Annotated in this window: 56 protein-coding genes, 1 pseudogene and 1 riboswitch (2 of these 58 only partly in view); of the genes and pseudogenes, 34 read left to right on the forward strand and 23 right to left on the reverse strand. The window is 70.9% G+C overall.

Going from position 1 to position 54,859, the window contains the following annotated elements:
* From AB5J73_RS08515 to AB5J73_RS08525, 3 genes are all read left to right on the forward strand, one after another.
* Window positions 1–821, forward strand: partial view of an MBOAT family protein gene (locus tag AB5J73_RS08515; protein ID WP_370969162.1) — the 3' portion only. Its footprint begins 613 nt before the window's first position; only the last 821 of its 1,434 coding nucleotides appear in the window; its start codon lies off the left edge, out of view; it ends in the stop codon at window positions 819–821.
* 21 nt (window positions 822–842) lie between these two features.
* A complete protein-coding gene (locus tag AB5J73_RS08520; RefSeq protein WP_370969163.1) occupies window positions 843–1,046 on the forward strand; it encodes a hypothetical protein in 204 nt (67 codons plus the stop codon).
* Between the two features lie 103 nt (window positions 1,047–1,149).
* Window positions 1,150–1,512 (forward strand): hypothetical protein, encoded by a 363-nt coding sequence (locus AB5J73_RS08525; RefSeq protein WP_370969164.1) that lies wholly within the window; start codon window positions 1,150–1,152, stop codon window positions 1,510–1,512.
* Window positions 1,513–1,521: 9 nt separating this feature from the next.
* Here AB5J73_RS08525 and AB5J73_RS08530 read toward each other — a convergent pair whose 3' ends face one another.
* Complete coding sequence (locus AB5J73_RS08530; RefSeq protein WP_370969165.1) at window positions 1,522–2,088, reverse strand: hypothetical protein; 567 nt, start codon at window positions 2,086–2,088, stop codon at window positions 1,522–1,524.
* Between the two features lie 129 nt (window positions 2,089–2,217).
* Here AB5J73_RS08530 and AB5J73_RS08535 point away from each other — a divergent pair, with 129 nt between their 5' ends.
* From AB5J73_RS08535 to AB5J73_RS08560, 6 genes are all read left to right on the forward strand, one after another.
* Window positions 2,218–2,823 carry a histidine phosphatase family protein gene (locus AB5J73_RS08535; protein ID WP_370969166.1) on the forward strand — a complete coding sequence of 202 codons (606 nt, stop codon included), beginning with the start codon at window positions 2,218–2,220 and terminating at the stop codon, window positions 2,821–2,823.
* A 73-nt stretch (window positions 2,824–2,896) separates the two neighbouring features.
* Window positions 2,897–3,469, forward strand: coding sequence for a transglutaminase domain-containing protein (locus tag AB5J73_RS08540; protein ID WP_370969167.1), 573 nt, complete (start codon window positions 2,897–2,899; stop codon window positions 3,467–3,469).
* Window positions 3,470–3,652: 183 nt separating this feature from the next.
* On the forward strand, window positions 3,653–4,666 hold the full coding sequence (locus tag AB5J73_RS08545) for a hypothetical protein (protein WP_370969168.1): 1,014 nt from the start codon (window positions 3,653–3,655) through the stop codon (window positions 4,664–4,666).
* A 2-nt stretch (window positions 4,667–4,668) separates the two neighbouring features.
* Complete coding sequence (locus AB5J73_RS08550; protein ID WP_370969169.1) at window positions 4,669–5,307, forward strand: hypothetical protein; 639 nt, start codon at window positions 4,669–4,671, stop codon at window positions 5,305–5,307.
* A gap of 73 nt (window positions 5,308–5,380) precedes the next feature.
* Window positions 5,381–6,064, forward strand: a complete 684-nt coding sequence (locus AB5J73_RS08555) for an HD family phosphohydrolase (RefSeq protein WP_370969170.1) — start codon at window positions 5,381–5,383, stop codon at window positions 6,062–6,064.
* An 82-nt stretch (window positions 6,065–6,146) separates the two neighbouring features.
* Window positions 6,147–6,482, forward strand: coding sequence for a hypothetical protein (locus AB5J73_RS08560; protein ID WP_370969171.1), 336 nt, complete (start codon window positions 6,147–6,149; stop codon window positions 6,480–6,482).
* Here the strand turns inward: AB5J73_RS08560 and AB5J73_RS08565 are convergent.
* On the reverse strand, window positions 6,479–7,129 hold the full coding sequence (locus AB5J73_RS08565; RefSeq protein WP_370969172.1) for a class II aldolase/adducin family protein: 651 nt from the start codon (window positions 7,127–7,129) through the stop codon (window positions 6,479–6,481). The genes AB5J73_RS08560 and AB5J73_RS08565 overlap by 4 nt on opposite strands.
* A 106-nt stretch (window positions 7,130–7,235) precedes the next feature.
* Entirely contained in the window at window positions 7,236–8,150 is a 915-nt protein-coding gene (locus AB5J73_RS08570) for a hypothetical protein (protein WP_370969173.1), read from the reverse strand.
* 177 nt (window positions 8,151–8,327) lie between these two features.
* Here AB5J73_RS08570 and AB5J73_RS08575 point away from each other — a divergent pair, with 177 nt between their 5' ends.
* The 4 genes from AB5J73_RS08575 to AB5J73_RS08590 all read left to right on the forward strand — a co-directional run bounded on the left by AB5J73_RS08575 (window position 8,328) and on the right by AB5J73_RS08590 (window position 12,497).
* On the forward strand, window positions 8,328–9,500 hold the full coding sequence (locus AB5J73_RS08575) for a DUF445 family protein (RefSeq protein WP_370973006.1): 1,173 nt from the start codon (window positions 8,328–8,330) through the stop codon (window positions 9,498–9,500).
* 59 nt (window positions 9,501–9,559) lie between these two features.
* A complete protein-coding gene (locus AB5J73_RS08580; protein WP_370973009.1) occupies window positions 9,560–10,735 on the forward strand; it encodes a DUF445 domain-containing protein in 1,176 nt (391 codons plus the stop codon).
* 40 nt (window positions 10,736–10,775) lie between these two features.
* The gene (locus AB5J73_RS08585) at window positions 10,776–11,984 is read left to right on the forward strand and encodes a DUF445 domain-containing protein (protein ID WP_370969174.1); all 1,209 of its coding nucleotides are present in this window, start codon (window positions 10,776–10,778) and stop codon (window positions 11,982–11,984) included.
* A gap of 78 nt (window positions 11,985–12,062) precedes the next feature.
* A complete protein-coding gene (locus AB5J73_RS08590) occupies window positions 12,063–12,497 on the forward strand; it encodes a hypothetical protein (RefSeq protein ID WP_370969175.1) in 435 nt (144 codons plus the stop codon).
* A gap of 1 nt (window position 12,498) precedes the next feature.
* Here AB5J73_RS08590 and AB5J73_RS08595 read toward each other — a convergent pair whose 3' ends face one another.
* From AB5J73_RS08595 to AB5J73_RS08605, 3 genes are read right to left on the reverse strand one after another with little or no spacing between them, the layout of a single operon-like run.
* Entirely contained in the window at window positions 12,499–13,377 is an 879-nt protein-coding gene (locus AB5J73_RS08595; RefSeq protein ID WP_370969176.1) for a metal ABC transporter permease, read from the reverse strand.
* Window positions 13,378–13,380: 3 nt separating this feature from the next.
* Complete coding sequence (locus AB5J73_RS08600; RefSeq protein WP_370969177.1) at window positions 13,381–14,226, reverse strand: metal ABC transporter ATP-binding protein; 846 nt, start codon at window positions 14,224–14,226, stop codon at window positions 13,381–13,383.
* Window positions 14,227–14,228: 2 nt separating this feature from the next.
* Window positions 14,229–15,137: a metal ABC transporter solute-binding protein, Zn/Mn family gene (locus AB5J73_RS08605; protein ID WP_370969178.1), complete on the reverse strand. Its 909-nt coding sequence runs from the start codon at window positions 15,135–15,137 to the stop codon at window positions 14,229–14,231.
* 179 nt (window positions 15,138–15,316) lie between these two features.
* Here AB5J73_RS08605 and AB5J73_RS08610 point away from each other — a divergent pair, with 179 nt between their 5' ends.
* The 5 genes from AB5J73_RS08610 (at window position 15,317) to AB5J73_RS08630 (ending at window position 19,876) form a co-directional block, all read left to right on the forward strand.
* The gene (locus AB5J73_RS08610; protein ID WP_370969179.1) at window positions 15,317–16,417 is read left to right on the forward strand and encodes a LacI family DNA-binding transcriptional regulator; all 1,101 of its coding nucleotides are present in this window, start codon (window positions 15,317–15,319) and stop codon (window positions 16,415–16,417) included.
* A 102-nt stretch (window positions 16,418–16,519) separates the two neighbouring features.
* Window positions 16,520–17,011, forward strand: a complete 492-nt coding sequence (locus tag AB5J73_RS08615) for a beta-class carbonic anhydrase (RefSeq protein ID WP_370969180.1) — start codon at window positions 16,520–16,522, stop codon at window positions 17,009–17,011.
* Between the two features lie 3 nt (window positions 17,012–17,014).
* A complete protein-coding gene (locus AB5J73_RS08620) occupies window positions 17,015–17,971 on the forward strand; it encodes a glycosyltransferase (protein ID WP_370969181.1) in 957 nt (318 codons plus the stop codon).
* Window positions 17,972–17,980: 9 nt separating this feature from the next.
* Complete coding sequence (locus AB5J73_RS08625; protein ID WP_370969182.1) at window positions 17,981–18,856, forward strand: A/G-specific adenine glycosylase; 876 nt, start codon at window positions 17,981–17,983, stop codon at window positions 18,854–18,856.
* Window positions 18,857–18,919: 63 nt separating this feature from the next.
* Complete coding sequence (locus tag AB5J73_RS08630) at window positions 18,920–19,876, forward strand: peptidoglycan recognition family protein (protein ID WP_370969183.1); 957 nt, start codon at window positions 18,920–18,922, stop codon at window positions 19,874–19,876.
* A 77-nt stretch (window positions 19,877–19,953) separates the two neighbouring features.
* On the opposite strand, the gene AB5J73_RS08635 is transcribed toward AB5J73_RS08630, so the two are convergent.
* On the reverse strand, window positions 19,954–20,700 hold the full coding sequence (locus AB5J73_RS08635; protein WP_370969184.1) for an alpha/beta fold hydrolase: 747 nt from the start codon (window positions 20,698–20,700) through the stop codon (window positions 19,954–19,956).
* 74 nt (window positions 20,701–20,774) lie between these two features.
* Between AB5J73_RS08635 and AB5J73_RS08640 the strand changes: the two genes are divergently transcribed.
* A complete protein-coding gene (locus tag AB5J73_RS08640) occupies window positions 20,775–22,181 on the forward strand; it encodes a M1 family metallopeptidase (RefSeq protein ID WP_370969185.1) in 1,407 nt (468 codons plus the stop codon).
* On the opposite strand, the gene AB5J73_RS08645 is transcribed toward AB5J73_RS08640, so the two are convergent.
* Window positions 22,167–23,552 (reverse strand): AAA family ATPase, encoded by a 1,386-nt coding sequence (locus tag AB5J73_RS08645; RefSeq protein ID WP_370969186.1) that lies wholly within the window; start codon window positions 23,550–23,552, stop codon window positions 22,167–22,169. The genes AB5J73_RS08640 and AB5J73_RS08645 overlap by 15 nt on opposite strands.
* 51 nt (window positions 23,553–23,603) lie before the next feature.
* On the opposite strand from AB5J73_RS08645, the gene AB5J73_RS08650 reads away from it, so the two are divergent.
* A complete protein-coding gene (locus AB5J73_RS08650; protein ID WP_370969187.1) occupies window positions 23,604–23,915 on the forward strand; it encodes an antibiotic biosynthesis monooxygenase in 312 nt (103 codons plus the stop codon).
* Complete coding sequence (locus AB5J73_RS08655) at window positions 23,908–24,702, forward strand: NAD-dependent deacetylase (protein ID WP_370969188.1); 795 nt, start codon at window positions 23,908–23,910, stop codon at window positions 24,700–24,702. Before AB5J73_RS08650 ends, AB5J73_RS08655 begins: the two co-directional genes overlap by 8 nt.
* On the opposite strand, the gene AB5J73_RS08660 is transcribed toward AB5J73_RS08655, so the two are convergent.
* On the reverse strand, window positions 24,699–25,658 hold the full coding sequence (locus AB5J73_RS08660; RefSeq protein WP_370969189.1) for an endonuclease/exonuclease/phosphatase family protein: 960 nt from the start codon (window positions 25,656–25,658) through the stop codon (window positions 24,699–24,701). The genes AB5J73_RS08655 and AB5J73_RS08660 overlap by 4 nt on opposite strands.
* 165 nt (window positions 25,659–25,823) lie before the next feature.
* Here AB5J73_RS08660 and AB5J73_RS08665 point away from each other — a divergent pair, with 165 nt between their 5' ends.
* Both AB5J73_RS08665 and AB5J73_RS08670 read left to right on the forward strand, forming a co-directional pair.
* Window positions 25,824–26,807, forward strand: coding sequence for an ATP-binding cassette domain-containing protein (locus tag AB5J73_RS08665; RefSeq protein WP_370969190.1), 984 nt, complete (start codon window positions 25,824–25,826; stop codon window positions 26,805–26,807).
* Window positions 26,804–27,610 carry an ABC transporter permease gene (locus AB5J73_RS08670; protein ID WP_370969191.1) on the forward strand — a complete coding sequence of 269 codons (807 nt, stop codon included), beginning with the start codon at window positions 26,804–26,806 and terminating at the stop codon, window positions 27,608–27,610. The genes AB5J73_RS08665 and AB5J73_RS08670 overlap by 4 nt, the downstream gene beginning before the upstream one ends.
* Before the next feature lie 73 nt (window positions 27,611–27,683).
* Here the strand turns inward: AB5J73_RS08670 and AB5J73_RS08675 are convergent, their stop codons facing one another.
* On the reverse strand, window positions 27,684–30,851 hold the full coding sequence (locus tag AB5J73_RS08675; protein WP_370969192.1) for a BTAD domain-containing putative transcriptional regulator: 3,168 nt from the start codon (window positions 30,849–30,851) through the stop codon (window positions 27,684–27,686).
* Between the two features lie 159 nt (window positions 30,852–31,010).
* On the opposite strand from AB5J73_RS08675, the gene AB5J73_RS08680 reads away from it, so the two are divergent.
* Window positions 31,011–32,444 carry a M1 family metallopeptidase gene (locus AB5J73_RS08680; protein WP_370969193.1) on the forward strand — a complete coding sequence of 478 codons (1,434 nt, stop codon included), beginning with the start codon at window positions 31,011–31,013 and terminating at the stop codon, window positions 32,442–32,444.
* A gap of 77 nt (window positions 32,445–32,521) precedes the next feature.
* Entirely contained in the window at window positions 32,522–33,163 is a 642-nt protein-coding gene (gene pcp, locus AB5J73_RS08685; RefSeq protein ID WP_370969194.1) for a pyroglutamyl-peptidase I, read from the forward strand.
* On the opposite strand, the gene AB5J73_RS08690 is transcribed toward pcp, so the two are convergent.
* Entirely contained in the window at window positions 33,160–33,822 is a 663-nt protein-coding gene (locus tag AB5J73_RS08690) for a hypothetical protein (protein ID WP_370969195.1), read from the reverse strand. The genes pcp and AB5J73_RS08690 overlap by 4 nt on opposite strands.
* Window positions 33,823–33,956: 134 nt before the next feature.
* Here AB5J73_RS08690 and AB5J73_RS08695 point away from each other — a divergent pair, with 134 nt between their 5' ends.
* Genes AB5J73_RS08695 through AB5J73_RS08705 form a run of 3 tightly spaced genes read left to right on the forward strand, consistent with a single transcriptional unit; the run spans window position 33,957 to window position 35,851 of the window.
* The gene (locus tag AB5J73_RS08695; RefSeq protein WP_370969196.1) at window positions 33,957–34,337 is read left to right on the forward strand and encodes a hypothetical protein; all 381 of its coding nucleotides are present in this window, start codon (window positions 33,957–33,959) and stop codon (window positions 34,335–34,337) included.
* 1 nt (window position 34,338) lies between these two features.
* On the forward strand, window positions 34,339–35,397 hold the full coding sequence (locus AB5J73_RS08700) for a hypothetical protein (protein WP_370969197.1): 1,059 nt from the start codon (window positions 34,339–34,341) through the stop codon (window positions 35,395–35,397).
* On the forward strand, window positions 35,390–35,851 hold the full coding sequence (locus tag AB5J73_RS08705; protein ID WP_370969198.1) for a YbaB/EbfC family nucleoid-associated protein: 462 nt from the start codon (window positions 35,390–35,392) through the stop codon (window positions 35,849–35,851). The genes AB5J73_RS08700 and AB5J73_RS08705 overlap by 8 nt, the downstream gene beginning before the upstream one ends.
* A gap of 37 nt (window positions 35,852–35,888) precedes the next feature.
* Here the strand turns inward: AB5J73_RS08705 and AB5J73_RS08710 are convergent.
* Window positions 35,889–37,031: pseudogene (locus tag AB5J73_RS08710) on the reverse strand (Hsp70 family protein); the annotation flags it as partial.
* Between the two features lie 219 nt (window positions 37,032–37,250).
* Window positions 37,251–39,809 (reverse strand): ATP-dependent Clp protease ATP-binding subunit, encoded by a 2,559-nt coding sequence (locus AB5J73_RS08715; RefSeq protein WP_370969199.1) that lies wholly within the window; start codon window positions 39,807–39,809, stop codon window positions 37,251–37,253.
* 369 nt (window positions 39,810–40,178) lie between these two features.
* Here AB5J73_RS08715 and AB5J73_RS08720 point away from each other — a divergent pair, with 369 nt between their 5' ends.
* Window positions 40,179–41,003: a (2Fe-2S)-binding protein gene (locus AB5J73_RS08720; protein ID WP_370969200.1), complete on the forward strand. Its 825-nt coding sequence runs from the start codon at window positions 40,179–40,181 to the stop codon at window positions 41,001–41,003.
* 96 nt (window positions 41,004–41,099) lie between these two features.
* Here the strand turns inward: AB5J73_RS08720 and AB5J73_RS08725 are convergent, their stop codons facing one another.
* The gene (locus tag AB5J73_RS08725; protein ID WP_370969201.1) at window positions 41,100–41,666 is read right to left on the reverse strand and encodes a TIGR03086 family metal-binding protein; all 567 of its coding nucleotides are present in this window, start codon (window positions 41,664–41,666) and stop codon (window positions 41,100–41,102) included.
* 34 nt (window positions 41,667–41,700) lie between these two features.
* Between AB5J73_RS08725 and AB5J73_RS08730 the strand changes: the two genes are divergently transcribed.
* Window positions 41,701–42,561 carry a DUF6597 domain-containing transcriptional factor gene (locus tag AB5J73_RS08730; protein ID WP_370969202.1) on the forward strand — a complete coding sequence of 287 codons (861 nt, stop codon included), beginning with the start codon at window positions 41,701–41,703 and terminating at the stop codon, window positions 42,559–42,561.
* 117 nt (window positions 42,562–42,678) lie between these two features.
* On the opposite strand, the gene AB5J73_RS08735 is transcribed toward AB5J73_RS08730, so the two are convergent.
* Both AB5J73_RS08735 and lysS read right to left on the reverse strand, forming a co-directional pair.
* Window positions 42,679–43,029, reverse strand: a complete 351-nt coding sequence (locus AB5J73_RS08735) for an Lsr2 family protein (RefSeq protein ID WP_086858523.1) — start codon at window positions 43,027–43,029, stop codon at window positions 42,679–42,681.
* A 147-nt stretch (window positions 43,030–43,176) separates the two neighbouring features.
* On the reverse strand, window positions 43,177–44,688 hold the full coding sequence (lysS, locus tag AB5J73_RS08740) for a lysine--tRNA ligase (RefSeq protein WP_370969203.1): 1,512 nt from the start codon (window positions 44,686–44,688) through the stop codon (window positions 43,177–43,179).
* Between the two features lie 76 nt (window positions 44,689–44,764).
* Between lysS and AB5J73_RS08745 the strand changes: the two genes are divergently transcribed.
* From AB5J73_RS08745 to AB5J73_RS08755, 3 genes are all read left to right on the forward strand, one after another.
* Entirely contained in the window at window positions 44,765–45,517 is a 753-nt protein-coding gene (locus AB5J73_RS08745; RefSeq protein ID WP_370969204.1) for a methyltransferase domain-containing protein, read from the forward strand.
* 25 nt (window positions 45,518–45,542) lie between these two features.
* A riboswitch (guanidine-III (ykkC-III) riboswitch) is annotated at window positions 45,543–45,607 on the forward strand.
* A 27-nt stretch (window positions 45,608–45,634) separates the two neighbouring features.
* Window positions 45,635–45,949 carry a multidrug efflux SMR transporter gene (locus AB5J73_RS08750; RefSeq protein WP_370969205.1) on the forward strand — a complete coding sequence of 105 codons (315 nt, stop codon included), beginning with the start codon at window positions 45,635–45,637 and terminating at the stop codon, window positions 45,947–45,949.
* A 33-nt stretch (window positions 45,950–45,982) separates the two neighbouring features.
* Entirely contained in the window at window positions 45,983–46,387 is a 405-nt protein-coding gene (locus AB5J73_RS08755; RefSeq protein WP_370969206.1) for a DUF6640 family protein, read from the forward strand.
* Window positions 46,388–46,866: 479 nt separating this feature from the next.
* On the opposite strand, the gene AB5J73_RS08760 is transcribed toward AB5J73_RS08755, so the two are convergent.
* From AB5J73_RS08760 to AB5J73_RS08790, 7 genes are all read right to left on the reverse strand, one after another.
* The gene (locus AB5J73_RS08760) at window positions 46,867–47,646 is read right to left on the reverse strand and encodes a type III pantothenate kinase (protein ID WP_370969207.1); all 780 of its coding nucleotides are present in this window, start codon (window positions 47,644–47,646) and stop codon (window positions 46,867–46,869) included.
* A 5-nt stretch (window positions 47,647–47,651) separates the two neighbouring features.
* Window positions 47,652–48,146, reverse strand: a complete 495-nt coding sequence (panD, locus tag AB5J73_RS08765; protein WP_370969208.1) for an aspartate 1-decarboxylase — start codon at window positions 48,144–48,146, stop codon at window positions 47,652–47,654.
* A 9-nt stretch (window positions 48,147–48,155) separates the two neighbouring features.
* A complete protein-coding gene (gene panC / locus AB5J73_RS08770; protein ID WP_370969209.1) occupies window positions 48,156–49,061 on the reverse strand; it encodes a pantoate--beta-alanine ligase in 906 nt (301 codons plus the stop codon).
* Entirely contained in the window at window positions 49,058–50,017 is a 960-nt protein-coding gene (locus tag AB5J73_RS08775) for a Rossmann-like and DUF2520 domain-containing protein (protein WP_370973012.1), read from the reverse strand. The genes panC and AB5J73_RS08775 overlap by 4 nt, the downstream gene beginning before the upstream one ends.
* A 90-nt stretch (window positions 50,018–50,107) precedes the next feature.
* Window positions 50,108–51,211 (reverse strand): PrsW family intramembrane metalloprotease, encoded by a 1,104-nt coding sequence (locus AB5J73_RS08780; RefSeq protein WP_370973014.1) that lies wholly within the window; start codon window positions 51,209–51,211, stop codon window positions 50,108–50,110.
* A gap of 417 nt (window positions 51,212–51,628) precedes the next feature.
* Window positions 51,629–53,791 (reverse strand): DUF6779 domain-containing protein, encoded by a 2,163-nt coding sequence (locus AB5J73_RS08785; protein WP_370969210.1) that lies wholly within the window; start codon window positions 53,789–53,791, stop codon window positions 51,629–51,631.
* A 69-nt stretch (window positions 53,792–53,860) separates the two neighbouring features.
* Window positions 53,861–54,322 carry a DUF3180 domain-containing protein gene (locus AB5J73_RS08790; protein WP_370969211.1) on the reverse strand — a complete coding sequence of 154 codons (462 nt, stop codon included), beginning with the start codon at window positions 54,320–54,322 and terminating at the stop codon, window positions 53,861–53,863.
* Window positions 54,323–54,383: 61 nt separating this feature from the next.
* On the opposite strand from AB5J73_RS08790, the gene AB5J73_RS08795 reads away from it, so the two are divergent.
* A protein-coding gene (locus tag AB5J73_RS08795; protein WP_370969212.1) for a MerR family transcriptional regulator crosses the window boundary here: on the forward strand, window positions 54,384–54,859 show its 5' portion. 460 nt of this gene lie beyond the right edge of the window; the window shows 476 of its 936 coding nt (coding positions 1–476); it begins with the start codon at window positions 54,384–54,386; its stop codon lies beyond the right edge, outside the window.

The raw sequence follows: 54,859 nt of genomic DNA on the forward strand, positions 1-54,859 counted from the left end.
AGACGATCATCGCGGATTCGCTGAGCCCGCTGGTCGAGGCGTGCTTCAAGGTCCCCCCGGACCAGATGACGTTCGCCACGGCGTGGCTCGGCGCGATCGGCTACACCCTCCAGCTGTTCTTCGACTTCTCGGGCTACTCGGACATGGCGATCGGCCTCGGCCGCATGCTGGGCTTCCGGCTCCCGGAGAACTTCGCGAGGCCGTATTCGTCGGTGACGATCACGGAGTTCTGGCGCCGCTGGCACATGAGCCTGAGCCGCTGGTTCCGCGACTACGTGTACATCCCCCTGGGCGGCAACCGGAACGGCGCGGCCCAGACGTACCGCAACCTCTGCATCGTGTTCGTCCTGACGGGCTTCTGGCACGGAGCTCAGTGGACGTTCCTGGTGTGGGGTTGCTACCACGGCGCCCTGCTGGTGATCGAGCGCCGCTTCGGCCTCGACCTGGACCCGGCGGTCCCGTGGAAACGCCACTTGCGCCGAGCCCTGACGATGCTGCTGGTGGTCTTCGGCTGGGTGTTCTTCCGCTCGGCCGACCTGGGCCACGCGTTGTCGATGATCGGCCACATGCTGATCCCCGACTTCGAGGGTCTCGGAGCGGGGGTGGAGCAGGCGTTCACGAACCAGCGCCTGGTCCTGCTGCTGGCGGCCCTGGCGGTGTTCTTGCTGCCGGCCCACCCGGTGACGGGCCCCCTGCTGGAGTCGTCCCGCAGCCGCCCGGCAACGGCACTGCGCATCGGCGTGATGACGGTCGGCCTGCTGTACGCGGCGATCCTGATCGCGACGGGCACGTTCAGCCCGTTCCTGTACTACCAGTTCTGACGCGCGCAGACAGGAAGACCAGTGACTGACGTGTGGACGGTCGAGATGTCCCCTGAACTCGCCAAGCTGATCCGCAGCTGGCGCGTCGACGAGGAGCAGAGCTGGCGAGACATCGCCGCCCGCATAACCCGCCACCTCGGTCTGGCACCAAGCGACAACCAGCTCGCCGGTCGCGCCTTGTGCTCCAGAGCAGCGGAGCTGCTCAACGAGGAACCCTGGAACTGACACGAGTTCAGCTCCAACCCGACCCTCGGCCACACCCCACCCACCGACCCGATACGAAGCCACCTCGACGATCGGCGACCGGGTCGATGGGACAATCCACCCCATGACCGACCCCGTCGACCTGGCCAAGGTGCCCGGCGTGATCCCGTACGTCGACAACCACACCGGCCCCCGCCGCCTCCTGACGCTGGAGATCCCCCACCTGGGCCACACGGTCCGCGCGTACGCCCCGATCGCCAGCATCGACGGCAGGCAGTACATCGTCTCCTGGGGCTCGGTCACGTTCGAGATCCCGGCGGACCGCAACGTCCACGTGAGCGCCCACCTCCACACGAACAGCGGCCACGAGCACACGATCACGCCGTTCGCCTCGATGGTCCTGGTCCCGCACCCGGCCCCGATCAGGCTGAAGGCCCAGTTCGTCCCCACCCACGGCCCCGAAGGCACCCTCATCCCGGTGGGCTGAACCTGTTGGTCAGCGCCGCAGGAGGATGACGAGCACCACCGCGACGACCGAGAGGTTCAGGGCGACCAGAGCTATCAGAAGCCGTAGTTCCAGCGTTGCCCGCTGCCAAACCGGCGTCTGGCGGGTTTGCGGCAACACCGGCTGGGTGAGCCGAACCGTGGCGTCCACGTCGCCGAACGGCAGGCCCCAGCTGGCAAGCGCCGTCCGCACGAGCCTGCGGCCGATGGCCGTGGCCTTCTGCAGCGTCTCCACGACTTCCACCGCCGTTTTGAGCGCCTGGTAAGCCGCTACGACGGCAACCAGGATCTCGAAACTGCCTGTCGTGCGGAACCGAACACCGGAGACCTTGAACCCCGGCCCCATGATGTCGGCCATCACTCCGCTGAGCTCGGCTGCCAAACTCGTCGCGACTACGCGAAGACTGCCCTCCGAGGTGAGCCGCACAAAGTCGCCCTCCGAAATATCTTCTTTGATCCGGACGGGCTTGAGCAGGACCAACTTCTTCACGTCGACGGCGAAGTCCGTCTCGACGTGGAAGGTCAGTACAGCCACCTCGATGTGCTCCGGTTCAGGCATCCCGATCGCCACCTCACGGCACGTCGCCCGCCTGCGGCGAGCTTGCTCGGCGCGCACTGAAGAGTCGCAGGCCGCCTCAGCGCGTTACCCGGCCCAGCCGCGAGATCGGGACGTGAAAGCCTGAAGCCCGTGCTGACCACGCGGTACCTGTTCCTCACCCGGCACGGCGAAGCAACCCCGACCGGCGAGCTCACCGAAGCCGGGCAACGCCAGGCCGTCCTCCTCGGACGCCGGCTCCGGGACGTTCCCGTCACCGCGGTCCACCACGGTCCCCTCCCGCGTGCCGCGCACACCGCCGAACTGATCGCCGCGCAGCTCCCCGGTGTCCCCGTCCACGTCGACGAGGCCGCCGGTGACTTCGTTCCCCACGTGCCCAAGCGGGAGGAGCTCCCCGAGACCGCCGCGGGCGTCCTCTTGGCCTTCGCCCGCAGTCTCCCGGCCGCCGACGAAGAGCTCGCCGCCGAGGCCGAACGGCGGTTCAGCGGGCCCGTGCCCGGCACCGAGCCGCGGTACGAAGTTCTCGTCACGCACAACTTCCTCGCCGGCTGGCTCGTTCGCGCGTCGCAGGACGCGCCGCCGTGGCGGTGGCTCGCGCTCAACCATGCCAACGCCGCGCTCACCGTCATCCGGTACTCGCCCGCCCGCCCTGCCGCGCTGTTGACCTACAACGACCAGAGCCACCTGCCCGCCGAACTGTGCTGGACCGGGTTCCCGCCCGACTTCTACGTTCCGTAGCCACCGAACGCGGAGGGTGTCCGCGGTCAAAAACACCTCTCGCCCGAATGGCCGTACCTGTCACGATGGCCGGATGAGTCCCGTTCCGTCGCCCACCTCCGATCGGCTCAGCGACTACCTCGTCGCCGACGCCGTCGTCGATCACCGGCACCCGCTGATCCGCGCGCGCGTCGACGCTTTGCGGGCCACGAACCAAGATCCGGTCGAGGCCGCGTTCCGGTTCGTGCGGGACGACGTCGAACACGTCATCGACGCGCGCGATCCGCGGGTCACCTGGCGCGCGTCGGACGTGCTCCGCGAGCGCGTCGGGATCTGCTACGCGAAAGCCCACCTGCTCGCCGCTTTGCTGCGGGCGCAAGGGATTCCGGCCGGTTTCTGCTACCAGGAGCTCTCCGCGCTGCACGGGCTGAATGCCGTGTACCTGCACGGCAAGTGGTCGCGCCTCGACGCGCGCGGCAACCGCACGGGCGCTCGCGGGGAGTTTTCGCTCGACGAGGAGAAACTGGCCTGGCCGGTCGACTCCGCGCGCGGCGAACGCGATCACCCGGAGATCCACCCGGCCCCCGCACCGGTCGTCGTGGATTTCCTGATGACCGCCCGACCCGGCCCCGGCTGGTACGAAAACGGCCTCCCGGCCACGCTCTGACCCTGCTTTCCCGGCGTTTTCGGGAAACCAGGAGATCTGGTTAATTATTGCCGAGAGTGACGTTCGGCGGCCCGCGCTGTCCCCCGAACTTCTTATTTCGCACGCCCCCTCAGGCGCGTAAAGTGACTCCGCGCACTCGAACAGACACTATTTGCATTCGTCCGTTCGAGTGGTTCGAGGGAGGTGAAGCAAGTGGCCGCGGATGGCGGACCCCGCCGCCGCACCCCACTGCAGGAGATCTTCTGGACCAGGACGAGCTTGCTCCTCACCGTGCTCGTCGTCGTCGCCGGCCTCAGCCTGTGGCTCGCCGGCCTGATGGACCCCGGCACCGGGAAGAACCTGGTGACGTCGCTGGGCACCGGCACCCTGATCTCCGCGATCGTGGGGTTCGGCACCACGCTGATCACCGCCAGCGCTTCGCAGAAAGCACTGGTGACCCCGGTGATCGAAGAGAGCAGGCGCGCGCTGGAAGACCTCAGCGCCGAATACCGCGCGCTGAACAAGGAGTTCTTCCCCACCGACGTGTTCGAGGCGACCACCGACCCCGACCCGGCGTTCAACCGCGGGCTGATGGCCGACCTCGACCACACCCGGCAGTACTTCTTCCGCGGCTTCTCCGGGCGGCACGCCGCCGCCCGCCTGTTGCTCTCCCGCACCGAACGCGAGCTGCGCGCCGTCATCGCCGACCCGCGCGACGCGACCTCGATCAGCGGGCGCGCCCGCTACCTGTTGCGCCGCGAGGCCGGCGATGTCGACTACGAACAGATCCAGACCCGGCTCGACGAAGAGATCCGGATCGGGCTCGTCGGCCTCTTCCTGGCGCGCAGCCGCTGCGCGTCGGTCGACATCACCGTGGTCGCCGACCCGCCGCTGGACCGGCTCGAGATGTTCGACGACAGCGTGTGGGTGTCGCTCTACAGCGACGTCCGCGGCGCCACGAAGTTGTACCCGCGGTCCCTGCGGTTCACCGAGGGTTCCTTCCTCTACAACATGGAGCGCGCCGAATTCGTGCGCGTCTCGCAGTCCCGGACCGGCCGCCACTTCCGCATCACGTCCGCGACGACGCGGACGGATTTCCTGGCGCTGTTCGAAAAGATCACCGGATCCCCGTTGTCCGAGGAGCAGTTCCGCGAGCTGGAAGCCAAGTTCCACGCCTTCCGCGCGGAGTTCTCCGAAGTCGCCGAGCTAGGGAGCTGACCTTGCTCACCCGCCTGTCCCCCCTCACCGAACTGGCCACGCGCCTGCGCACGGCCCGGTTCCCGCTCGCCACCGGCTGGCGCGCGGTCGACGGCTGGTTCCGGCCGTGGGCCGCACAATCCGGCCTGCGCGACGAGCTGCGGACCCAGTTGCGCACGCTGTCCGGCGCGCAGGCCACGAAGGTGCTGCGCTCCTCCAGAGAAACGACCACGCACTTCGCCTGGTGCCTGCTGGATTCACCGGCCGACCCGTTTTCCTTCTGGCTGCACGAATACAAGGCCCAGGAGGACTGGCGGGAAGGTTACGCGGATTCGGTGCACAACCACAGGTACCACTTCTGCACCACCATTCTCCGTGGTGACTACTTCCACGAAAGGTACGAAACGACGATCGACCCGGACACCGGGCTGATCGAGTCCGCGCGGCTGCGCCGCCGGGCCCTGTGCCAGGCCGGGGACTGCGCCACCATGCTCGCCCACGAGTTCCACCGGATCCCCGAAGCGGCCGCCGGAACGATGACTTTCCTGGTGAAATCACGGCCCGTGAGCAGTTTCAGCCTTTCTTTCGATCCGGCCAGCGGAATCGGCCATCGTCACGTTCCGGTAGAGAGCCGATTGGGGGAATTGGCCGACCGCATCTAGCTACACACCGGCGTCAGCGGCGCTTACCATTACTCCACCCGTCTGAACACCACGGCCGGGATGGGAGAGGTGTATGCGCACGCAGGAAAGCACGATCGACCACGTGATCGTCGACGCCGTCGTCGGTGCAGTCGAAAAAAGGGTCCACCGGCTTTGCCGCCAGTACGCCGAGCGGCTGCAGTTCCACGGCTGGCACCACGTCAGTTTCGTCCGCGCGAAAGCAGTCGGCTTCGCCCGCCGCAACGGGGCCGACCCCGCGGTGGTCGAAGTGGCCGCGCTCGTGCACGACGTCAACTACCTGGTGCTCCGGAACTCGCCCGCGTCGGCGGGCCGGAACCTGCGCCTGGAGATCCTCGCCGAATGCGGGGTGCCGCCGCACGTTTCGCGGTGGATCGACGAGATCGTCGACGAAGCGGAAATGGCCACCCGCGGCCGCGACATTTCGCTGGAGGCGCAGGCGCTGAGCGACGCGGACACGTTGTTCAAGGCACTGCCGGTGACGCCGGTGGTGCTGGCCCACCGGTACCTGCGCGAGAACGGGCTGAGCCTGCGCGAGCTGGCGCACAAGATCGTCGGCGAGCAGTGCGACGTCCACGACGAGGGTTACTACTTCTACAACCCGGAGGCGGCCGCGACGTACTCGCGCTGGGCGACGGCGAACCTCCAGCTGTGGCAGTGCATCAAGGAGGCGGTCGACGACCCGACGGTGGTGGAGCTGCTGGACGCGGTGCACGCGGTCGACGCGCTGGCGTCTTAGCGAACTTTTCGCGGTTCCGCCGCGGCGGTGGGCGGGGGCTGGTAGGCATTCGGCGTAGTACCTGCGTCGTCGAGGAGCCCGCATGACCTACGGCCAGCACCCCGGCCACCCGCCCCACCCCGGACCGCAGTGGCCCGGCCCCGGTGGACCGGTACTGCCACCGAAGGGGCCCGGGCTCGGGGTGGCCGCGCTGGTCCTCGGCCTGCTCGCGCTCGTGCTGCCGTTCCTGCCGGTCGACATGACCGGCTTCCGGGCGTACGTCGCGTTCCCGTTCGGGCTGGCCGGCCTCGTCCTCGGCGTCCTCGGCTGCGTGGGGCGCCGCGGCGGCAAGCCACTGGCCGCGATCGGCGCCGTGCTGTCGTTCTTCGCGCTGGTGGTCGGCATGATCATGGTGGTCAACCAGACCGTCCCGTACTAGCCCTGCCCGTAGCCGCGCAGCCGGTCGACGACCTTCGCCACCTCGGGCGGCGGGAGCAGGCTCGGCCGGCCGGCGCTCTGCGCGAGCAGCCACACGCGGCACGCCCACTCGAGCTGCTGCGCCCGGTGGTAGGCGGCTTCGAGGCCGTCGCCGTAGGTGAGGGTGCCGTGGTTGGCCATCAGGCACCCCCGCCGGCCGTCCAGCGCCTCGAGCACGGCGGCGGCCAGCTCGGGCGTGCCGTAGGTCGCGTAGCGCGCGACGCGCACCGAAGGGCCGATCGTGGCGATGATGTAGTGGATCGGCGGCAGCTCGCGCACGAGCGTCGAAGCCGCGGTGGCGTGCGGCGAGTGCGTGTGGACGACCGCGGTCACGGGCTCGCCGTCCGGGTCGCGCACGTCCCAGTAGACGGACAGGTGCATCGGCAGCTCGCTGGTCGGCTTGAGCGAGCCGTCGACCACCTGCCCGCCGAGGTCGACGACAGCGACGTCGGACGGGGTCATGCTCGAGTAGGCGACCCCGGTCGGCGTGACGGCGACGAGGTCACCGGCACGCACGGACACGTTCCCGGAGGTGCCGACGACGAGGCCGTCACCGACCATCCGGCGGGCGTACGCGCACACGGCGGCCCGCTCGGTCTCGAGGATCATGCGCTGGGGTCCCGTCTCGTGGGCGATCAAGCAACTGCTGTGCAGACTGCCAGTCACCCACGAGCCTCGGCCACCTCCCCGCGCGGGGGAGGCGCGCCGGGCCGGCTCAGCCCTTGGCCGCGGGAGCCGGAGCCTTCGCCGCGGGTGCCGCCGCCGGAGCAGCAGCCGCCGCCGGAGCCGGGCTGGGCTTGCGGTCCCCGCCGGCCGGTGCTTCCTCCACCGGGGCCAGCAGACGCATGGCCTCCTGGACCGCCACGTCCGTTGCCGCGATTCGCTCGGCGACCTTCTTGCGCAGGTCCAGGGCCAGTTTGCGGTTCTGGTCCGCCTCCGACTGCTGGGCGCGGGCCGAGGTCAGGGCCGCTTCCGTCTCCTGCTGCTTGCGGGCGATCTCGTCGTCGAACGCCTTCTTCTTCCGGGCCAGTTCCTCCGACGCCACCCGGTCGGCTTCCTGCCTGGCCGCGGCCGCCGCGGCTTCGGCCTTCGCGTCCGCCTCCTTGCGGGCCCGCTCCGCCGCCGCGGCCTGTTCGACGCGCTTCGCGCCCGCCGCCGCGTTCAGCTTCTCGATCTCGCCCTTCGCCTCCGACAGCAGGCGGGCGCGCTCTTCCTCCGCGTCCTTCGCCAGCTTGTCGGCCGTGCGGCGGGTTTCGTGCGCGTACTTGTCGGCCTGGTCGCGGGTCGACGCCGCGTCCGCCTCCGCCGCCGCGCGCAGGTCCGCGATCTCCTCCTCCGCCAGCTGCATCATCATGCGGACGCGCTCGGCCATGGCGCCGGCGCCGGACGGGCTCGAGCTCATCCGGGCGAGGGCGGCCTTCGTCTCGGCCAGCTCCTTCTGCGCGTACGCGAGGGCTTTCGTGAGGTCCGAGGACGTCGCGACGGCTTCGTCGCGGCTGCGCGACGTCTCGCGCATCTCCTTGGTCAGCTCGGCGAGACGCTCGTCGACCTGGCGCTGGTTGTAGCCGCGGACACCGACCGCGAACTGGGTGGTCTTCGGGGCGGACTGGGGCTTCTCAGGCGCGACCATCGGCACACCTTAGTGAGCCGGGGACCGTCCGCACGTACCGCCAAACGGATGCATCACGGATATTGGAACCCCCGGTGACACATGGCATCCTGAGCTTGTTGACCAGCGGTTAACGGCGAGGAGGCCATTGTGGACATACTCGCCGACATCGGCGCGCACTGGCACGTCTACGCCACCATGCCGCTCATCGCCGCCCTGATCGGCTACCTGACCAAGCGGGTGGCCATCGAGATGATGTTCCGGCCCCTCGACTTCGTCGGGATCCGGCCGTTCCTCGGCTGGCAGGGCGTCATCCCGGCGAACGCGCGGCGGATGGCCACCACCGCCGTCGACCTGCTGACCCGCAACCTCGTCGACCCGCAGGAGATCTTCAGCCGCCTCGACCCGGAAGAAATGGTCAAAGAGCTCGAACCGCCGCTGCTCAAGGCCGTCGAAGAAGTCACCCGCGAAGTCATGGAGACCTACCAGCCACGCCTCTGGGAACTGCTGCCGGCGCGGGCGCAGCGGCTGCTCGTCGACCAGGTCCGCGCGCAGGCGCCGGCCGTCGTCAAGCGGCTCATGCGGGACGTCTCGACCAACATCGACGACGTCCTCGACGTCAACGACATGCTCATCGGGGCCATGGTCCGCGACAAGTCGCTGACCTGCCGGCTGATCCGCGAGGTCGCCGCGCCCGAGTTCAAGTTCATCGCGCGGTCCGGGATCTGGTTCGGGTTCGTGATCGGGCTCGTCCAGTTCGTCGCGTGGGCGCTGACGAAACAGCCGCTCATCATGCCGATCTTCGGTTTCGTCACGGGCTTCGTCACGGACTGGCTCGCGCTCAAGATGATCTTCTACCCGCGTGAGCCGCGCGGGTTCGGGTTCTTCCGCTGGCAGGGCATGTTCCAGAAGCGCCGCCAGGAGGTCGCCGCCGACTACGGCGCGCTGATCGCCGACGAGGTGCTCACCGTGCGGAACGTGATGGAGGCCGTGCTCACCGGGCCGCGTGCCGACAAGCTGTTCGCGATGATCACCCGCGAGGTCCAGCGCACGATCGACCAGCAGGCGAGCATCGCCAAACCACTGGTCGCGCTGACCATCGGCGGCCGGCAGTACCAGGAGATGAAGCGCGCGGCCGCCGAAAAAGCCATCGCCTACCTCCCCGAAACGGTGAAGCACGTCGAGAGCTACGCCACCGACGCGCTCGACGTCCGGAACACGATCGTCGAAAAGATGCAGCAGCTGACGCCGATCGAGTTCGAAGGCATCCTGCGGCCGGCCTTCAAGCAGGACGAATGGAAGCTGATCGCGGTCGGCGCGGTCATCGGTGGCCTGGTGGGTGAACTCCAGGTGCTGCTCCTGCTGCACTGATCACGGGCCGATAGCGTGCGCGGGTGGACTTCGGCACGCACTGGCAGGTGTACGTCACCATGCCGTTCATCGCGGCGCTGATCGGGTACGTCACCAAGCGCGTCGCCATCGAGATGATGTTCCGCCCGCTCGAGTTCACCGGGATCCGGCCGTTCCTCGGCTGGCAGGGCGTGCTGCCGGCGAACGCCGAGCGCATGGCGGCCACCGCCACCGAGATGCTGACGACGAACCTCGTCGACCCCAAGGAGATCTTCGCCCGGCTCGACCCGGCGCAGGTGGCGAAGGAGATCGAGCAGCCGCTGCTGCGCGTCGTCGAGGACGTCACCCGCGACGTGATGGAGACCTACCAGCCGCGGCTGTGGGAAGTGCTGCCGAACGGCGCGCAGCAGCTGCTGCTCAAGCGCGTCCAGGCCGAAGCGCCGAAAGCCATCACCAAGATCATGCGGGAGATCGCCGACAACATCGAAGACGTCCTCGACCTCAAGCACATGGTCGTGACGAACCTCGTCCGCGACAAAGCGCTGCTGAACCGGCTGATCCGCGACATCTCCCGGCCGGAGATGCGGTTCATCGCCCGCTCGGGGATCTGGTTCGGCTTCGGCCTCGGCTGCGTGCAGCTGGTCGTGTGGGCGCTGACGAAGTCGCCGATCGTGCTCCCGCTGTTCGGCCTGCTCATCGGCTGGTTCACCGACTGGCTGGCGCTGAAGATGATCTTCCTGCCGCGCGAGCCCCGCCGGTTCTTCGGGCTCTACACCTGGCAGGGCGTCTTCCAGAAGCGCCGCGACCAGGTCGCCGCCGACTACGGCGACATGATCGCGCGCGAGATCATCACCATTCCCAACCTGCTGGAAGCGGTGCTGCGCGGGCCCAAGTCCGACAGGCTGTTCGCGATGATCACCCGCGAGGTGCAGAAGACGATCGACGCGCAGGCCAGCGTCGTCAAGCCGTTCGTCGCCATCGCGGTCGGGACCAAGAAGTTCCAGGAGATGAAGCAGACGGCGGCGGCGAAGGCCGCGGAGCGCGTCCCGGAGACGATCCGGTACGCGGAGAACTACGCGATCAACGCCCTCGACGTGCGCAACACGATCGTCGACCGGATGCGGAAGCTGACCGCGCTCGAGTTCGAGCAGCTGCTGCGGCCGGCGTTCCGGCAGGACGAGTGGAAGCTGATCGCCGTCGGCGCGGTGATCGGCGGGCTGGTCGGCGAACTGCAGGTGCTCGCGCTGCTCGGGTAGCCGGTACGGTTTCGCTCTCGGGACTGCGAGGGAGGTCGGGGTGGACGCTGTCCTGCGCGACCTCGCCGCGCACTGGCCGGTCTACGCGGCGATGCCGTTCATCGCGGCGCTGATCGGCTACGTCACCAAGCGCGTCGCCATCGAGATGATGTTCCGGCCCCTGGACTTCGTCGGGATCCCGCCGCTGCTCGGCTGGCAGGGCGTCGTCCCGAAGCACGGCGGCCGGATGGCGGCGGTCGCCACCGAGCTGCTGACCGAGAACCTCCTCGACCTGCGCGAGGTGCTCGACCGGATCGACCCGGTGATCATCACGACCGAACTGGAGCAGCCGCTGCTGCGCGCGGTCGACCACATCGCGCGCGAGGTGCTGGCCGAACACCACCCGCGGCTGTGGGAGGTCATGCCGACGCTGGCCCAGGAGATGCTGATCAAGCAGGTCCAGGCGTCGGCACCGCGGCTGGTCCGGGAGTTCCTCGACGACGTCCGCGAGCACCTCGACGAGGTCCTCGACGTCCAGCACATGACCGTCCAGCGACTGACGCGCGACCGCGCGCTGCTGGTCCGGCTGATCCGCGAGACGTCCCGCCCGGAGATGGCGTTCATCGCGCGGATGGGCATCTACTTCGGCTTCGGGCTGGGCCTGGTCCAGACGATCGTGTGGGCGTTCACGCGCGAGCCGTGGGTGCTCCCGGTCTTCGGCGGCGCGATCGGGCTGTTCACCGACTGGCTGGCGATCAAGCTGATCTTCGTCCCCCGCGAGCCGGTTCGCGTCGGCCGGGTGATCTTCCAAGGCAAGTTCCAGCGCCGGCGCGCGGAGGTGGCGCGGCAGTACGGCGAGCTGATCGCGACCGAGGTGCTGACCGTCCAGAACCTGCTGGACGCGGTGCTGCGGGGTCCCCGCGCCGACCGCCTGGCGGCGCTGGTCGAGCACCTCGTTTCGGACGCGGTCGACAAGCAGATGCCCCTCTCCTGGACGGTGGGCGGCACGCGCCTGAAGGAGATGAAGCACGCGGCGGCGTTGAAGGCGCTGGAGCAGCTGCCCGACACAGCCCGCTACGCCGAGGGCTACCTGACCGAGGCGATGGACGTCGCGAAGGTGATCGAGCAGCGGATGCTGGCGCTGACGCCGCTGGAGTTCGAGGGCCTGCTGCGGCCGGCGTTCCGGCAGGACGAGTGGAAGCTCATCGCCGTCGGCGGCGTGATCGGGTTCGTGGTGGGCGAGCTGCAGGTCCTGCTGATGCTGGGCTGACCGCCGCTAAACCCGGCGACGACCCCGCGCGTGTACCGGGCGGCCACCCGGCCGACCAGGGCACGCAGAGGGGAACCCATGAAGCGATTCGTCACCGCAGTCGTACTTTCGCTCACCGGCCTGTTCGCGAGCGCGGGTATCGCGGCCGCCGACGTCATCGTGCCCCCGGAACAGTTCGGGCACGTGTGCAGCGGCTACCAATACCTCCCCAACGACCGCACCCGGTACTGGCAGGCCTGCGCCTGGGCCGACGACAACGAGGTGTACTTCACGGTCGCCCTCGGCAACGCCGGCGACATCACCTGGGCTCCGGGCGAGGTCAACATCGGCTACTACAAGTCCGGTGCCTACACGTTCTGCAAATCCGTCACCGGCGTCAGGATCGCACCCCATTCGGTCGGGCGCACGCCGAGCAATTCGTGCGTCCTGACCCGGGTCCGGGCCGCCTACCAGGCCATCGGCTACCCGAACTCGGACAGCATCGCGAAGAGCGACACCCTCCAGGTGCAGTAGCTCAAGCCGCGACGAGGTCCGGGGCCGGGTCGACCGCTCGCACGCGCGTCCGGCGGTCGCGCTGCCAGGCGAGCACCCGGCACACCACGTAGATCAAGAACGAAATCGCCGTCACGAACGCGCTCACCGGCAGCCCCGGCGCCAGCGAAAGCACGATCCCGCCGATCGCCGACACCTCCGCGAACACCACCGACAGCACCGTGGCCTTCCACGGCGACGCCGTCACGCGGGCCGCGGCGGCCGCGGGCGTCACCATCAGGGCCACCACCAGCAGCGAGCCGACGACCTTCACGCTCAGCGCCGTCGAGACGCCCACCAGCAGCGCGAACACCACCGTCAGCGTCTTCACCGGGACCCCGCGCGCGACCGCCACGTTCCGGTCCACCGAGGCGAACAGCAGCGGCCGGTACACCAGCGCCAGCACCGCCAGCACGACCACCGACGACACCACGAACAACGTCAGGTTCGTCGAGTCGATCGTGATGATCTGGCCGGTCAGGATCCCGAACTTGTTCCCGGACCGTCCTTTGTAGAACGACAGGAACAGCACGCCCATCCCGAGGCCGAACGACAGGATCACGCCGATCACCGAGTCGCGGTCGGCGTCGCGCGCGCCGAGGATGCCCAGCAGCAGCGCCGCCACCACCGCGCCGATCAGGGCGCCGTACTCGACGCCGATCCCGAGCAGCAGGGCCGCCGCGCCGCCGGTGAACGCCAGCTCGGACGTGCCGTGCACCGCGAACGACATCCGCCGCATCACGATCAGCGGGCCCAGCACGCCCGCCACCAGACCGAGGATCGCCGCCGCCAGCAGCGCCGTCTGGACGCCGTCGAGCTCGGTGATGAGCTCCCACGTCTTGCCGAAGTCGAACAGATCCAAGACTCAGCCCACTTGCTCTTCGACGTCGTGTTCGTGGTGGTGCGGCTCCTCCTCGCACAACGCGCTCTGCGCGCCCGCGATGTGGATCTGCCCGCCCACCTTCAGCACCTCGACGCGGGTCCCGTACAGCTCGGACAGGGTCGCCGTGGTCATGACCTCGTCCGGCTTGCCGATCCGGAACTGGCCGTTGACCAGGTACAGCACGCGGTCGACGAACGGCAGCACCGGGTTGATCTCGTGCGTCACGAACAGCACCGCGGTGTCCGCCGTGCGCCGCCGCCGGTCGATCAGCTCGCTGATCGCGCGCTGGTGGGCCAGGTCGAGCGACAGCAGCGGTTCGTCGCAGAGCAGCACCTCGGGGTCGCCGACCAGGGCCTGCGCCACCCGCAGCCGCTGCTGCTCACCCCCGGACAACCGGCCGACCGGCTGCTTCGCGTACCGGGTCGCGCCCACCGCGTCGATCGCTTCGGAAACGAGCCGGCGCCGGGCCGCCATGCCGAACAGGCCGGGGCCCCAGCGGTGGCCGTCGAGGCCCAGCCCGACCAGGTCGACGCCGCGCAGCGTCAGCGCCTCGTCGATCGCGCGCTGCTGCGGGATGTAGCCGATCTTGCGGTTCGCGCCGCCCGGGCGCCCGCCGGCGATCTCGACCGTGCCCGCCGAGAGGCCCTGCATGCCGAGCAGCGCCTTCAGCAGGCTGCTCTTGCCGGACCCGTTCGGGCCGAGGACGGCGAGGAACTCGCCCGGCTCGACGACCAGGTCCAGTCCCGACCAGAGGGTCCGGGGACCGAAGGCCAAGCCCGCCCCGCGGACCCGGACCGCGGGGCGTACGTCGTCGGAGACGGGAGACATGACTACTTCAACGCCCCCGCCAGCTCGTCGACTTCCCCGGTCATCCAGACAATGTAGTCCGTCACACCCTGCGGCAGCGTCTCGGTCACGTCCACGACGCCGATGCCGGCGGCCTTCGCCTGCCCGACGACGTCCTGGGTCAGCGGGGTCACCGTCTGCGCGTTGTTGATCAGCGCCTTGACCTGCTTGGTGGCGATGAGCTGCTTGTACTCGTTCACCGCGCCGGCCGGGACGTCGGTGTCGTTCTCCACCGCGTCCGAAAACGCCTTGGGCGTCGCGTCCGTCAGCTTCGCGCTCTGGAGCAGGTAGTGCGCGACCGGCTCGGTGACGACGACCTTCGTACCCGGATGCGTGCCGCCCAGCTCGCCGAGCCGCTTCTCCAGCTCGCCGACCTTCGCCTTGAACGCGGCCGCGTTGTCGGTGAAGGCCTGCTTCGACGCCGGCTGCAGCTCACCGAGCTGCGCCGCGACCTGGTCGGCGACCTTGCCGACGCCCGGCAGGTCGTACCAGACGTGCTCGTTCTCGTCGCCGGTCGCGGCGATGTCGTAGGCGACGAGCTTCTTCGCGTCTCCGGCCTGGCCGGTGAGCTTGTCGAAGAACTCGTCGTACCCACCGCCATTGGACAGGAGCAGCTTCGCGTCCTTCGCCGCGAGGGCGTCGTCGGCGGTGGTCTCGTACGAGTGCGGGTCGGCCGATGGGTCGTGGATGACCGACTTGACCTCGACCTTGTCGCCGCCCACGGCGCTGACGACGCTGCCCCAGACGTCCGTCGAGGCGACGACCTTGATCTTGTCGGCGCCGCCGGACTGCCCACCGCCGTCGGAGGTGGTTCCACCGGAGCACGCGGCCAGGGCGAGCACGGACAGGGCCGAAGCGGCGGCGAGCGCGCTCCTGGTGCGGCGGGAACTCATCGAGAACTCTCCTGCAAGACGCTAATGGAAACCGTTGTCAGATTCACCTTACCCCATCCGGATGACTTCCTGGCCATCCGATCGCGTTTGGGTGTATGCGTCTTCGCGCATGCGGATCGAGACATCGACCACGCGGGGTGTCTCTTCATGAATTCGATCTGAACCGTTACGGTTTGCTGATGGGACGTCCTATTCGCACCCGGAGGCAGGCGACGCTGGCGTCGCTCGCGGCGGAGCTCGGTGTGTCCAGGACAACGGTGTCCAACGCCTACAACCGGCCGGACCAGCTGTCCCCCGAACTGCGCCGTCGCGTCCTCGAGACCGCGCGGCGGCTCGGCTACCCCGGACCCGACCCGGTCGCCCGCTCCCTGCGCACGCGCAAGGCGGGCGCGGTCGGGCTGCTGCTCACCGAAAACCTCTCCTACGCCTTCCGCGACCCCGCCGCCGTCGGCGTGCTCGAAGGACTGGCCCTGGCGTGCGAAGACGCCGGCGTCGGCCTGCACCTGGTGCCGGCCAGCCCGGGCCGCGAGGACGTCGCCGCGGTGCACCGCGCGGGTGTCGACGGCTTCGTCGTCTACTCCGTGCCGGACGACGACCCGCACCTGGCCGCCGTGCTGGAGCGCCCGGTGCCGACGGTGATCATCGACCAGCCGAGCATCGAGGGCATCGACCGCGTCGGCCCGGACGACGCGGCGGCGGTCGGCAAGATCGCCGAGCACCTCGTCTCGCTGGGCCACCGGCAGGTCGGTGTCATCTGCATGCGGCTCGCCCGCGAGCGCAACGACGACTTCGTCTCCCCGGCGCGCCAGAGCGGCGCGCACTTCCACGTCCAGCGCACCCGCCTCGAAGCCCTCGCCGTGGCGTTCTCCGCCGCCGGCGTCGACTGGGCGGGTGTCCCGGTGGTCGAGCGCTTCGACCACACGGTGGACGACGGCGCCTCCGCCGCCCGGCAGCTGCTGGACGCGTACCCGCAGATCACGGCCGTGATCTGCACCTCGGACATCCTCGCGCTCGGTGCCATGGCCGAGGCCGAACGGCGCGGGCTGCGGGTACCGCAGGACCTGACCGTCACCGGCTTCGACGGCATCGCCGAGGCCGAGCGGATCGGGCTCACCACGGTCCACCAGCCGGTGCTCGAAAAGGGCAAGACGGCCGGCCGGCTGCTGCTCAGCTCGGGCGAGCGGAGCGCGCCGAAGGTGATCACGCTGCCGACCGAGCTGCGCGTCGGGCGCACGTCGGCGCCGCCGCGGACGGTCGAGGAGCCCTGGTTCGGCGGGTAGAAACCCGTGACATTGCTCGTAGTGCATTGCCCGATCGCACACCGCCCGGTCCAATGGAGGGGACAAGCCCGCGCCGCGGGGCCACTGGCCGGAAGGTGACCGATGACCTCGATCGACGTACTGCTCAAGCGCAACCAGGAGCTCGGCGAGGTCACGCCCGGCGACCGGTCCTCCCCCAAGCCGTCACTCCAGGTGGCCATCCTGACCTGCATGGACGCCCGGATCCGGGTCTTCGAGCTGTTCGGCCTCCTGCAAGGCGAGTCGCACGTCCTCCGCAACGCGGGCGGCGTGGTGACCGACGACATGATCCGCTCGCTGGCCCTTTCGCAGCGCAAGCTCGGCACCCGCGAGGTGCTGATCGTGCAGCACACCGAGTGCGGCCTGTCGATGGTCACCGAGGACGACTTCAAGGACGAGCTGGAGTCCGACACCGGCCTGCGCCCGACCTGGTCGGTCGAGGCGTTCCGCAACGTCGAGAACAGCGTCCGGACGTCGGTGGAGCGGGTGCGGCGCAGCGCTTACCTGCCGCACACGGAGAACGTGCGCGGGTTCGTGTACGACGTCAAGACCGGGAAGCTCACCGAGGTCCAGTAGGCGTTGCGCGTCCTCTTCGCCGCCCTCGCGTCGGCCGGCCACACGTACCCGATGGTCCCGCTCGCGATCGCGGCGCGGGACGTCGGGCACGAGGTGCACTTCGCGGCCGGCGAGCACGTCCACGCGCCGCTGCACCGGCTCGGGCTGAACCCCTTCCGGCCCGCGGACTCGTTCTACGAGATCTACGCCGAGGACCTCGGGCCGGACCTGGTGCGGCTGCGGCCGGACCTGGTCGTGCCCGGGTGGGGTGTCCCGGAGGTGGCCGTCGCCGCGCGGCGCGCCGGGATCCCCGCCCTGTGGCACGGCTTCGGCAGGCTGTTCCCCCGGGACATCGGGCTCGTGCGGCCGGACGGCGGCCGCCACCTGGACATCTGCCCGCCGTCCCTGCAGGACGAGGACTTCCTCGCGGCCGCCGACCGGATCGCCCTGCGCCCGGTGCCGTTCTCGGAACCGGCACCGCCGGTGACCGGCCGCCCGCTCGTGTACCTGACGCTCGGCACCGCGTTCGGCACCCCGGAGGTGCTCACCACGGCGATCCGCGGACTGGCCGCGCTCGGCTCGCACGTCGTCGTCGCCACCGGCCGGGTGCGCCCGGCGGAGCTCGGCGGCCTGCCGGGCAACGTCACGGCCCGGGCGTGGGTGGACCAGGCCGAGCTGCTGCCGCACGCCGACCTCGTGGTGCACCACGGCGGCAGCGGCACCACCCTCGGCGCGCTGGCCGCCGGCGTCCCGCAGCTGGTCCTGCCGCAGGGCGCCGACCAGTTCGCCAACGCCGAAGCGCTCCTCGCCGCGGGCGCCGCACTGCGCCTCCTGCCGGGCGAACTGAGCGCGGACGCCGTCACCGAACAGGCCCGGAAAGCACCCGGCCTGCGCGACGCGGCCCGCGCGCTGGCCGGCGAGATCGCCGGGATGCCGTCGCCGGACGAGGTCGCCCGCCGGCTGCCGGAGTGGGCGAAGTAGCCTCCCGGCGTGGCTGTGGACGCTGACGTACTGCTCGACTGGTTCTCCACGCGCGGCCGGGACCTGCCGTGGCGCGAGCCGGACTGCTCGGCGTGGGGCGTGCTGGTCAGCGAAATCATGCTCCAGCAGACCCCGGTCGCCCGCGTGCAGCCGATCTGGCACGAATGGCTGGCGCGCTGGCCGGTGCCCTCGGCGCTGGCCGCGTCCACGCCGGGCGAGGTCGTCCGCGCCTGGGGCAAGCTCGGCTACCCGCGCCGCGCGCTGCGGCTGCACGAAGCCGCCGGGGTGATCGCACGCGACCACGGCGACGTCGTCCCGTCCGATGTGGACACCCTGCTCGCGCTGCCCGGCATCGGCGCCTACACCGCGCGGGCCGTCGCCGCGTTCGCCTACGGGCGGCGGGCGCCCGTCGTCGACACCAACGTGCGGCGGGTCGTCGCGCGGGCCGTGCACGGGGCCGGGGACGCCGGGCCCGCGTCGAACACCCGGGACATGGCCGACGTCGAAGCGCTGCTGCCGGCCGAGGACGCGCCCGCCGCGAAGTTCTCCGCCGCGATCATGGAGCTCGGCGCGCTGATCTGCACCGCGCGTTCGCCGCGGTGCGCGGACTGCCCCGTCTACGACGAGTGCGCGTGGCAGCTGGCCGGCCGCCCGGAGTACGCCGGCCCGGCCAAGCCGGTGCAGAAGTTCGCCGGCACCGACCGGCAGGTCCGCGGGCGGCTGCTGGACGTCCTGCGCGGCAGCGAGGGCCCGGTCGAGAAGGCGAAGCTGGACCTCGTCTGGCACGACGCCGGGCAGCGCGACCGCTGCCTGGATTCCCTGCTGACGGACGGCCTCCTCGAACAGACCCGCGACGGGCTCTTCGCCCTGCCGGGTGAACACTGACGCACTACGACCAAAGTTGGTCAATAGTTGTCATCGGCGCGATGCGGAGTTACCTTTCTCCCCATGGTCACTGTTGACCGCCGGACCCTGCTCAAGGCGGGGGTGACCGCGACCGCGGCCGGCGCACTGGGGATGACGACCACGGGGACGGCCACGGCGGCCGTGCCGACACCGACGATCCACCCGACGTCCGAGTGGGGCGCCCGGCCCGCCACCGGCACGATCGTGGTGGAGAACCACAAGCCGACGTACATCGTCGTGCACCACACGGTGGACCCGGGCAACAACACCGACTACTCGCTGGCGCACGCCCTCCAGATCTCGCGCGACATCCAGAACTTCCACATGGACACGCGCGGCTGGATCGACACCGGCCAGCAGTTCACGAACAGCCGCGGCGGGTTCATCACCGAGGGGCGGCACCGCAGCCTCGAAATCCTGCGCGGCGGCACCCAGCACGTGCAGGGCGCGAACGTCGGCAACCACAACAGCGAGTGCATCGGCATCGAGAACGAAGGCCTGTACAGCACGGTCGACGTCACGACCGCGCTGTGGAACTCGCTGGTCGGCCTGGTCGCCTACATCGCGCACCAGTACTCGATCACCCCCGAATTCATCAAGGGCCACCGCGACTTCAACTCGACCGAGTGCTGCGGCCAGGTGCTCTACGACCGGCTGCCGGAGCTGCGGACGGCGGTGGGCCGCGTCCTCGGCGTCTCGGTCGCGCGCACCGAGGCGGAGTGGCCGCTGCTCAAGCCCGGCGCCACCGGCAAGAAGGTGCAGCTGGCGCAGCAGTTCCTGCGGTCTTCGGGCTTCGACGTGCCGACCGACGGCGTCTTCGGGCAGTCCACAACGGACGCCGTCGCCGCGCTGGCCGCCCGGGCCGGGCTCGAGAAGGACACGTGCACCGCGGCGAAGGCGGCCGGCGAAACCGGCTTCCTCGGCGCCGACGTCTGGCCGCTGATCGTCCCTTCCGACCGCTCGACCGCGGCCTGGCGGGCGGACCTCGCCCGCACCTGATCTCGCGCGTGACCAGGCGGTCGGTGCGCCGGGCTCAACGGCGCGCTCGGTGTGCCGTCCGCCTGGTCACGCGTGGTTCACCGGCCAAGGACGTCGCTCAGGAAGGCTTCGACCGCGCCGCGGTAGGTCTCCGGGGCCTCGTCGTGGGGCAGGTGCGCCGAACCCGGCACCACGAGGTGCTTCGCGCCCGGCACCCGCGCCGCGACGGCGGCCTGCTGGCCGGGCGGCATCGCCGTGTGCTCGCCTTCGACCAGCAGCAGCGGGCAGCGGATGGCGTCGACGACGTCCCAGTAGTCGCGGCGGCCCCACTCGGCCGCGATGACGTACAGATCCGCCAGGTCGGCGACCAGGTGGTAGCCGTCTTCGCGCTCCTCGACGCAGTCCGCGAAGTACTCGCCCGCGTCGCCGAAGAACTCGCGGACGTGGTCGAGCGACTTGAACGGCACCGGCCAGCTCTCGAAGTACCCGCGCCAGGTCTCGACGGTCCGGCCGCGCTGGTCCGGCGCGAAGTCCTCGGACACGACCGCGCGCACCAGCTCCGGGTGCTTCGCGGCGGTCGCCCACGCGTGCAGGCCACCCATCGAATGCCCGATGAGCACGGCCGGGCCCGCGTCGAGGGTCCGGAGCGCTTCGGCGACGTCGTCGACGAAGCGCTCGGTCGTCCAGGGGCCGACGCGCGGGGCGCTGCCGTGGCCGCGCGCGTCGAGGCCGTACACCGCGCCGTAGGGCCGGAGCCACTCCGCGACCCGCCGCCACGTCCGCGCGCGGCCCATCAGTCCGTGGAGCAGAACGATCGGCACGCCGGTGCCGCCGAAACAGAGCACGCGGCCACCTAACCACAAAACCGCAGGTGCGGAACGTGACCAAGTGATCGCTTTCCATCACCTATGGTGGTCGTATGCGCCGCCGACTCGCCGCCCTTGCCGTCTGCGCCGCGGTGGTCGTCGCCGCGGCGTGCAGCGGCGACGCCGTCTCCGGCGTGCCCCAGCCGCCGCCCATGCACCCGTTCCCGGGCGCGGCCGGCGCCGGTGATCCGTATTACCCGGAGGACGGCAACGGCGGCTACGACGCCCTCGGCTACCAGGTGGGCGTCACCTACGACCCGCCGAGCGGCCACCTCGACGGCGACACGACGGTCACCGCGAAGGCCACCCAGGACCTCAGCCGGTTCGACCTCGACCTGCGCGGGCTGGACGTGCGCGGCGTCGACGTCGACGGGCAGCCGGCGCGCTTCGGCCGGGAAAAGGCGCACGAACTGGTCATCACGCCGGCGGCGCCGATCCGCGCCGGGACGACGTTCCGCACCCGCGTCCGCTACGGCGGCGACCCGGCGAAGACCCCGCACGAAGGCGGCAGCGAGAACGGCTGGCAGCACTCGGCCGACGGCGGCGCGTTCATGGTCGGCGAGCCGCACTCGGCCGCGTTCTGGTACCCGGTGAACGAAACCCCGCGCGACAAGGCCACCTTCACGCTCACCGCGCACGTCCCGGCCGGGTGGACGGTGCTTTCGAACGGCCGCGAAGGCCCGCCGGGCACCTGGACCGAGCCGAACCCGGTGGCGAGCTACCTGACGACGATCGCGATCGGCAAGTTCAGCGTCGACAAGTCGACACTGCCGGACGGCACCCCGGTGGTTTCGGCGTACGCGCCGGGCGCCGAGGGCCACCGCGCGATCGGCGACCGCCTCCCGGAGGTGCTCGGCTTCCTGAGCGCCAAGTTCGGCCCGTACCCGCAGTCGGCGGCCGGCGGCATCTTCCTGAACGAAGACGTCCACTTCTCCCTGGAGACGCAGACCCGCCCGACGTACGCGAAGTGGGCCGACCTGCCGACGCTGGTGCACGAGAACGCCCACGAGTGGTTCGGCGACTCGGTGTCGCTGCGCGATTGGTCCGACATCTGCCTGAACGAGTGCTTCGCGTCGTACGCGCAGTGGCTGTGGGCCGAGCGCGAAGGCCAGAGCCTGGACGACCGCTACCGCGCGGCGATCGAAATCACGCGCGGCAGCACGGACTTCTGGGGGCAGAAGCTCGTCGGGATGGGCCAGGGCCACGAGTTCGAGGGTGTCTACAACAAGGGAATCCTGGCCCTGCACGCCCTGCGCCGCGAAATCGGCGACCCGGCGTTCGACCGGTTGCTGAAGGAATGGCCGTCCCGCTACCGCCACGCGAACGCGACTTGGGCGGACTTCGAGGCGATGGCGACTCAGATCAGCGGCAAGAACTTGAAGCAGTTCTTCGACGCGTGGTTCCGCGGCACGACGCTTCCCGCGGACGCCGACCTCTTCCCGGGCTCACTGCGCAGCTGAACTGCCCAGCAACGACCGCGTCAACGCACTCCGCGCGTCCTGCATCTCCCGCAGCGCCGTCGTCAGCTCCGCGTCGCCGACCACCACGTCCTCGTCCGGCCGCGAAGCCAGCGACAACAACGACGCGCGCCGCAGCAGTTCCTTCGCGAAGGACGCCGTGACGCCCTCGGTGGCTTGGACGATCGGGGCGAGGTCCGCCGTGAGCTTCAAGCCGCGCGCGTACAGGCGCAACAGCGCCTCCCGGCCCGCCGCGTCCGGGAGGGGGATCTCCACCGCCAGGTCGACGCGGCCCGGGCGGTCGGCCAGCGCCTTCTCCAGCGCGCCCGCGCGGTTGGTGGTGAGCAGGAACGTGACGTCGGCGTCGCCGCCCACGCCGTCCATCGCGTCGAGCAGGGTGAACAGCAGCGGGTGCGCGTCCGGGCCGAAGCTGCGGTCCTGGGCGATCAGGTCGACGTCCTCCACCACGACCACGCTGGGCTGCAGCCGCCGCGCCAGCGCCGCCGCCTTCGCGACGAAGCGCATCGCCGCGCCGGTCAGGATGATCACCGTGGTGCCCGGCAGGCGGCTCATCAGGTAGCGGACGGTGTGCGTCTTGCCGGTGCCGGGCGGGCCGTGCAGCAGCAGGCCGCGCTTGAGGTGCTGCCCGGCGGCCAGCAGCCGTTCGCCGTGCTCCGCGATGCGGACCGTGTGCCGCTCGATCGCTTCGAGCACGCCTTCGGGGAGCACGACGTCCTCGCCGGTCAGCGTGGGCCGAGGCAGGAACGTCAGGAGGTCGTTGCCACGGTTTTCGCTGGTCCCGAAGGCCAGCACCTGCCCGCGCAGCACGTCGTGCCGGGCCATCATGCGCTCGACGCGATCACGCACCTCCGTCGCGATCGCCCGCGACGTCGCCAGCACCTCCAGCCGCGCCTCCAGCTGCCCCCACTGCGGGTTCGCGCCGCGGATCGCGAGCAGCACCGGCTCCCCGCCGGGCGCCCGCGTGCCGACGAGCCCGAGCTGCACCGCCTCGGTCGCGTCCTCGGGACCGGTCGCCGTCGTCGTGTAGTCGACCGAGCCGAGCTCGAACGTGCCCTGCTTGCGCGCGATCACGAGCATCCCGATCAGGTCCTCGTGCGTGCGCTGGCCGCCCGCGACGCCGAACCAGCCGACGTCGGTACCGTGCTCGGCGAGGTAGGCGTCGACACCGCGCTGGATGTTCGCGTGCTCCCACATCGGCCAGTTGCGCGTGACGACCACGACCCCCGGCAGCGGCCCGACGTGCCCGGTCACGCGGTCGATCAGCTCGTTGCCCCCGCTCCCGCCCACCGAGTCCGCGGTCGCCCGGATGATGCGCTGCAAGTCGGCGGCGAGATCCCGTTCGGTGCTCCCCATGGCTTTCACAGTGGCACGGATCACAGGACGCGGCCAACTAGGCTGTCACCCATGATTGTCGTGAAGATCAACGCGATCGAGGTCCCCGAAGGCGCCGGCCCCGAGCTGGAGAAGCGCTTCGCCGCCCGCATGCACGCGGTCGACCAGCAGCCCGGGTTCCTCGGGTTCGAGCTGCTGCGCCCGGTTTCCGGCGAGACGCGCTACTTCGTGTACACGAAGTGGGAGACCGAAGAGGCCTACCAGGCGTGGGCGAAGGGCGGCCCGGCCGCGGCGGCGCACTCGGGCGAGCGCGCCAAGCCCGTCTCCACCGGCGCGAACCTGCTGGAATTCGAGGTCGTCCTCGGCTCGAAGCCGGGTGAGTGAGCTCGCTCGCGCGGCGGAGCTGCTCGACGGCGCCGGCGCACTCCTGATCTGCGCCGGCGCCGGCATGGGCGTCGACTCCGGCCTCCCGGACTTCCGCGGTGGCGAGGGCTTTTGGCGCGCGTACCCGCCGTACGCCCGGCTCGGGCTGCGGTTCGAGGAGCTCGCCGACCCGCGGCACTTCGCCGAAGACCCCGAGCTGGCTTGGGGGTTCTACGGGCACCGGCTGTCGCTGTACCGGAAAACCGTGCCGCACGACGGGTTCCGGCTGCTGCTCGGCCTCGCCCCGCCCGGCGGCACCCGCGTCTTCACCTCCAATGTGGACGGACAGTTCCAGGCGGCGGGCTTCGAGCACGTCGCCGAGGCGCACGGCTCGATCCACCACCTGCAGTGCCTGTCCGGCTGCACCACGGAGATCTGGCCCGCCGACGTCGAAGTCGCACTGGACGAAGACACCATGCGCGCGGTGCCACCACTGCCGTCGTGCCCCCGCTGCGGCGGGCTGGCCCGGCCGAACATCCTGATGTTCGGCGACCACGACTGGGTCCCGCACCGCAGCCAGGCCCAGCTCGACGAGCTGACGGCGTGGCGCCGGACGGCCCGCGACCTCGTGGTGGTGGAACTGGGCGCGGGCCAGGCGGTCCCGACGGTCCGCCGCTACAGCGAACTGGCCAGCGCGGCGACCGGCGCGTTGATCCGGATCAACCCGCGCGAACCGGAGATCCGCCACAACCGCGGCGTCTCCATCCCGGCCGGCGCGCTGGAAACGCTGACCGCGCTCCTCGCCTAGGGCAAGCGGACCTCGGCGAACACCGCCCGGTGGTCGCTGCCCGGGACGTCGAACACCCGGTAGTCCAGCACCGCCGCGCGGTTGTCGACGACGACGTGGTCGATCGTCACCACCGGCAGGGACGACGGCCACGTCGGGGCCAGGCCCGAGCCGCGCTCCTCGGCCGCGTCGTTGTAGCCGCGGGACAGCACGGTGCGGAAGGCCGCGTGGTCCAGCGTCGCGTTGAAGTCGCCCGCCAGGATGCGCAGGCCGTGCTCGCCCGCCGCGCGCGAAAGGTCCTTCATCTCGCGCTCCCACTGCGGGGTGTCGACGTCCGGGGAGATCGGGTGGACGGCGACGATCTCCGCCACCACGCCGTCGCCGAGGTCGGCCTGCGCGCCCGGCTGCTTGGCCGCCGAATCGCCGGTCAGGTTGACCTCCTTCAGCGGGAAGCGCGACACGATCCCCGAGCCGAACGCGCCCGGTGCCGGGTGCAGCACCCGGTGCGGCAGGAGCTGGAACAGCCCGGCCGCGGTCAGCCCGTCGACCACCCGGGGCGTCAGCTCGACCAGGTTCAGCACGTCGATCCGCTGCTCGCGCACCAGGTCGACGACGGCCTTCGGGTCCGCCTGGCCGTAGAGCAGGTTCGACGAGAGCACGCGCAGCGTCTTGCCGTGCACCTCGCGCTGCTCGCTCGCCGACACGCGCGGGACCACGAGGACGGCCAGCGCGATCGACAGCGCCAGCGCGATCCCGCCGACCCACCAGCGCCGGCAGGCCAGCGCCAGGCCGCCGGCGAGCAGGCCCGCGACCGCCGCGTACGGCGTCAGCGACAGCGCGATCAGCGTGTACCAGTCGCCGTCGAAGCCGATCAGGCGCAGCGCCGCCAGCCCGGCCAGTGGCACGACCGGTACCACCAGCAGGGCCGTGACCAGCGGGTTCTTCCGCCGCGACCGCGTCTCTTCCGCAACCACCATGCCGCCGAGTATGCCGAGGCCCGCCGCCGGCGGCTCGGGTACCGGCAACTCCTCCACAAGATCTCCACCAGCGGCTGCCAGCGGCTGCCAGCGCGCTGTGCGCGGGCTACCAGCGCCGGCGTCCACAGTGAAGCTCGAACCCGCGACGAGCGAAGGAGGACGCCCATGTCGCACGCGATCCAGGCCGAGGGCCTGGTCAAACACTTCGGGGAAACCAAGGCGCTGGACGGGGTGGACCTCGAAGTCCCGTTCGGCCAGGTGGTCGGGGTGCTCGGGCCGAACGGCGCGGGCAAGACGACCGCCGTCCGGATCCTGGCGACCCTGATGAAACCCGACGACGGGAGAGCCACCGTCGGCGGCTACGACGTCGTCAAGGACCCGGTCCGGGTCCGCAGCCTGATCGGGCTGACCGGCCAGTACGCGTCGGTCGACGAGGACTTGAACGGGACCGAGAACCTGGTCCTCATCGGACGGCTCTACGGGATGCCCCGCGCGCACGCCAAGAAGCGCGCCGCCGAGCTGATCGAGCGGTTCGAGCTGACCAAGGCGGCCAAGCGGCCGATCCGGACGTACTCGGGCGGCATGCGGCGGCGGCTCGACCTGGCCGCCAGCCTCGTCGGCGGCCCGGAGGTGCTCTACCTCGACGAGCCGACCACCGGGCTCGACCCGCACGCCCGCAACGAGGTCTGGGACGTCGTCCGCGGGCTCGTCGCCGAGGGTGCGACGGTGCTGCTGACCACGCAGTACCTCGAAGAAGCCGACCAGCTGGCCGACAAGATCACCGTGTTCGACCACGGCCGCGTCGTCGCCGACGGCCGCGCCGACGAGCTGAAGCGCCGCGTCGGCGGCCAGACGCTGCAGGTGCGCCCGACGCAACTGTCCGACATGGACGCCGTCGACCGGATCCTCGGCGACCTCAGCGGGGTCCGCCCGACCCGCGACAGCGGGACCGGGCTGCTCACCGCCCCGGTCAACGACCCGGTGCTGCTGTCCACCTTGGTCCGCAAGCTGGACGAAGCCGGGATCACCGCCGACGAGCTGGCGCTGCGGCTGCCCAGCCTCGACGAGGTGTTCCTCGCCCTCACCGGGCACCCCGCCGAAGCGTCCACCGAGGACACCACCCGCGACCTCGAAGGGAGCCTGGCATGACGACGCTGGCGCTCGACCGCCCGGCCCCGCCGCGGCACATCAGCCCCGTCAAGGGCCTCCAGCACTCGCTTTCGCTGGCCTGGCGCGGCATCCTGAAGATCCGCAAGAACCCCGAACAGCTCGCCGACGTGACGCTGATGCCGATCGTCTTCCTGGTGGTGTTCGTCTACCTGTTCGGCGGTGCGCTGTCCGGCTCGACCGACGCCTACCTGCAGATGGTCGTGCCCGGCGTCATCGTGATGAACATCCTGCAGGCGTGCCTGACGGTGGGGACGAACCTCAACACCGACGTCAGCAAGGGCGTGTTCGACCGGTTCCGCAGCATGCCGATCGCGCGGTCGGCACCCTTGATCGGCGCCGTGCTGGCCGACGTCGTGCGCTACCTGGTCTGCCTGGTGGTGCTGATGGTCGTGGCGACGCTGATGGGCTACCGGATCGCGACCAGCCCCGGCGAGTTCGCCGTGGCCATCCTGCTCGCGCTGGCGTTCGGCCTCTGCTTCTGCTGGGGCTCGGTGTTCGTCGGCATGCTGATGAAGACGCCCGGCTCGGCGCAGGCGCTGATGTTCGTCTTCATCATGCCGCTGACGTTCGGCAGCAACGTGTTCGTGCAGACGTCCACCATGCCGGGCTGGCTGCGGGCGTGGGCCGACATCAGCCCGGTCAGCCTGATGGCGAACGCGCTGCGCGGCCTGATGAACGGCGGCGCCGTCGCCGGGCCGCTGGCGGGCGCGCTGGCCTGGATGGCCGGTGCGGTCGTGGTGTTCTTCCCGCTGGCCACGTGGGCCTACCGCCGGCGGGTGTGAGGGCGCGGAGACACGGGGGTGTTCCGCACCAGGGGAAGGTCGTGAGTGAGAAACAGTGTTGGAACACTGTTTCTCACTCACGACCGGTTTCGGCCATCAGCCAGGCGATCGCGTCCTTTTTGGACGCGGCGCGGGCTTCTTCGTAAAGCGCGTCGTAGCCGGGCAGGGCCGCGCGCAGGTCTTCGATGAGCGCGCGGACCTCCGGACTGCCGAGGTCGAGCCGGCCGCGGACGACGGCGGACGCGGCGAGCACCTTCGCCGCCGTCTCGTACCGGCCCTGCTGCGCGCGGATCATCGCGAGCAGCTCCACCGCGCCCGCCAGGTCCGGCATGTCGCCACGCCGGTTCGTCGCCCGGATCGCGATGACGGCGTGCGGTTCGGCCTCGTCGGCGCGCCCCTCGACCAGCAGGATCCGCGCCTCGAAGGCGTGCACGAACTCGTCGCCGATCCCGCCGGGGAACCAGTCGTCGCCGCCCATCGCGGTGACGCGGTCGAGCAGCGCCCGCGCCTCGGCCAGCTCGCCCGTGCGCAGCAGCAGTTCGAGCCGGCCGAACATCAGGATCGCGCGGTGCTGCAGGTTCGTGATGTCTTCGCCGTAGCGCTCCGCGGCTTCCTGGTCGCGCCAGGCCCCCTCGAAGTCGCCGGTGCGCGCCCGCTCGACGGCCAGCCGCCACCAGTGCTGCACGGCGTCCTCGAACGAACGCAGCTCGATCGACAGCGCCAGGCCCTCCTGGTAGATCTCGATGGCCTTGGCGCTTTCACCGTCTTGGGAAAGCGCGTACGCCTTGAAGCTCAGCGTCATCGCGATGCCCCAGCGGTCGCCGACCTCTTCGAACCCGGCGTGCGCCAGGTCGCGCGCCCGATCCGCGCCGGCGACGTCGCCCGCGTCGTCGAGGAGGAAGCTCTCCACCCAGTGCGCGCCGGCGCGGGTCCAGGTGTCCGGGCTCGCCGCGGCCCGGCGGACCTCGCGCACGGCGACCTCGCGGTCACCGCCAAGGAAGGCCAGCATCGGCAGCGCCACCGCGAGCCCGGGGTAGCGCGCCACCGCGTCCGTGCGCACGCACTCGTCGACCAGCTCGAGGATCTCGCTCTGGTCGGACCGGACCGGGATCGCGTCCATCAGGTAGACGAGCGCCCGGTAGGCCGCGCCGACCGCGGGCGGCAGCCGGTCGCCGAAGTCGAGGGTCTCGCGGATCAGGCCGCCGACCCGGTGGCCCTGGCCGAGGATGGTCAGGTACCAGAACATCCCGTCCAGCAGCGCGACCGCGTTGTCCACATCGGACATCTCGATCGCGCCACGCAGGGCGGCGACCATGTTCGCGCTCTCGGCCTCGTACTGATCGATCGCGCGCAGCTGCTCGGCGGTGCGCAGCGTCGGCTCCAGCCGCTGCGCGAGCTCGGCGTAGAAGGAGGCCATCGCGCGGCGCGTCCGGTCGTGCTCGCCCGACTCGACCAGCCGTTCGGTGGCGTAGGCGCGCAACGTTTCCAGCATCCGGTACCGCGGCTCGCCGGAGCCGCCGTCCAGTGTATCCACAATGGACTTCTCGACCAGGCTGCCGAGCACGTACGGGACGTCGTCCGCGGGCAGCAGCTCGTCCGCGCAGACGGCCTCGACCGGCCCCAGCTCGGCCCCGCCGGCGAACACCGACAGCCGCCGGGCCAGCACCAGCTCGGCGTCGGTCAGCAGGTCCCAGCTCCACTCGACCACCGCGCGCAGCGTCCGCTGCCGGGGCAACGCCGTCCGGCTGCCCGAGGTGAGCAGCCGGAACCGGTCGCCGAGCCGGCCGGCGATCTGGGCCACCGTCATCGACCGCAGCCGGGCCGCGGCCAGCTCCAGCGCCAGCGGCATCCCGTCGAGCCGGCGGCAGATCTCGCCGACCTGGTCCACAGTGGACTCGTCGAGCACGAAGTCGGGCCGGACCGCCGCGGCCCGGTCGAGGAACAGCCGCGTCGAGTCGAGCTCGGCGGCCTCCGCGGGTGCGGCGCGTTCGGCGGGTACCGGCAGCGGGCCGAGCGGGCACAGCGCTTCCCCGGTGATGGCGAGCGGTTCGCGGCTGGTGGCCAGGATCCGCAGCCGCGGTGCGCGCTGCAGCAGCTCGTCGGCCAGCGACGCGGCGGCGTCGACGACGTGCTCGCAGTTGTCCAGCACCAGCAGTGCTTCCGCGCCGCCGAGCACCTCGAGGGCCTGGTCGAGCGGGTCCAGCGGGCGGCGGATCTCGGTGTCGGTGCTGCGGATGTCGCGGACCTCCAGCGCGCCCAGCAGCGCGCCGCCGAGGTCGTCCGGGTCGCGGACGCCGGCCAGCGCGGCGAACCAGACGCGGCCGCGCTGCTGCGCCGGGTGCCGGGACGCCGCCTCGGTGGCCAGCCGCGTCTTGCCCGCACCGCCCGGCCCGGTCAGGGTGACCAGCCGCGCGCCGCCGAGCAGTTCGGCCAGCAGCTTGAGCTCGTCGTCGCGGCCGATGAACGTCGTCAGCCGGGTCGGCAGCCGGTCGGCCACCGGCGCCGGCGGCGCGAGCTCGCCCCGCAACGCGGCCACGTGGATCTCCTGCAGCTCGGCCGACGGGTCGACGCCGAGCTGGTCGGCCAGCGTGCGGCGGATCCCGGCGTACACCGACAGCGCCTCCGACTGCCGCCCGGCCGCGCAGAGCGCGCGCATCCGCAGCCCGGCGAGCCGTTCGCGCAGCGGGTCGGCTTCCGCCGCGGCGGTGAGGTCGGCCAGGACGGCGGCGTGCTCGCCCAGCCGGATCAGGGCTTCGAACCGGTCCTCGGCCGCCTCGGCCCGGAGCCCGGCCAGCCGCCGCGCGGGTGCTTGCGCGAACGGCGCGTCGAGGACGTCGGCGAGCGCGTCGCCGTGCCACAGCCCGAGCGCCTCGGCGAGCAGCTCGGCCGCGTAACCGTCCCGGCCCGCGGCCAGCTCGCGGCGGCCGTCGGCGGCGAGCCGCTCGAACCGCTCCGCGTCGACGTCCTCCCGCGCGACCGCCAGCCGGTAGCCGCCCGGTCCGGATTCGACCGCCACCGGCAGCGCTTTCCGCAGCCGCGAGACCAGTGACTGGAGGGCGTTGGCCGCGTCGGACGGCGGTTCGCCGCCCCACAGGCCGTCGACGAGCGCGTCGGCGGGCACCGCGCGCCCGGCGTCCAGCGCGAGCCTGGCCAGGAGCATGCGGAGGCGGGCGCCGCCGATGTCGATCGGGGTGCCGTCGTCCTCCGCCGCACGCAGCGGGCCCAGCAGCGCAACGCGCATGCGTCCAGCTTTCCAGACGGCGGGACGGCACCGAGCCGGGCAGGCCCGGACGGGCCGACGTAAGTGCTGATTATCCGGACAAATGCGACGCAACTCCCAGGCGTAGGTGATCTTGGCACTACGTTGCGACCGAGGTCACCCGACAGGACAGGAGCCTTCATGAGGGGACAGAAACCGGCCGTGGTCGCGGCCGCCGTGGTCGCCAGCCTCTGCCTCGGCACCGGCGTCGCCGCGGCGGGTGACGGCTGGGGTCCGGCGCAGCCCGGCAGCGACGGCGCCGGGGACAGCTACTACCCGCAGGACGGCAACGGCGGGTACGACGTCGCCGACTACAACCTCAAGGTCACCTACGACCCGGCGGCGCACCAGCTCACCGGGAACCAGGACATCACCGCGCGGGCGACCCAGTCGCTGAGCTCGTTCGACCTGGACTTCAAGGGCCTGACCGTCGACTCGGTGAAGGTCGACGGCCGGGACGCGAAGTTCAGCCGGACCGGCGACCACGAACTGGTCGTCACGCCGTCGCGGGCGCTGCGGCGCGGCCAGAACTTCAAGGTCAAGATCGCCTACCACGGCGTGCCCGCGCCGATCAGCGACCCGGCGCTCGGCGACAACGGCTGGCAGTACGCCAAGGCGGGCGGCGCGTTCGTCGCCGGCGAGCCGCGGTCGGCGACGACCTGGTACCCGGTCAACGACACCCCGCTCGACAAGGCCACGTTCCACCTCGCGATCACCGTGCCCGACGAGTGGGGCGTGATCGCCAACGGCCGCGAGAAGCCGTCCTTCAAGGCACCTGGCGGCACCACGCACGTCTGGGCCGAAGAGACGCCGATCGTGCCGTACATGACGACGGTCGCGATCGACAAGTGGACCTTCGACCGCCAGAAGCGCAAGGACGGCACGCCGATCGTCAGCGCGTTCGCCCCGGGCGTGCCCGACTCGACGAAGCAGGCGGAAGCGCGGCTGCCGGAGATCCTCGACTTCCTCGAGTCGAAGTTCGGCAAGTACCCGATCGACGCCGCCGGCGGCATCTTCCTCAACGAGCAGATCGGCTTCTCGCTGGAGACGATGAGCCGCCCGATCTACTCCGCGGGCTGGGCCGGCACGGTGCCGACGATCGTCCACGAGAACGCACACCAGTGGTACGGCGACTCGGTGGCGGTCGAGCACTGGAAGGACGTCTGCCTCAACGAGTGCTTCGCGTCCTACGCCACGTGGCTGTGGGACGAGGGCAAGGAAGGCGTCGACCTGAACAAGCAGTACGCGGACGACGTCAAGAAGGCGTCGACGGCGTTCTGGAACGGCAAGCTCTACGACATGGGCCAGGGCAACGAGTTCACGTACGTGTACTCGAAGGGCCCGATGATGCTGCACGCGCTGCGCAACTACGTCGGTGAGCAGGCGTTCTCCCGGGTCCTGAAGACCTGGCCGTCGCTGCACCGCGACGGGAACGCGAACATGCAGCAGTTCCAGCGGTACACCGAAGCCGTCTCGCACAAGAACCTCCAGGGGTTCTTCGACGCTTGGGTGTACGGCACCGGCAAGCCCGCCGACCAGTACCTGTACCCGGGCGGCCTGAAGCCCGCCGCCTGAGACCCGCATTTCGTGACGGCCACCTCGTGGAACGTAAAGTTCCTCGAGGTGGCCTTCACGGCGTTTTCGGAGGTGGCATGGCCAAGGTGCTGATGACGGGGTTCGCGCCGTTCGGCGGTGAGCCGGTGAACCCCTCGTGGCAGGCGGTTTCGCGGCTCGGCGCGCGTCGGGACGACGTCGCCGCGGTCGAGCTGCCCTGCGAGTTCGAAGCGTCGCTGCCGGCGCTGCGGGCCGCGGTCGTGGCGCACCGGCCATCGCTCGTGGTGTGCGCCGGCCAGGCCGGCGGGCGGTCCGACGTCACGCCGGAACGGGTCGCGATCAACCTGATCGACGCGCGCATCCCGGACAACGCGGGCGCGCAGCCGGTCGACGTCCCCGTGGTCCCGGACGGCCCGGCGGCCTACTTCTCGACGCTGCCGCTGAAGGCCTGCGTGGCGGCGATCCGCGCGGCGGGCGTGCCGGCGTCGGTGTCCCACACCGCCGGGACCTACGTGTGCAACCAGGTCTTCTACGGCCTCATGCACCTGCTGGCCACGGAATTCCCCGGCGTGCGCGGCGGGTTCGTGCACGTGCCGTTCAGCCCGGAGCAGGTCGCCGCTTCGGGCAAGCCCGCGCCCTCGCTGGAAGTGGACCGGATCGCCGACGCGCTGGAAGTCCTGGCGGACACGGCGCTGAAGACGACCGCCGACCTCGCGGTCAGCGCGGGCGCGGAGCACTAACCGCCGCGGCCGGTGAGCTCCACGAACGCCGCCGGGCCGGGGACGTTGTGGTGCACGGTCAGGTCGGCGACCCGGTCGCCGGTCCACCCCGGCGTGAAGCTGACCACCAGCGTGCAGCGGCGGCCCGGGGCGATGTCCTGACCGACGCAGCCACGCGCGTCCACCGCGAAGTCCGTGCTGTCCAGCTCGATCCCGCTCACGCGCAGCGCGCTCGCGCCGACGCTGCGGACCGCCACCGTGCAGGTCGTCGTCGTGCGCACCGGGGTCGTCCCGCAGGCGACCGACTCCGGGACGACGACCTTGGCCTCCGCGGCCGCCTCCGGCACCACCGGGAACGTCGCCGGCTTGCCGCGCACGAGGTCCAGCACGGTCACCCCGGTCACCGTCAGCACCAGCGCGCCCGCCGCCAGCAGCACGATCGCGATCGCCTTGATGCCGCGGGCGGCCCCGTCCTTGGCGGTGAACCCGCCCGCCGCCAGCACGGTGACCACGAGCGTCGAAATCAGCGTCGCGCTCGGGCCGGCGCCGATCGCGGCCGGGACGAGCGTGCCGAGCAGCGACGCCGCGACCGTGACGGCGAACCCGGTCCAGGAAAAGCGTTTCGCCTCGCGCAGCTGCCTCCGCACGGTCGGCGGCCGGGGCTTCGTCGCGGTACTCATGCAGGTAAGAGCGCCGAGCACCCCGCGCACGGACGAGATTCCCCCGTTCGGCGGTACGGCAACGTGTTCGTGATCTGGGGCACACCGCCACGGAATCCCCCTGCCGGGCGATCGAACGGTGTTTACATGGCCGGATGATCGGATTCGAAACCGACCTGCAGGACCTGCGGGACTCGGCCGGTGCGCTGCAGGGAGCGGCCGACGCCGCGGAAACCGCGTCGAACGGCTTGCGCGGCACCGATGTCCCGGTCGGCTCGGACGGCGGCGGGCTCTTCGGCGGCATCGCCGGGATGATCCCCGTGGACAACGCCTTCGGCCGCACCCTCGGCATGCCGGCCGTCGCGAAGGCCTACAACGACCACCTGGCGAAGATCCAGAAGCTGGTCGCGCAGCTGCACCAGACGACCGCCGACACCAGCCACGCGCTGATGCGGGTCGCGGAGCTGTACGAGAAGGCCGACGAGGACTCGAAGCAGCGCGTCAACCGCGCGGCCGCCGGCCTGGAGGGGAACTGACGTGGACGGCTACTTCGACTCCGGGCTCGACGCCCAGCCGATGTCCAGCGGCGACGACCGCCGCGCGGAACTGCTCGAAGGCGTCTCCGAGGACCTGAAGGAGGGCGCGAACGACGCCCTCGACGCGCTCGAGATCCTGCGGATGACCGACTGGATCTTCGGCATGGGCAGCGACGACGCCGGGTTCAAGCAGATGCAGGACGACACCGCCGGCGTCTACCGCGAGTTCTCCGACGCCGACATCGACCACGAGTCGGCCGACGGCCTGCAGAGCCTGATCATGAAGCACGACGCCGTCTGGAAGGCGCTGCAGCGCGACTCGAAGCCGAAGCTCGACGACGCCCGGCAGTTCCTCGACGTCTGGCGCGGCTCCGCGGCGAACGCCGTCAAGGCCTACCTGAACGAGCTCGCCGACGCCTTCACCGAAGTCGAAACCAAGATCACGGTGCTGGAGAGCGACATCGTCGCGGCGCGCGAAGCGATCGCGTCGGCCCGCCAAGACCTCAACAACCTCGGGTCCACGTTCAAGCAGACGGCCGAGGACTACCAGAAGTCGCAGGAGCGCAAGCGCGAAGCGGCGATGTCGAAGGTGCTGGCGGCGACGTTCGCGGGCGCGGTCACCGGGCTGCTCACGGTGGCGACCGCCGGCGCGGGTGCCGTCGCGGGCGCGTCGGTGTTCACCGCGGCCAACGGTGCGCTGATCGCCGGGAACGCCGCGGGCGGCGCGATCACCGCCGTCGTGGCCAACCAGGCGGAGATCACCGGCGACAACGCGTTCGACCTGTACCAGAGCTTCGCCGAGAGCGCGGGCAAGATCCGCGGTGGCGCCGAGGACGCGGCGCGGACGCTGGCGGACCGCATCGGCGACGAGGCCGTCGACCTGCCGAAGATCCCGGACGCGCCGGACGTCAGCCCGGGGTCGAGCTTCGACCCGTCGAACTTCGAGACCGACCACACTTCGCGCCAGACCGAGAAGAACGTCCGCGACGCGAACGTCGACATCGCGCCCGACGGCCAGGTGTCGAGCGGCGCGACGCACGCCGGGAGGCTGGATGGCTGACCGCCCGGACCGGGACGCCCTGCTGGCCGAGCTTTCCGCGCTGTCGGCGACGGCGACGTCCGACGACGGCTCGGTTTCGCTGTCGGTCAACACCGACGGCGTGCTGACCCGGCTGCGGCTCACCGACGCCGTCTCGGGGATGTCGCCCGCCGAGATCGCGGACGCCGTCCTGCGGACGTACGTCGAAGCGCAACGCGAGTCGGCGAAGCGGACTGGGCAGTTGCTGGCACCGTTGGGAAGTGGCGGTTACCTGATGGACCGGCTGCGCTGGCGGGTGCAGTTCGAGCCGGCACCGGTTCCGGTCGCCGCCCCGCCGGCCGCGCCCCGCACGGAAGACGGCACGGTGCTCAAGGACCGGTCGTCGGACGCGCCCGCTGCCGCGCCACCGCCGTCCGGACCGGTGCCGGACGACGACTACTACGGCAAGGGCATGCGGTTCGAGCAAGCCTGGTGAGCGAGTCCACTGTGGACTTGCGCCGGGTCCGTCACCACGGCGTCCGGCGGTTCGGTGGTGGCCCGGCGACGCGCTGCCACGGCGGCGGCCGGACCGGCGCGAACGCGGGCACGGTGAGGTCCGAGGTGCCGAGCGGAACGTGGTGCAGCCCGAAGGCGACGGCCGTCTCGGGCTGGTGCTGCGTGGTCGGCCGGACCCCGAGCTGCCGCCCGAGCAGCGCCGCCAGCAACGGCATCCGGCTCGGCCCGCCGACGAGGTGGATCCCGGCGAGCTGCGCGGGCACGAGCCCGGCGCGGCGGATCGTCGCCCCGAGCAGTTCGGCGCTGCGCAGCAGGCTGGGCCGCACGAGCGCCTCGAGCTCGTCCCGGCTGACGAGGACGTCCCCGAACGGCTCGGGCATGGGGACGTGGGTCTGCGCGTGCCGCGAGAGGCTTTCCTTGGCGTCGCGGACGTCCTGGAGGAGCGCCCGCCGCGCCCGCCGCTCGGCGGTGGTCTGCGGGCGCAGCAGCCGTTGCCACTGCGCGGGATCGGCGTGCGACACCGCGCGCCCGATGTGCACGAGCAGCGCCTGGTCGATGTCGAGGCTCCCGAGATCCGGCAGCCCGTCCTCGGCGAGCACGGCGAACCCCTGGCGGTTCACCCCGACGACGGCGCAGTCGAAGGTGCCGGCCCCGAGGTCGTAGACCCCGATCGGCCCGGCCCCGGAGTTCCCGAGACTCGCGTAGTGCGCGGCGGCGGCCACGGGTTCGGGGATCAGCCGCACATCGGCGAGCCCGGCTTTGGCGGCAGCGGTTCTGATCGCCTCCTGCCGAGCGGCACCCCACCCGGCGGGGTGCGAGATCCGCGTCTGCCCGGCGGGCCGCTGCAACTGCCGCTCGGCTTCCTCCCGCATCCGGCGCAGCACGGCGGCGAAGGCATCGGTGACCGGGACATCGGTGTCCCCGAGCCGCAGAACGCCTTCGTCGATGCGGCGCTTGGGATGGGGTTCGAACCGGCTGGGATCGAGCCGGGCGCGCCGCTCGGCCTCCTGACCGACGACTAGCAGGCCGTCGTCGTTGAGGAAGACGGCGGAGGCCGTGGTGACCGACCCGTCGACCTCGACGGCCCGCGGACCCCGCCCGAAGGCGGAGAGCACACCGACGGTGCTGGAAGTCCCGAAGTCGATCGCCAGCACATCCACGCGGATTCCCCTCCCAAGGCCCGCGGGCATCGTCTCACGCGCGGAGGAGACCCCCTTGATCAGGCGCAGGCCCTGTGCCGGGCCGCGAGGATGTCATGAAAGGGTCGTTCATGACGTCTGACGAGGTGAACGACCCTTTCATGACGTTGCGGGCGGCACGAGAAAGGGCGGCTTCCCCGGACCCGGGGAAACCGCCCTTCTCACGTGCTGCTCAGCCGATCACTCGCCTTCGGCTTCGCCGCCCTGCTCCTCGTGGCCCGCGCCGATGCTGACCGGCGGGGCGTCCGGGACCGACGACGGCTTGCGCTCACCGCGGAAGGTGAAGCGGGCCTGGTCGTCCTTGTCCTCCGGGTTGCCGCTCCAGCCTTCGACGTCGACCAGGATGATCTGGCCGGGCTCGACCTCGCCGAAGAGGATCTTCTCCGACAGCTGGTCCTCGATCTCGCGCTGGATCGTGCGGCGCAGCGGCCGCGCGCCCAGCACCGGGTCGAAGCCGCGCTTGGCCAGCAGCGACTTGGCCTTCTCGGTCAGCTCCAGCTCCATGTCCTTCGCGCGGAGCTGGGTCTCGACCCGGCCGATCATCAGGTCGACCATCATGATGATCTGTTCCTGCGTCAGCTGGTGGAACACGATGATGTCATCGATCCGGTTCAGGAACTCCGGGCGGAAATGCTTCTTCATTTCCTCGTTGACCTTCTGCTTCATCTTCTCGTACCGGGTGCCGGTGTCGTTGGACCCGGCGAACCCGAGCGAGACGGACTTCGAGATGTCCGACGTGCCCAGGTTGGACGTGAAGATGAGGACCGTGTTCTTGAAGTCGACCGTGCGACCCTGACCGTCGGTCAGGCGGCCGTCCTCCAGCACCTGCAGGAGCGTGTTGTAGATCTCCTGGTGCGCCTTCTCGATCTCGTCGAACAGGACCACCGAGAACGGCTTGCGCCGCACCTTCTCGGTCAGCTGCCCGCCCTCTTCGTAGCCGACGTAGCCCGGAGGGGCACCGAAGAGCCGCGAAGCGGTGTAGCGGTCGTGGAACTCGCCCATGTCGATCTGGATGAGCGCGTCGTCCTCGCCGAACAGGAACGAGGCCAGCGCCTTCGACAGCTCGGTCTTACCGACACCGGACGGGCCGGCGAAGATGAACGAGCCCGACGGGCGCTTCGGGTCCTTCAGACCGGCGCGCGTACGGCGGATCGCCTGCGAGACGGCCTTGACCGCGTCCTCCTGGCCGATGATGCGCTTGTGGAGCTCGTCCTCCATGCGCAGCAGCCGGGTGGTCTCCTCCTCGGTCAGCTTGAACACCGGGATGCCGGTCCAGTTGGCCAGCACCTCCGCGATCTGCTCGTCGTCGACCTCGGCGACGACGTCGAGGTCGCCGTCCTTCCACTGCTTCTCCCGCTCGCCCTTCTGGCCGAGGAGGGTCTTCTCCTCGTCACGCAGGCGGGCGGCGCGCTCGAAGTCCTGCGCGTCGATCGCGGACTCCTTGTCGCGGCGCACGTTCGCGATCTTCTCGTCGAACTCGCGCAGGTCCGGCGGCGCGGTCATCCGGCGGATGCGCATCCGGGCGCCGGCCTCGTCGATCAGGTCGATCGCCTTGTCCGGGAGGAACCGGTCGTTGATGTACCGGTCCGCCAGGGTCGCGGCGGCGACCAGCGCCGAGTCGGTGATCGAGACGCGGTGGTGCGCCTCGTACCGGTCGCGCAGGCCCTTGAGGATCTCGATCGTGTGCTCCAGCGACGGCTCGCCGACCTGGATCGGCTGGAACCGGCGCTCGAGGGCGGCGTCCTTCTCGATGTACTTGCGGTACTCCTCGAGCGTGGTCGCGCCGATCGTCTGCAGCTCACCGCGGGCGAGCATCGGCTTCAGGATCGAAGCCGCGTCGATCGCGCCCTCGGCGGCACCCGCCCCGACCAGCGTGTGCAGCTCGTCGATGAACAGGATGATGTCGCCGCGGGTCTTGATCTCCTTGAGCACCTTCTTCAGGCGCTCTTCGAAGTCACCGCGGTAGCGGGAGCCGGCGACCAGGGAGCCCAGGTCCAGCGTGTAGAGCTGCTTGTCCTTGAGCGTCTCGGGCACCTCGCCCTTGACGATGCTCTGCGCGAGGCCCTCGACGACGGCGGTCTTGCCGACGCCGGGCTCGCCGATGAGCACCGGGTTGTTCTTGGTCCGGCGGGACAGCACCTGCATGACCCGCTCGATCTCCTTGCCGCGCCCGATGACCGGGTCGAGCTTGCCCTCGCGGGCGAGCACGGTCATGTTGCGGCCGAACTGGTCGAGGACCAGCGACGACGACGGGGTGCCCTCACCGCGACCGGAACCGGTTTCGGTGGACTCCTTGCCGCCCTGGTAGCCCGAGAGCAGCTGCAGCACCTGCTGGCGGACCCGGTTGAGGTCCGCACCCAGCTTGACCAGCACCTGCGCGGCGACGCCCTCGCCCTCGCGGATCAGGCCCAGCAGGATGTGCTCGGTGCCGATGTAGTTGTGGCCGAGCTGCAGCGCTTCGCGCAGCGACAGCTCCAGCACCTTCTTGGCGCGCGGCGTGAACGGGATGTGCCCGCTCGGCGCCTGCTGGCCCTGGCCGATGATCTCTTCGACCTGCTGGCGCACGCCCTCCAGGGCGATGCCCAGCGACTCCAGCGCCTTGGCGGCGACACCCTCACCCTCGTGGATCAGACCCAGGAGGATGTGCTCGGTGCCGATGTAGTTGTGGTTGAGCATCCTGGCCTCTTCTTGAGCCAGGACGACCACCCGCCTCGCGCGGTCGGTGAACCTCTCAAACATGTGCACTCCCTCGACTGCTGCGCCGGCGGCCCGTTTCCATCGTGCTTTCACCGCGATGGATTCAGCACCGTGAGACCACTCTAGTAGCCAAGTGGTCGCGCTGGCGTACCACTACGGCTGACAGTGGCCTTTTCCGCACCCGGACGTGGCATCTCCCGGGTGCTCCCATCTTCATGTTGCCCTGCACCTTTACGTCAAGCCCAACGTGCGGACGGCCGCCCGGATTCCGCCATCCGCGCGGTGTCCGCTCACCGCGAACAGTCCGCAACCTGGGAGTGCCGGATCACGGCGCCACCCGATTGGCGCAGTCGCCGTCTGCCTGTAAGGTTAGGCACGCCTAATCCACTACGGCTGCGAGGAGGGCCGCGGTTGAACCAGCAGCGGTCCTTCAGCGACGCACGCGAGGTCGGAGACGGCCTCGCGTCGTCGTTGCGGCGGGTCTCCGGCCGCCAGGAGCGCACCGAGCTGCGCCGCGACGTCCCGGCGGGCTGGATCCGCTGCTCGGAGCTGCTGGAGACGCCCGCGTACTTCGACGAGTGGCGCGGCCTGCTCGGCGACTGGCTGCTGCGCGAGCACGACGCGACGCCGCCCCGGACCACGGCCAGCTGGGTGATGACGTGGTATCTGCACGTCCCGGCGTACGTCGGCGCGCTGCTGCTGCACCACGAGCGCCGGGTGCCGTCGCTGAAGCCGGTGGAGCTGGCGTTCCGGCTGGCCGACGACCGCCCGCACCCCGACGGCATGGCCGTGCTGGGTGACGCGTTCCACTGCCTGCCCACCGACCCCGGTTCCGCCCGCCCGGAGGCCACCGTGGTGCGCGACGAGCGCGCGCTGGCGGCAGTGCTGCGAGCGCGTTACCTGGCTCACGCGGCCCAGTTCGTCCGGGCGTACGCGCCGGTCAGCAGGCTCGGCAAGCGGATGCTCTGGGCGGCGGCGACGGACGCGCTGGAGAACTCGCTGTGGTGGGCGGGCCGCCAGGGCGGCACGCCGGAAGCGGAGGGCGCGGGCGTCGCCGACGCGGCGCTGGTCCTCGACGCGCGCTACCCGCCCCTGACGTCGGCGTCGACGTTGCGCCTGGCGGAGGGCCCCGACGGCCACCGCGAGTGGACGCGGCGCCGCGAGAGCTGCTGCTTCTCCTACCTGCTCCCGGCCGAGTCGGAGTGCGACGGCTGCCCACGCACCTGCTCCCGCTGACCCAGAGCACCCCAATGTGGCGTTCGGTGCGTCCAGCGCACCCAATGTGGCGTTCGGTGCGTCTGACGCAACCAACGCCACATTGGGGCGCGTCGGTCAGGGCGTCCAGAACGGGTTGCGGCCCGAAGCGCCCAGCGCCCGGTCCAGCGCCGACGCCTCGGCGGGCACGGGCACCTCGGGCCCGTAGACGCCCATCGAGCGTGCCTGCTCGCCCATCAGCACCGCGGACTCGTACACCGCCGTCGCCGCTTCGGGTGCGACAGCGAGCTCCTGGTCGCTCGCCCGGGCCAGGTCCCAGCCGTGCAGCACGAACTCGCCGAGCACCATGTCGCCGACCACCGAGGCCGGCAGCTGCGTCGTCCCCAGCGCCGTCACGCCGGTCCACGCCGACGGCGTGCCGAAGACGTCCACGAGCGTCTCGGTCTGCTTCTCCAGCGCCGCGCGCCAGTCTTCGCCGACCAGCGCCGACTCGGCCTCGGCGCCGCCGGGCGGCGGGTCCTCGCGCCGGCCCGCGGCCAGCAGCCACGGGCCCCAGTACAAGAGGTGGTTCAGCAGCCCGCGGACGTCGTACCCGGCGCACGGCGTCGGCGCGGTCAGCTCGGTCACCGCGGTGGCGACCCGGAGGAATTCGGCCGCGGCGGGCCGCAGCAGCTCGGCAGTCATGCCGGAGAGCAAAGCCGGTGCCCGCCGTCCCGTCTTGGACGAACGCGACAGCTACCGTGTGACCGTGGCGCACCGGATCCCGCGCGGCATCGTGGCCGAGGCCACCGCGCGCACGATGTTCACGCTGACCAGGCACCCACCCGCACCCGCGCTGGCGGACTTCGTCGACTACCACTGGGTCCTGCGCTGGGACCGCCGCGGCGAACCACCGTACGAGCAGCGGGTGCTGCCGAACCTCGCGGTGCACGCGACGTTCTTCCCCGGCGCGGCCGGCGGCTCCGGCGTCTTCGGGCCGGCGCACGACGTCTTTTCGCACCGGTTGTCGGGCCGCGTGCAGGGCTTGGGCGTGCGTTTCCGGCCCGGGTGCTTCCGCGCGTTCCTCGGCGGCCCGGTGAGTGACATCGCCGACCGATCCGTCCCGCTCACGGACGTTTTCGGGCCGGCGGCCACCCGGGCCGCGGAATCGGTGCGCACGGCGGCCGACGACGCGCAAATGGTCCGTGCGATCGACAACTTGCTGATCGCAAATCCGGTACGGCTCTCCCCGGCCGCGCGACAAGCCGCCGATGCGGTGGAATCAATCGCGCGTGATCCGGGAATTACCCGGGTGGTGCAACTGTGCGCGGATACTGGACTAACCACCCGGTCCATCCAGCGGCTGTTCGCCGAACACGTCGGCTGCCCGCCCAAGTGGGCGATCCGGATATACCGCCTCAACGACGCTGCGCAGCGGTTGGTCACGGAAGGACAACCGGATTACGCCGGACTGGCGGTTCGACTGGGCTATAGCGACCAGTCGCACTTCATCCGCGATTTCCGGACGGTGACCGGCCAGTCGCCTGCCGAGTACGCCCGAAGGGCGCGCGCGACCGAACCGGACAGAGATCGGACATGAAGAAAGCCGCCGGGCGAATTCGCCCGGCGGCCACCGCTGAAAGCCCGCGTCGAAGAAGTCGTCGAACCGGTGCGGGGATCGCCGCTGGTCAGCGACCCCACCCGAGGTGAACGTTCCTCAGTTCTTCTTGTGGTAGGCCTCGACGACCTCGGAGGGGATCCGGCCCCGGTCCGAAACCGCGTAACCGTTCTTGCGCGCCCAAGCGCGAATGGCCTGGTTCTGCTCGCGGTCGACCGCGGCCGGGCGGGCCGATCCCTTGCCCGAGACCGGACGCACGGAAGCGCGCTTGCGGCCGCCCGCGCGACGCGCGTGCTCGACATACTGGGCGAGGGCGTCCCGCAGCTCCTCGGCGTTTTCCGAGGAGAGATCGATCTGGTAGCTGACGCCGTCCAAACCGAACTCGACGGTCTCTTCGGCCTCGCTGCCGTCCAGGTCGTCGACCAGCGAGACGAGCACCTTCTGCGCCATCTGTTTCCTCCTGCGGGGCTTACTCAATGATCTGGTGACGGGGCGAGCCCCGGGGACAGAAGACTTTGTCTAGAACATTAGTACCCGCTCCGGGAGTGCAGCGCAAATCTCTATGCGATAACTGACCGCTATCCTCACACGGGCGGGTTATTCCGGACGTACCAGCGGGAAGAGGATCGTCTCCCGGATACCGAGCCCGGTCAGCGCCATGAGCAGCCGGTCGATCCCCATTCCGACGCCGCCGCTCGGGGGCATTCCGTACTCCAGGGCCCGCAGGAAATCCTCGTCCAGCCGCATGGCTTCGCTATCACCCTGCGCGGCCAGCAGCGACTGTTCGGTGAGCCGTTCCCGTTCGACGACCGGATCGACCAGCTCGGAGTATCCGGTGGCGAGTTCGAATCCGCGCACGTAGAGGTCCCACTTCTCGGCCACCCCCGCCCGCGAGCGGTGCTGCCTCGTCAATGGCGACGTCTCCAGCGGAAAATCACGGACAAACGTCGGTGCGTGCAGGTGATCTCCGACGAGGTGTTCCCACAGTTCCTCGACGAGCTTCCCGTGCCCGAGCTTCGGGTCCACTTCGAGGCCCCTGGCCTGCGCGAATCCGTGCAGTTTGGCGGCGGGCGTCTCCGGCGTCACCTCTTCGCCGAGGGAATCGGACAACGACTCGTACATTCCGAGTGTGGTCCATTCGCCGGAGAGGTCGTACTCCGAACCGTCGGGCAGCGTGACGACCTGGGTGTCCAGCACGGCCTGCGCGGCCTCCTGGATCAGCTCCCGCGTCATCACGGCGTTGGTGTCGTAAGTCGCGTACGCCTCGTAGTACTCGAGCATCGCGAACTCCGGCGAGTGCGAAGAGTCGCTGCCCTCGTTCCGGAAGTTGCGGTTGATCTCGAAGACCTTTTCGATGCCGCCGACGACGCAGCGCTTGAGGTAGAGCTCCGGCGCGATCCGCAGGAACAGCTCCATGTCGAAGGCGTTCGACCGCGTGACGAACGGGCGGGCCGCGGCGCCGCCGTGCAGCGTCTGCAGCATCGGCGTCTCGACCTCGGTGAACCCGCGGCGGTGGAACGACTCCCGCAGCGACCGGACCACGCCGGCGCGGGTGCGCACGACGTCCCGCGCGCGCGGGCGCATGATGAGGTCGACGTAGCGCTGGCGGATCCGCGTTTCCTCGGCGAGTTCCTTGTGCGCGTTGGGCAGCGGGCGCAGCGCCTTCGACGTGAGGCGCCAGGCGTCGGCCATCACGGACAGCTCGCCGCGCTTGGACGTGATGACCTCGCCCCGCACGAACACGTGGTCGCCGAGGTCGACGTCGGCCTTCCACGCCGCCAGCGCGTCTTCCCCGACCTTCGCCAGGCTGATCATCGCCTGCAGCTCGGTGCCGTCGCCCTCGCGGAGGCTGGCGAAGCAGAGTTTGCCGGTGTTGCGCAGGAACATGACCCGGCCGGTGACGCCGACGACCTCGCCGGTGGCGGTGTCGACGGGCAGCCCTTCGTGCGCCGCGCGCACTTCGGCCAGCGAATGCGTGCGGGGTACCTCGACCGGGTAGGGATCGATGCCCTCGGCGAGGATCCGGTCGCGCTTCTCCCGGCGCACCCGCATCTGCTCCGGCAGTTCGTCTTCGGCGGGCTCGCTGGTGGAAGCGGGGTTTTCGGTCATGGCCCATAGGGTACGAACCCCGCCGCGCGCTACGCCAACCGGATTACCTTTACTTTCCTTCCATTAACCTGGCCCGGTGAGTGATCCCACACGCGCCCGCCGGGCTTCTTCCTTCGGCAGCCGGGCCGCCGCGTACGCCGAGCACCGGCCCGATTACCCGCGGGCAGCGATCGAGTGGGGCCTTTCCGGGGCCACCGGAACCCCGCGCCGGGTCCTCGATCTCGGCGCCGGAACGGGCAAACTGACCCTCGGCCTCACCGCGCTCGGCCTCGACGTCACCGCCGTCGAACCCGACGCGGAAATGCGCGCGGAACTGGCGCGGCGGGTGCCGTCGGCGACGTCGCTGCCCGGCCGGGCGGAACGGATTCCGGTGCCCGACGCCGGGGTCGACGCGGTGTTCGTCGGCCAGGCGTTCCATTGGTTCGACGTACCGGCCGCGATGACGGAGATCGGGCGGGTGCTGCGCCCCGGTGGCGTGCTGGTGCCGTTGTGGAACTACGAAGACGAATCGGTGCCGTGGGTGGCGGAGTTCACCGAACTGGGCCGCGACGGCGCCCGCAAGCCGGCTTCGACCGACGATTTGCGGGCGGTGGCGCACCCGGCGTTCGAGCCGTTCGAAGACGAACGGTTTCACCATGTGCAACGGCGCACGGCGGAGAGCCTGGTGGAAACGATCGCGACGTATTCCCTCGTGATCGTCTCGGACCCGGCTGAGTCGTCGGCGCTCTTGACGCGGCTTCGCGAGTTTCTCGCCGCGAATCCGGCGACCGCGAACGGCGAGTTCGACCTGCCGTTGATCACGTGGGGACTGCGCACCCGTCGCCGGTAGCTTTACCGCGTGCTAGCTTCGGAAGTGGCCCCGCGTCCGCGGCGGCCCCGGACGAGCGCGTCGTACCCGGTCAGGACAAGACGGCGCAGTGGTTCCACACACTGCGAAAGGCTCGTCATGTCCTGGTTCGTCCTCGTCCTGTCCGGAGTGTTCGAAACGATCTGGGCGGCCGCGCTCGGCGCGTCCAAGGGGTTCTCCCGCCCGGTTCCCACGGTGACGTTCGTGCTCGCGCTCGCGCTGAGCATGGGCGGCCTGGCGTACGCACTCCGGGAGATTCCGCTCGGTACCGGTTACGCGATCTGGGTCGGCATCGGCACGATCGGCACGGTGACGTACGGCATGCTCGCCCTCGGCGACCCGGCAACGGCCGCGCGGATCACCTGCCTCGTGTTGATCGTCGCGGGTGTCGTGGGGCTGAAACTGCTGCATTGACCTCGATCAAGGTCGAGGTCCGATACTGGCGCGATGAGCCGGAAACCCTTGGGGCGAGCGCTGATCTCGCTGACTTCCCTTCTGACGGCGGTGGGCCCGTACCGCGCCGACTGGAACGAGACCCACGTGTACAACCCCGCGTGGCCACCGCACGCGAAGTTCCACAACGGCCAGACGATGAGCCTCGGACTGGCACTGGGCGCCACCAGCTTGTGGCAACTGTGGCGGCCGTTTTCGGGCCGGACCGGTCTCGACGCGGGGGCCGTGCTGGCGTCGCTGTACTGGGTGACGCAGATTTCGGCGCTGGCGTACCCGGGATCTCGCGCGGTCGATCCCCCGGGGAACGCGCGGTTCCCGCAGGCGAAGGTGGCCTTCCCGGCGCTGGCGGTTACGGCGCTCGGGTGGGTGCTCGAGCGCCGCAGGCTGGCCCGGGGCTGACCGACGGCCGCGGCTGTCGCGAATGACTCATTGGGGGCGTTGGAGGTCCCGAATGAGTCATTCGCGACCTCGGTCCGCCCGCTCGGGCCGCTGGACCGCCCCGGATTGTGCCTGACCGGCACCGGAACCCACGGGACTGCGGCGGTCTGCGCCGGACTGCACCGGAACCCGCCGGACCGCGGAGTCTCCGCCGGACTGCACCGGAACCCGCTGGACCGCGGAGTCTCCGCCGGACTGCACCAGACAGCACCGGAACCCGCCGGACCGCGGCGGTCTGCGCGAGAACCCGCCCGACGTCGGAACCCGCCCGACTGCGGCAGTCTGCGCCAGACCAGCACCCCACGACGCCCCGACCGCGGCCCGCCCTCCCTTGGGGGCTCCCCCGCTTCCAGCGTATCGGCCACCCCCGCCAAAAACCCGCGAAAACCACGCACACAGCCGGTTCATCCACACCCCCACCGACTTGTGGACAACCGCCGTCAGGAACGGATGTTCCGCTCGTAGACCAGCCGCAGCCCGAGCAGCGTCAGGTCCGGCACGTGGTCGGTGATCGTCTCCGACTCCCCGATCACCAGGGGCGCCAGCCCGCCGGTCGCCAGCACCGCGACCGGGTCCACGCCGCCGGGCGAAAGCTCCCGCGCGATCCGCTTCACCAAGCCGTCGACCTGCCCGGCGAACCCGTACAGGATCCCCGACTGCAGGCACTCCACGGTGTTCTTCCCGATCACCGACCGCGGCGGCACCAGCTCGACCTTCCGCAACGCCGCCGCGCGCAACGCCAGCGCGTCGACCGAAATCTCGATCCCCGGCGCGAACGCCCCGCCCAGGAACTCGCCCTTGGCCGAAATCGCGTCCACGTTGGTCGACGTCCCGAAGTCGACCACCACGCACGCCGTGCCGCTGTGCAGGTGGTGCGCGGCCAGCGTGTTCGCCAGCCGGTCCGCGCCCACCTCCTTCGGGTTGTCCACCAGGAGCGGCACGCCGGTCCGGACCCCCGGCTCCACCACGATCTTCGGCACCGCGGCGTAGTACCGCGACAGCATCACGCGCAGTTCGCGCAGCACCGCCGGCACCGTCGACAGCGCGCTGATGCCCGTCACCGAATCCGCGTGCGGGCCCAGCAGGCCGCGCACCGTCAACGCCAGCTCGTCGGCCGTCATGCGCGCGTCCGTGCGCATGCGCCAGTCGCCCACGAGCGACTGACCGGACCAAAGCCCCAGGACGATGTTCGTGTTGCCGACGTCGACGGTGAGCAGCAAGCGGGTCAGCTTTCCGCGTGCAGCAACGCGTCGAGGCGGCGGGCGTCCGCCGTCTCCGCGACCGGGAAGACCGCCGTCTCGTCGTCCGGCAGCGTCACGGTGCCGCTGAGCAGGCCCGAACCCTCCGGCGCGTAGCCGGGGTCGCTGTGCCGGTTGACGATCCGGTTGTCCGCGTCGACGAACACCACGCGCGGTTCGTAGGTCGCGGCCTCGGCGTCGTCCATCTGGCCGTACGAAATGAGGATGACCAGGTCACCCGGGTGCACCAGGTGCGCCGCCGCGCCGTTGATGCCGAGCACGCCGCTGCCGCGTTCGCCCTTGATGACGTAGGTCTCCAGCCGGGCGCCGTTGGTGACGTCCACAATGGACACCTGTTCCCCCGGCAGCAGGTCCGCGGCCTCCATCAGGTCTTCGTCGACCGTCACCGAACCGACGTAGTGCAGGTCGGCCTGGGTCACGGTGACCCGGTGGATCTTCGACTTGAGCATGGTGCGGTACATCGTGGACTCCTATTCCCCTGCGTCCAGCCGCTCCGGGTGCTCGACGGCCTTGCCGAGCAGCACCGGGGCGTTGTCGATCAGCCGGGTACTCCCCACCCGGGCCGCGATCAACAGTCGTGCCTCACCGTCGACGGGCGCGGGCCCGAGGTCGGTTCCCCTCAACTCCAGGTAATCCACCTCCACCGCCGGCCGGGCGGCGAGGGTCTTCCACGCGGTCTCGAGGACCGCGTCGGCCCCGTCCCGGCCGACGAACGCCCCCGCGGTGAGGGCGGCCGACAGGACGACGGCGTCTTCGCGCTGCTCAGGCGTCAGGTAGACGTTGCGCGACGACAGCGCCAGCCCGTCGCGTTCCCGCACGGTCGGCACGCCGATGACGCGCGTGTCGATGTTCAGGTCCCGGACCATCCGCTTGATCAGCACCAGCTGCTGGTAGTCCTTTTCGCCGAAGAACGCGTAGTCCGGGCGCACCAGGTTGAACAGCTTCGCCACGACGGTCAGCACGCCCGCGAAGTGGCCGGGGCGGACGACGCCCTCGAGCTCGTCGCCGAGCGGGCCCGGGTGCACGGTCACCGCGGCGCCGTCGGCGTAGAGGGCGTCGGCGCTCGGGGTGAACGCGATTTCGACGCCGTCCTCGGCCAGCACGGCCAGGTCGGCGTCCAGGGGCCGCGGGTACGCCTCGAAGTCCTCGCCCTCGCCGAACTGCAGCGGGTTGACGAAGATCGAGGTGGCCACGACGGTGTTGGGCAGCCGCTTCGCACGGCGGATCAGCTCGCGGTGCCCGGCGTGCAGCGCGCCCATGGTAGGCACGAGCGCGACCTTGCGGCCGACGGCGCGCAGCGCCCGGCTCACCTGGCTGACGTGCTCGGGCGGCGCGAACGCGTTCAGCGTGCCGCGGGTGAATTTCGGTGTGGTCACTGGTCTTGCTGCCCTTCGGCGGGATCGTCGAGGAGTTCGGTGAGGTCTTTGGCGGCCGCGGTGTCCAGCAGCCCGGCAGCCGCGGAACGCGCTGCCGTGCGCTTGGCCAGCGCCCGGTAGGCCGGCGCCACGTCCGGCGCCCGGTCCGCGAGCACCGCGAGGTGCTTGCGGACGGTGCCGAGATCGCCACGCGCGACCGGGCCGGTGAGCGCGCGGTCGCCGTGTCGGAGCACATTATCCAACGCCGCCGAAAGCAACGGTGCGACCAGGCGTTCGGAATGCCCGATTCCCGCCTCCCGCAAGACTTCCGTGCAATCGGCGACCAGCGTCATCAGGTGGTTCGCGCCGTGGGTCAACGCAGCGTGGTACAGCGCTCGCGCGGAGTCGGGGATGCGCACCGGCTCGGCACCCATCTCGACCGCCAGCGCCTCGCCGACGTTCCAGGCCGCCTCGTCGTCCGCGGCCGCGGTGACGCCGATGCTGCACGCCGCCAGCCGCTCGAGGTCCTCCTCGCGGCCGGTGAACGTCATCACCGGGTGCAGCGCGAGCGGCAGCGCCCCCGCTTCGGCCGCGGGGGCCAGCACGCCGATGCCCTGCGCGCCGGAGGTGTGCACGACGATCTGACCCGGCCGCAGCGACCCCGTGGCGACGAGCCCGCGGACCATCCCGGCCAGCGCGTCGTCGGGGAGGGCGAGCAGCACCAGGTCCGCCCGGCCGACGGTTTCGTCGGGCGGCAGGATGGGCACGTCGGTGAGGAGGCGTTCGGCCCTGGCCAGCGACGCCGCGGACAGGCCGGACGCGGCGACGACGGTGTGTCCCGCCCGGGCCAGCGCGGCGCCGAGCACACTGCCCACCCGGCCGGCGGACACGACGCCGACCGCGAGGCGGGCGGGCCTCATCATGGCGTGCGCCTGTGGACGCTCATGGTTGGCAGACTCCCTCTGCTCTCGTTCCAGTCCCGCTCCGGGTACCGGACGAACGGCGCGAGACTAACTCGATTAAGCGCGAAGGGTTGAACCCGGGTGACCAGCTTCACCCGGACCGGTTCACCCGCGAGCGGCCTCGTCGGCGAGGCGCGTCGCCTCCGCGCGAGCGGCCTTCAACGTGCGCAGCAGCTCCTGCTGGCGCTGCCGGTCGGTGTCGCTGTGCAGTTCGCTGCGGTCGAGGAAGGCGAGCTCGGTCACGCTCGCCTGGTAAACGGCGACGGCGCGGGCAGCGCGTTTCCCGGATTGCCGCTTCGCCTGCCGCCGCCACGCCCGGCGCCCGGGCAGGCTGGCCAGCAGATCGACCTCCGACGGCGCGATCCAGCGTGCCGATGCCATGTGCGGCAGCGCGGCGGCGATGATCCGCTGCTCCCGCCGCCGCTGCAGGACGACCAGGTAGACGACGCCGAGGAACAGCGGCACCATGATCAGGAAGTAGACGGTGAGGAACTTCGACCCGCCGAGCAGCGCGGCGCTGTTCCACAGCGCGTGCAGGCAGACGGCGGCCAGGTAGCCGGCGATCGGCGCGACGAACTTGAGCGCCTTGGTGGTCGTCCGCGCGGCGATGCCGATCCCGATGCCGGTCAGCACCGCGAACAGCGGGTGCGTGAACGGCGCGAGCACGCCACGCAGGAAGAACGCCGTGATGACGCCCTGGCTGTGCCCGTCGCCGAAGCCGTAGTCGGCGAACGCGCGGCCGAAGTAGTAGATGTTCTCGGTGAAGGCGAACCCGGCGGCGCTGAACCCGGCGTAGACGACCCCGTCCACGACGCCGTCGAACTCGCTGGAGCGGCGCCACGCGATGAGCACGACGAAGAGCGCCTTGGCGGCCTCCTCGACCACGGGGGCCGACACGAGCGCGGCGAGCGTGTTGCCGTTGCCGGTCCCGAGCAGCTCTTCCCCGACCGCCTCGGCGGTGGTGTTGATGAGCAGCGCGGTGATGGTGGCGATGCAGGCACCCCAGGCGAAGGCGAGCAGCAGGAACTTCGCGGGCTCGGGCTCCCACCGGTCCACCCAGAGGAACCCGGCGACGACCCCGGCGACCGGCACGAGCGCGGCCAGCACCCCGATGGTGACGGCGAGCGGCCCGACCCGCGCGGTGGCCAGCCCGAACAGGAACAGGCCGCACAGGGCCACCACGATCAGCCCGAACACCGGCAGCAGCACGGTGATCCGGCGAGGCCGCCGGCCACGGTCGAGTCCCGTCGCGGGCGAGAGGGTTCCGCTCACAGGCGGTCACCCTACGCAGACCGGACAGGAGAAGGAACGCCACCTCGCCCCTCGGCGCGCCGCCCACACCAGGCCCAGGGGTGTCGCCAAGCACCCCAATGTGGCGTTGGGTGCATCCACCGCACCCAACGCGGCGTTCGGTGCATCCACCGCACCCAATGTGGCGTTCAGTGCGTCCACCGCACCCAATGTGGCGTTCGGTGCGTTCAGCGCACCCAACGCCACATTGGGGCGCTTGGGGTCGGGGCGGGTCCCGGCCGGCGGAGGGCGGCCCTCGGCGCTACTCGCGGGCGGGGGCGCCCTGCCGCGGGAGTGCGGGTGGCTGCCCGGCGAAGGTTGCCGGGCCGGGGGGGCTCAGTCCTCCGCGCGTCGGCGGCGGCGGGGGGTGGAGCCGGTTCCGCCGTTCGCCGCCAGGAGTTCGCTCACCGAGCGGCCCGCGGTGTGCGATCCGCTGCCCGGGGGCGGCTCCGCCGAACGGTGGCCGTTGTGGCCGTTGCCGTTGTGACCGTTGCCGTTCTGCTCGACGTCCGCCGGGTCGACCGGGGCCATGTTGCGCCGGGACATCGAAGCGCGCTCGGCGATCATGCCCTCCCACGCCGGGGGCTCGCCGTCCGGGCGACGGCGGCGGCCGCCTCCCGTGGGCTCCGGCGCGGGGACCGGGGGCATCTGCTGCGACTCGTCCGGCTTGCGGCGGCGGCCACCGGAGCGGCCCTGGAAGTTGCGGACCGACTCCGGGAGCGTCGGGTTCGCCATCGGCGCCTCGCCCTGGGCGGCCGCCGCCGGCGCGCGGTGCGAACCGCTGTGCCGGGACGACGGCTCGTCGAGGATCGGCGACATGTCCGCCCGCGAGAACTGCTCCAGCCGCGACGGACGGCGGCCGTCGGCGGCCGGGACCGGCGTGGTCGGCGGGACCACCGGCGGCAGGTCCGTGCGCGACGGCTGCCGCGGCGACGGGCTGTTGCTCGGCACCGGCGTCGTAGGCGGGACGACCGGCGGGATGTCGTTGCGCGACGCCGTGGCGTCCCGCGGCATCGGCGGGGCCGGCTTCGGCTCCGGCGGCTTCGGCCGGTTCGGGCGCTGCCGCTCGGCGAAGTCGTCGCGGTTCTGGAAGGCCGCGCTGAGGTCCTTGACCGGCCGGATGTCCGACCGCGACATTTCCGACGGCTTCGGCGGCGGCGGGCTGGCCGCCGGACGCCCCGGCGTCGCACGCGGCGGCTCGGGCGCCTTGCGCGGCTCGGGACGGGCGCCGTTCGGCTTCGGGCCGACGCGCGGCAGGTCCGGCCGCGACATCTCCACCCGAGGAATGTCCGGACGGGACATCTCCACCCGAGGAATGTCCGGTCGCGACATCTCCACCCGGGGAATGTCCGGCCGGGACATCTCCACCCGGGGAATGTCCGGCCGCGACATCTCCACCCGGGGAATGTCCGGCCGCGACATCTCGACCCGCGGGATGTCCGACCGGGACACCTCGGCGGGCCGCATCGCCGGGCGCGACAGCTCCGCGCGGCGCGCGGGCGGTGGCTCGGGACGGCGGATCTCCGTCTTCGGCTCCGGGGCACGCCGGATCTCGGTCTTGGGCTCGGGCCGCGGCACCTGGCGCGTCGGCTCGGCGGCGGCTTCCGGACGGCGTTCGGGCTGCTTCGCGACCTCTTCCGGCTTCGGCAGCCGCATCGGCTGCGACTCCGCTTGGCGGCGCGCCGCCTCGGCCCGCAGTTCGGCGGCCTTCAGCTCGCGCTGCGCGGCGTTCAGCGCCGGGTCGACCGCCGGCACCGGCGGACGGCGGTCGCTCAGCGGCTTCGGCCGGGCCATCTGCTGGGTGCTCTGCACCGAGACGTTCGCCGGGGCCTTCGGGACGGCCTTGCCGCCGAAGCCCTTGCCGAGGCCCTTGCCGTTCGCGGGCTTGCCGTTCGACGCCTTGCGGCGGCGCTCGTCGAGGACGCGGTCGATCAGCTCGGTCGGCCGCTCGCCCGCCTCGGGCACCGGCTTCTTCGCGGCCATCAGCTGAGCGGGCTTCTTCTTCGGCGTGCCGTCGGTGACCATGCGGTTCTCGTCGGACAGCTTGCGCATCCGGGTCGCCTGCGCGGTCAGCGCGACGCGTTCGAGCAGCACCTCGCCGCCGAACAGCGACTGAAGGCTGTCCCGCAGCGCGGACACCTCGGCGCGCAGCGCCTCCAGCTCCTCGCGCCCGCGGGAGTCGGCGGCACTGCGGTTGTCCGCCTCCATCTCCAGCTCGTACTCACGCCGGGCCGCGATCTCGCGTTCCAGCTCCAACTCGTACACAGCCTGCGCCTCGGCGACCGCGTCCTCGCTCTGTGCCGCGTGCTTGCGGTACTTCACGGCGAGGAAAGCGCCGATCAGGGCAGCCCAGAGGGCGGCGACGATCCCCAGCCGGAGATAGCGGAGATCGTCGCTGAGCACCAGTGCGAGGGTGGCTCCGATGGCGAGGACGAATCCGACGACTAGCCACGGCCTGCCCAAGAGGCGGCCGCGCGAGTCGTCACCCACGCCGGTCATGACTGACACCGTACCTGCTCGTAATCCGAACGAGACCTACTCGGTCCAGCGAGCGGTGGGATTCCAGCGCTAACCGGTCGTCCCGCGGGTGTGCTCACGATCTTGGTCGCGCGGGGTCCGGCAGCAGTGTTCGAGCCACAAACCCGCTGCTACCAGGGCCGCGGCGGATCCGGCGCCGACGACCGCCGCCCGGGTGTCGAGCACCGCGGCGACGAGTTCGTCACGTCGCGGGAAAAGGTAGGCCAGCGCGGCCAGCCAGGCGCCCGCCATGAACGCTCCGGCGAGTGACGACGCCTTCGCCAGGGCCACCGATCGGGCGATCCCGATCGCGGCAACGACGCGGCCGTTCTTGATCCGCGAGCGGATGGAGAACGCGAGCACGGCCTCGATCACCGCGAGGACGGCGAGGGTGACGCCGGCGAGCAGCGGCAGCTGGGGCAGCGAGCCGTAGGCGATCTGGAACAGCAGGTAGCCGATCGCCAGGCCGAGCAGCCCGGCGACGACCAGGTCACGGGGCCGAGTGAAGTGCATGCCTCAACCGTACCGTGAGAGGCTTGACTCTCCCCCGACTGGAGAGTTCACCATGCGTCTAGTGGGCACCACCGCGACATTCACCATCGGCGAGCTGGCCCGGCGGACCGGCCTGCCGGTCAAGACCATCCGCTTCTACTCGGACGAAGGCCTGTTGCCGCCGACCGAGCGGACGGACGCCGGCTACCGCCTCTACGACGCGGCGGCGATGGCCCGCCTGGAGCTGGTCCGCACGCTGCGGGAGCTGGGTCTGGGCCTGGCCGACGTCTCCGCCGCGCTGGCGGAGCCGACGACGGTCGGCGAGCTGGCGAATCGGCACGTCGAGGCCCTGGACGAGCAGATCCGGCGGCTGCGGCTGCGCCGGGCGGTGCTGCGCGCGGTGGCGAAGCGCAATTCCGAGTTGGAGGAAGTGAACCTGATGAACCGTCTCGCGTCGATGTCGGACGAAGAGCGCAAGCGGCTGGTGGACGAGTTCTGGGACGAGATGGTCGCCGGGCTCGAGGTGAACCAGGAGTTCTACGAGCGGATGCGCGCGGG

The organism is Amycolatopsis sp. cg9 (genome assembly GCF_041346945.1).
In the GTDB taxonomy this organism is placed as follows: Bacteria; Actinomycetota; Actinomycetes; order Mycobacteriales; family Pseudonocardiaceae; genus Amycolatopsis.

What these genes read in the sequence shown, in the direction of transcription:
- AB5J73_RS08525 (WP_370969164.1), top strand. Translation starts at nt 1,150, where the DNA reads ATGACCGACCCCGTCGACCTGGCCAAGGTGCCCGGCGTGATCCCGTAC.
- AB5J73_RS08530 (WP_370969165.1), bottom strand. Translation starts at nt 2,088, where the DNA reads ATGCCTGAACCGGAGCACATCGAGGTGGCTGTACTGACCTTCCACGTC.
- AB5J73_RS08540 (WP_370969167.1), top strand. Translation starts at nt 2,897, where the DNA reads ATGAGTCCCGTTCCGTCGCCCACCTCCGATCGGCTCAGCGACTACCTC.
- AB5J73_RS08555 (WP_370969170.1), top strand. Translation starts at nt 5,381, where the DNA reads ATGCGCACGCAGGAAAGCACGATCGACCACGTGATCGTCGACGCCGTC.
- AB5J73_RS08560 (WP_370969171.1), top strand. Translation starts at nt 6,147, where the DNA reads ATGACCTACGGCCAGCACCCCGGCCACCCGCCCCACCCCGGACCGCAG.
- AB5J73_RS08565 (WP_370969172.1), bottom strand. Translation starts at nt 7,129, where the DNA reads ATGATCCTCGAGACCGAGCGGGCCGCCGTGTGCGCGTACGCCCGCCGG.
- AB5J73_RS08570 (WP_370969173.1), bottom strand. Translation starts at nt 8,150, where the DNA reads ATGGTCGCGCCTGAGAAGCCCCAGTCCGCCCCGAAGACCACCCAGTTC.
- AB5J73_RS08575 (WP_370973006.1), top strand. Translation starts at nt 8,328, where the DNA reads ATGCCGCTCATCGCCGCCCTGATCGGCTACCTGACCAAGCGGGTGGCC.
- AB5J73_RS08580 (WP_370973009.1), top strand. Translation starts at nt 9,560, where the DNA reads ATGCCGTTCATCGCGGCGCTGATCGGGTACGTCACCAAGCGCGTCGCC.
- AB5J73_RS08590 (WP_370969175.1), top strand. Translation starts at nt 12,063, where the DNA reads ATGAAGCGATTCGTCACCGCAGTCGTACTTTCGCTCACCGGCCTGTTC.
- AB5J73_RS08600 (WP_370969177.1), bottom strand. Translation starts at nt 14,226, where the DNA reads ATGTCTCCCGTCTCCGACGACGTACGCCCCGCGGTCCGGGTCCGCGGG.
- AB5J73_RS08605 (WP_370969178.1), bottom strand. Translation starts at nt 15,137, where the DNA reads ATGAGTTCCCGCCGCACCAGGAGCGCGCTCGCCGCCGCTTCGGCCCTG.
- AB5J73_RS08610 (WP_370969179.1), top strand. Translation starts at nt 15,317, where the DNA reads ATGGGACGTCCTATTCGCACCCGGAGGCAGGCGACGCTGGCGTCGCTC.
- AB5J73_RS08615 (WP_370969180.1), top strand. Translation starts at nt 16,520, where the DNA reads ATGACCTCGATCGACGTACTGCTCAAGCGCAACCAGGAGCTCGGCGAG.
- AB5J73_RS08630 (WP_370969183.1), top strand. Translation starts at nt 18,920, where the DNA reads ATGGTCACTGTTGACCGCCGGACCCTGCTCAAGGCGGGGGTGACCGCG.
- AB5J73_RS08640 (WP_370969185.1), top strand. Translation starts at nt 20,775, where the DNA reads ATGCGCCGCCGACTCGCCGCCCTTGCCGTCTGCGCCGCGGTGGTCGTC.
- AB5J73_RS08645 (WP_370969186.1), bottom strand. Translation starts at nt 23,552, where the DNA reads ATGGGGAGCACCGAACGGGATCTCGCCGCCGACTTGCAGCGCATCATC.
- AB5J73_RS08650 (WP_370969187.1), top strand. Translation starts at nt 23,604, where the DNA reads ATGATTGTCGTGAAGATCAACGCGATCGAGGTCCCCGAAGGCGCCGGC.
- AB5J73_RS08660 (WP_370969189.1), bottom strand. Translation starts at nt 25,658, where the DNA reads ATGGTGGTTGCGGAAGAGACGCGGTCGCGGCGGAAGAACCCGCTGGTC.
- AB5J73_RS08665 (WP_370969190.1), top strand. Translation starts at nt 25,824, where the DNA reads ATGTCGCACGCGATCCAGGCCGAGGGCCTGGTCAAACACTTCGGGGAA.
- AB5J73_RS08670 (WP_370969191.1), top strand. Translation starts at nt 26,804, where the DNA reads ATGACGACGCTGGCGCTCGACCGCCCGGCCCCGCCGCGGCACATCAGC.
- AB5J73_RS08675 (WP_370969192.1), bottom strand. Translation starts at nt 30,851, where the DNA reads ATGCGCGTTGCGCTGCTGGGCCCGCTGCGTGCGGCGGAGGACGACGGC.
- AB5J73_RS08680 (WP_370969193.1), top strand. Translation starts at nt 31,011, where the DNA reads ATGAGGGGACAGAAACCGGCCGTGGTCGCGGCCGCCGTGGTCGCCAGC.
- pcp (WP_370969194.1), top strand. Translation starts at nt 32,522, where the DNA reads ATGGCCAAGGTGCTGATGACGGGGTTCGCGCCGTTCGGCGGTGAGCCG.
- AB5J73_RS08690 (WP_370969195.1), bottom strand. Translation starts at nt 33,822, where the DNA reads ATGAGTACCGCGACGAAGCCCCGGCCGCCGACCGTGCGGAGGCAGCTG.
- AB5J73_RS08695 (WP_370969196.1), top strand. Translation starts at nt 33,957, where the DNA reads ATGATCGGATTCGAAACCGACCTGCAGGACCTGCGGGACTCGGCCGGT.
- AB5J73_RS08705 (WP_370969198.1), top strand. Translation starts at nt 35,390, where the DNA reads ATGGCTGACCGCCCGGACCGGGACGCCCTGCTGGCCGAGCTTTCCGCG.
- AB5J73_RS08715 (WP_370969199.1), bottom strand. Translation starts at nt 39,809, where the DNA reads ATGTTTGAGAGGTTCACCGACCGCGCGAGGCGGGTGGTCGTCCTGGCT.
- AB5J73_RS08725 (WP_370969201.1), bottom strand. Translation starts at nt 41,666, where the DNA reads ATGACTGCCGAGCTGCTGCGGCCCGCCGCGGCCGAATTCCTCCGGGTC.
- AB5J73_RS08735 (WP_086858523.1), bottom strand. Translation starts at nt 43,029, where the DNA reads ATGGCGCAGAAGGTGCTCGTCTCGCTGGTCGACGACCTGGACGGCAGC.
- lysS (WP_370969203.1), bottom strand. Translation starts at nt 44,688, where the DNA reads ATGACCGAAAACCCCGCTTCCACCAGCGAGCCCGCCGAAGACGAACTG.
- AB5J73_RS08750 (WP_370969205.1), top strand. Translation starts at nt 45,635, where the DNA reads ATGTCCTGGTTCGTCCTCGTCCTGTCCGGAGTGTTCGAAACGATCTGG.
- AB5J73_RS08755 (WP_370969206.1), top strand. Translation starts at nt 45,983, where the DNA reads ATGAGCCGGAAACCCTTGGGGCGAGCGCTGATCTCGCTGACTTCCCTT.
- panD (WP_370969208.1), bottom strand. Translation starts at nt 48,146, where the DNA reads ATGTACCGCACCATGCTCAAGTCGAAGATCCACCGGGTCACCGTGACC.
- AB5J73_RS08785 (WP_370969210.1), bottom strand. Translation starts at nt 53,791, where the DNA reads ATGACCGGCGTGGGTGACGACTCGCGCGGCCGCCTCTTGGGCAGGCCG.
- AB5J73_RS08790 (WP_370969211.1), bottom strand. Translation starts at nt 54,322, where the DNA reads ATGCACTTCACTCGGCCCCGTGACCTGGTCGTCGCCGGGCTGCTCGGC.